Here is a 46,612-nt window from a genome sequence, read left to right as displayed (position 1 = left end):
GGTACAGGGATCGAACCTATGACCCTCGGCTTGTAAGGCCGACGCTCTCCCAGCTGAGCTAACCGCCCCGTCCCGTCCAACGAGAAACAGTCTTTATAGAGCCACATGCCCGCTGTCAAAGACTTTTTTCAAAAAAAACGAAAAAAGTTGAAATTGTCTTGAAGACGGTCCGGACAGAAGGGGAGGGGAGCAAATAGCCGAATAAAAAAAAGGGCCGTCCGAGATGGACAACCCTTGTGATCTTCTACAGGCAGTCTCTTAACCGCAGGAAGTGCAGGAAGAGCAGCCGGAAGCAGAAGCCTTGAGCCCCGATTTGATATTGAAGCCCATGTGCGGGTGGAATTCCACGGAAATGGGCTTCGATTCTTCCATCAGAGCGGTTTCAACCAGGAATTTGTATCCGTCAATTTCGTGTACTACGTCGTTGTCTTTTTGCTCATCCAGAGCAAGCGCCAGGCGAGGCCCGCCTCAGCCGGCAGCCATGTAGACCCGGATCGGGGACACTTCTTTGCCGGCGAAGTGCATATCGAGCTGCTCTTTGGCAGCCTTTGTAAGTTCGAACATGGAATCCTCCTTTGATGTGGGAATGACCGAAGTAGTTATTGATTTTATCGATGTCAATCTCCGGGACCGCGCGATTTTTGTGATGGCTGCTCGTAAAATCCCGAAAAACGCCGTCAGCCGTGAACATCGTCATCCCGGAAAAAGATGCTTGTGTCTTACACTCAAGAAAGTTTAACGTGTCTTTATCCCCGATCACCAGAACCCCGGCCCGGAAATGAGCTCGCATAAAGCCCGCATCCTGCTTGTCGACGACGAAGCGACTCTGCTTGAGTTGCTCGGAGATTTTTTGCGTGAGCAAGGTCATGAGGTCATCCTGGCGGACACTGGCGCCAAGGCCCTTGACCTTTACAATTCGGAACTGCCGGATCTCGTGCTTCTGGATCTGAAGCTGCCGGATCTGTCCGGGCTGGACGTGCTCAGGCATATCTCCTCCCGGGATGACGAAACGGGCCTTATCGTCATTTCCGGAGTCGGTTCCACGGACGATGCCATCGAAGCCTTGCGCCGGGGCGCGTGGGATTTTCTGGTCAAACCCTTCCTCAATCTGGAATTCGTGCTGCATTCCGTAAACAAGAGCCTGGAAAAAGTGCATCTCAAACGGGAAAACAGGCTTTATCGCGAACACCTTGAAGAAGAGGTGGAGCGCCGCACCACCGAATTGCGGCAGGAGATCATCACTCGTAAACGCATCGAGGAGGATCTGCGCCGCAGCGAGACGCGCTACAAGGAGCTCAGCCTTACCGATGAACTGACAGGGCTCTACAACGCGCGCCATTTCTTCCGTCAGGTCCAGGCCGAGGTGGAGCGGGCCATGCGCTACAACAGCCCGTTGTCCCTGTGCGTCCTCGATATCGACAATTTCAAGCTGTATAACGACGCCTACGGCCATCTGAACGGCGACGCCGTGCTGTCGGAACTGGGGCGGGTCATCCAGAAGCTCGTCCGCGATTCGGACTCGGCCTACCGCTACGGGGGCGAGGAGTTCATCATCGTCCTGCCCGAAACCGCCCGCGAAGAGGCGGCCCGCGTGGCGGAACGCATTCGGACCAGCTTCTTCGCACACGCCTTCTACCCCAGAAACGGGGAAGGCATCCATGTTTCGATCAGCCTCGGCGTGACCAGCTACATCCCTGGGGAATCCGTTTCGGATCTCGTCGACCGGGCCGATCAGAACATGTACGCAGCCAAGAAGTGCGGAAAAAACACCACCATCTGCAGGTGATGCGAAATAGCTCCCACAAGACCGTAAAAGCCTTCCCCGAGCTTGCCCTTCAGGAAGTCATGTCGGCAACGCCTTCACTACCTGCTCATAACCAATCTATTCATCCCTCGCCATTCATCAAGGCCGTCAGACGACAATAGCCGCACTCTCCGGCAGACGTCGGGTATCCGCAGGTCGTGCAGGGCTGGATGTCAACGCTTGTTTCGCCTCGCGGTGCAAAACCTTGGCGGCCGTCCTTGAGAAACCCGTCATAAAAGCGGATCTTGCGACCCGGCTGGATGTCTTCCAGATCGGCAAGCAGGTTCTTGTAAATGGGAAAGCTGGCCTTGGAACTGTAGGGACATGGGGCGTATCCGTAGTCGATACCAGCCAGAAAGCAGAGATTCGCGGTTTCGAACTCGGTCAGGCGGAAAAGCGGCTTGACCTTTTTGGCGAAACCCTTCTCGGCAGGCATGACCGGTCCCTGATCGCTCAGAAATTCCACATCCCAGCGCATGACATTGGCGAATAGCCGGGAAGTCTCGTCGTCGAGATTGTGTCCCGTGGCCAGCACCGTGAATCCGTTCTCCTGGGCGAACTTGTTGAACAGGTAGCGCTTGGTCTGTCCGCATACGGAACAAATTGGGCGTTTGACCCGGCGTTTGACGTCGCACATGGCCAGTCCCAGCTTGGCAGTCTCGATGACGTGCAGGGGAATTTCGCTTAGCGTGCAGAAACGTTCCGCGTAGCCCCGCGCGATGGGTGATGATTCGGGAATTCCAAGATCGATGTGCAGGCCTTCGATGTTGTAGCCGAGATCCTTCAGTTGCCAGGCCAGGGCCAGGGAGTCCTTGCCGCCGGAAATGGCGATGAGGATGCGGTCGTCGAAAGTGAACATCGCGTGTTCCTTGATGGCCCGTTCCACCAGCCTGCGGGCGAAGACAAGGAAGCAGTCCTTGCAGAAAGCGGTATGGTGGCTGGGTAGGGCGACCACGGCTGGAATTTGACAGCGTCTGCACTTCATGCGGCTACCCCTTTGACCCGACGTCGCGCACGATGACGTGATCGCCGTATTTGAGATTCAGATCCGGAGTCAGAAGGCCACCGTCGCGGATGACGAGAGCCCGTCCGGGCTTGCGTCCGAGTTTTTGCAAGAGTTGCATGACAGTGGCGGCGCGGTCGATGGTCAGTTCCCGGTTTTCGGGTTCAAGGCGGATAGTTATCATAAGATTTCAAGTGTTAGGTTGCAGGTTTAGTGTTGTCGGCCTCAAAGGGACGTGTTCGGGAGTTTGCTCCTAAGTCGACGAGGACTCGAGATCAAGGCTTTTCGGATCCGTCCTGTCGGGTTTGTTCGAGTCATCGGTTATCAGCACGAGAAATCCATCCTCGTCCAGCCGGCCCGTATCCCGGGTGACGAACCAGCGGATGCCGTCCTCTACGATGATGGCTTTTTCGGTCAGATCTTCTCGGCCCAGATATCCCTGCATGACCTGGGTCCCGCCGATGAGGATGCGGCCGATCTCCCCGTGAGGCAGGTCCGTCAGGGTCTGCGGGTGCACGATGCGCAGGGCGGAGCCGGGCAGGGGCAGTCCCACGGTTCCGGGTTTGCGACCCTGCTGCACGCTCAGGTCCAGGGGATTGAGCACGTCGGGGGCATTGACGGTGGCCACGGGCGTGGTCTCGGTGGTGCCGTAGCCATCATGGACGATGAGCCCGAATTTGTGACGGAAGGCCTGCACGCATTGGTCGCAAAGAACCAGCCCGCCCGACAGAACGGAGCGCAGGGACGCGAACATGAGCGGATGCAGGGCGGGACTTGCGACATATGCTTCCAGCATCGCGGGATCGGCGCAGAGCATGGTCGCCTCGAAATCGACGCACAGGCGCCCCATCTTGCGGGCCTCGAAGGGGTCATGGGCACAGACCATGGGCACGGATTCGAGCAGCGGCAGGAACATGGTCATGGTCAGTCCGAGAGCGTCGTGCAGAGGCAGCGCGGTGAGCAGCACGTCGTCGCCCCGGGGCGGAAAGAGAGAGGCGATCTGCCTAGCATTGGTGATGATGCTGGAGTGTCCAAGGCGCACGCCAACGGGAGTGGGCTCGTGCCTGGGCACAAAGATGATGGCCGCCGTTGCCTCCGGCTCGACGCGCAGTGGCAGGATGAAGCGCAGCAGGGCCACCGGCAGCAGGCGGATCAGGGCTCGCATCGGAGCTGTGCCGCGCAGGGATGTCCGGCTGTCTTCCAGGAACATGAAACGCGGTTCATCGTGAAGCGCGGCACATCCCCGGCTGCGCAATCGTTCAATGTGCTCGCGGGTGCTGAGTACCGTCTGGATTCCGGCCTGATGCAGGCAGCTCGCAAAGTCCTCGGCAGACAAGCCCGGATCGAGGTTGACCGTCGTTTTGCCGGCCATGAGCACGGCCAAGTTCGCCGTCGCACCCCTGACTCCGGGCGGCAGCAGGATACCCACCGCCTTCTCGGGCAGGTTCTTGAGCTTGCGGGAAATGTACAGAGCGGAAACAAAAAGCTCTTCGCCGGTGGCCTGGGCTCCGCTGGAATCGGCCACGGCAAGCCTGGCCGGAGCGCGTTTGACTGCGCGCAGCCACCTTTCCGTGAAGGAGGTCTGGGTGCGTGCAAACTCCTGCCAGGCCAGGATGGACTGACGGTGCACGGCGTCCTTGACTTCCTGTGGTGTGGCTGAGGCAGGCAGGGCAGGGCCGAAGCACAGATTGACGTCACGCGCCAGAACGCCATTGGTGTTGCGGCGGAAATGCCTGCTCACGGCGGACCACCTGCTGCCCCACAGACCGCGCAGGTAGAAGGGCACGATGACGCAATCGCTCTGGACCGCCGGAATGCAGTAGCCGCGCCTGAAGGCCCCGAGCTGACCGTTGCGGCTGATGGCGCCCTCGGGAAAAAGCACCACGCATTCCCCGGCCTTGAGGTTCTCGGTGATCTTGCGCAAGGCCGAGCTGCTGGCGGCGGAAGAAATGGGGATAACGCGGTACAGGTCCAGGAACCAGCGCAGGTACCAGCGGCTGTAATAATGACGTGACATGACAAAGCGCACGGGCCGTGGCACGGCCAGATGCAGCACGGCCCAGTCGATCCAGCTGGTGTGGTTGCCAAGAAGCAGCACTCCGCCCTGGGAAGGGATGTTGCCAAGGCCGCTCACGGCCAGCCGGTAGCGCTGCGCAAAGACGATACGCAGCAGAAAGCGCATGAAGGCCTGGGGCAGCTTGCGCAGGGTGTGCATCGAGCCCAGGCCCATGATCGCGGCCAGGCTCAGGATGATCGGCACGCTTGAAAGCCCGGTCAGGGACGCCAGCACCGTCACGCACAAAAAGAACAGCATGAACACGTTCTGCAGAAAATTGTTTCCGGCCAGGATGGTGCCCAGGTCCGAATCCTTGGCGTTGAACTGAATGAGCGCGTTGAGCGGCACCACGTAGAGGCCGCCGAAAAAACCGTACACGGCCAGCAGGCAGCCCAGGGCCACAATGTTGTCCATGCCGGGGATGATGGCCAGACAGATGGTCATGCCCAGGGCGGCCAGGGGAATGATTCCGGTTTCGATGTAAGTCCGGGACAGTCTTCCGGCCGTGATGGAACCGACGATGATGCCAACGCCGCCGATGGCCAGCAAGCCTTGGGCGACAACGGTGGAGGTCACGCCGGCGAAATCCTTGAGGTGTGCGCCGAAGGCGGCGAAAAGTACCTGATTGACGGCCCAAAAGAGCGACAGGCCGAGTACGCACAGCCAGATGGTTTCATGGCCGTGAATGTTCTTCAAGTTGTTCTTTAAGTACGTCCCGCGGACATATGTCCTGAAATCCAGGCGAAGGGAGGCGTCACCCGGCTTGTACTGCGGGATGCGCAGGGCCATGAGGGTCTGCGCCACGGCCCCCGCGATGAGCAGCAGACCGCTGGGGGCGATGGCTTGCAGGATGCCTTCCTTGGTCGTCGCGTTGCCGATGAGTGATTCGAAAAGCAGGGAGAAGAGCACGCCGCCAAGGAGAATGGCGACAATGGTCACGGCCTGGACCACGCCGTTGGCCATGCCGAGGTTGTCCTTGCCAGCCATTTCCTTGATGTAGCCGTATTTGGCCGGGGAATAGAAAGCAGACTGGGCGGCCAGGATCAGGGTCAGGACAAAGGCCGCTTCAAACCAGCCCAGCAGATAACTGCCGTAAATGAGCACGGTCAGGGGGATGGCCAGGCCAGCAGTCCAGCGCATGACCCGGTGTTTGGAAAAACGGTCGGCCAGAAAACCGGCAGGGGTGAAGAACATGATGAAGGGCAAAAGGATGCAGGCGTTGACCAAGGCTGTCAGCGCAATCTGCGTGGACCCGTCGTAGCATTTGAAGACCGTGTTCTGGATGATGATCTTGTGCCCCAGATCGAGCATGGCATTGATCAGAACGACCAGAAGGTAGGGCATGAACCCCCGGATTCCAAGGAGACGCCGGTGGCTATTTTCTCTGGCTGCCATGGGTCACAGCCCCAGCATGCGCAGGCAGGAGGCGGTGACCAGCGCGGGCGTATCGGCATTCAGTGCAAGCTTTTTGTAACGGTGCAGAACAAGGGGCTGCATGATGGCGCCCATGAGCAGTCCCGCATGCAGGTCGGCATCGCAGGGGGGAATGTCGCCAGCTCCCACCGCCTGGCCGACGAAACGTTCGGCCATGGCCATGGGCTCGGTCTCGCGGCTCAGGAGTTTGTCCTCGGGAAAGCCATGCTGGGTCAGCAGGATGAAGGCGAACTGGTCGGCATTATATATGTAATAGTCGTATATGGTCTGGATCGCGAGCCCAAGCCGCAGATCGAACTGCATGCGTTCGTCGAAGAGAACTTCGGAGACCAGATGGGTGAACTGGTCCAGTTCGCGGTTGAAGAGCTTCCAGGCCATCTCTTCCTTGCCGGAATAGTAGCGGTACAGGGCGCCCTCGGTGACTCCTGCCTCGCCCGCGATGTCTTTAATGGTGGTTCGGGCCAGCCCTTTGGTGGCAAAGAGGCGGATGGCGGATTCTTCTATGGTCTCGCGCTTCATGACTGGTCGTGACATGGGTGGTTCTCCTTACTTATGTGAGTATGTATTTACTTACTTTTGTGCACAGGTCAAGAAAAAGGGCGTGCTCAAAAAGAACACGCCCGGGAGGGAGGTATAGCCAGGGCCTGGGGTTAGTTATGGCGTCCGGCTATCAGGTCTTGAATGACGGAAGGATCGGCCAGGGTCGAAGTGTCGCCGAAGTCTTCCAGAGCCGTGGAACCCGTGGTGATCTTGCGCAGCACGCGGCGCATGATCTTTCCGCTGCGGGTCTTGGGCAGCCCCACGGTGAACTGGATGACTTCGGGAGAGGCAAGCGGCCCGATCTCCTTGCGCACGTGGTTGCGCAGGGCCTTGATGAGTTCGTCGGACTCGTCCGCGTCGGCGCGCAGGGTTACATAGGCATAGATGGCCTGTCCCTTGATCTCGTGAGGCATGCCAACCACGGCGGCCTCGGCCACCGCCGGATGGGAGACCAGGGCGGACTCGATCTCGGCCGTACCCAGACGGTGCCCGGAAACGTTGATGACGTCGTCGAGGCGGCCCATGATCCAGAAATAGCCGTCCTCGTCCTGGCGGGCGCCGTCACCGGCCTCGTAGCGGCCCGGAAAGCGGTCGAAATACTGCTGCTTGAAGCGTTCGGGATCGCCGAACACCCCGCGCAACATGCCCGGCCAGGGGCGCTCTATGACCAGGTGCCCGCCTTCGTTGGCAGCGGTCGGATTGCCTTCGGCATCCACGATGCGGGCGTGCACGCCTGGCAGGGGGCGGGTGGCGGAACCGGGTTTCAAAGGCGTGGCGAAGGGCAGGGCGGAGATGAGGATGCCGCCTGTTTCCGTCTGCCACCAGGTGTCGACCACGGGCAGCTTGGATTTGCCGATGTTCTCATGGTACCACATCCAGGCCTCGGGGTTGATGGGCTCGCCGACGCTGCCCAGCACCCGCAGCGAGGAGAGGTCGTTCTTCGTGGTCCATTCCGATCCGTCACGCATGAGCGCCCGGATGGCCGTGGGGGCCGTGTAGAAGGAGGTGATCCTGAATTTCTCGACCAGATGCCAGAAGCGCGACGGATCGGGATAGGACGGCACGCCTTCGAACATGACCGAGGTCACGCCCAGCGCCAGGGGGCCATACACGATGTAGGTATGCCCGGTGATCCAGCCGATGTCCGCCGTGCAGAAATGAATGTCGTCGTCATGCAGGTTGAAGACCAACTGCGTCGAGTGGGCCGCGTAGGTCAGATAGCCGCCCGTGGTGTGCATGACGCCTTTGGGCTTGCCAGTGGAGCCGCTGGTGTAGAGAATGAAGAGCAGGTCTTCGGAGTCCATGGGTTCGCATGGGCAGGTCGGGGCGATATTCGGATCGGCCACCACGTCGTGCCACCAGAGATCCCGGCCCTCGACCATGTTGATGTCGATGCCGGCCCTTTTTAAGACAATGCAACTGGTCACGGTGGGGCAGTCGACCAGGGCGTCGTCGACATTGCCCTTCAGGGGAATCTTCTTTCCGGCGCGAAGCACGGCGTCGGCGGTGACCAGCACCTTGGCATCGCAATCCTGGATGCGGTTCATGAGGCTCGCGGCCGAGAACCCCGCAAAGACGATGGAGTGGGTGGCGCCGATGCGCGTGCAGGCCAGCATGGCTACGGCCAGCTCCGGAACCATGGGCATGTAGAGGGCCACGCGGTCGCCGCGTCCGACTCCGAGTTTTTTGAGGATGTTGGCGAAGCGGATGACGTCGCCAAGGAGCTCGCGGTAGGAAATGTGACGGACATCTTCCTCGGGCTCGCCCTGCCAGATGATGGCGGTCTTTTCGCCCAGGCCGTTCTCGACGTGCCGGTCGAGGCAGTTGTAGCTGACGTTGAGTTGGCCGTTCACGAACCAGTTGATTTTGGGGATGTTCAAATCACAGTCCATGACCTTGTCCCAAGGCTTGCTCCAGCTGAGCAGCTCCTTGGCGCGGTCGGCCCAGTAGCCCTCGGGGTCCTGATCGGCGCGGCGATAGTGCTCCTCGTATGTCGCCATGTCGGGAATATGGGCGCGCTTGGCGGCGGGCGGGGTAAAGAGGCGCTGTTCGTGCTGCAGGCTCTGGATATTGTCAGGTGTCATGGTGGTTCCTCCTTTGCTGTTGGATAGGCGGTGTCCTTGAAGGACTTGATCTGGCAATAGGATGTAGAAGAAATGAATTTTGTTTTCCCCCCTTTTCTGGTAAATGGTTGATATTGGCGGTTAACGGAAACGCCACCACCTTCATGTCGGTAAACGGAGCTTTTCGGACGATGAGCGTCAAACACCTGGATCTGTTGTTCAAGCCCAATTCCCTGGCCATCATCGGTGCTTCCCGCGATCCGAATTCAGTCAGCGCGATCCTGATGCGAAACCTCATGTCCGGCAAGTTCCTCGGACCAGTGCTGCCTGTTTCCGGAGCTCAGGAGGCCATTTTCGGCGTCCTGTCCTATGTGGACGTGGCTTCACTGCCGCTGACCCCGGACATGGCCATCATCTGTTCCCCCGCGCAAGAGATACCCGATCGTCTTGTTGAGCTGGCCGATAACGGCACCCATGTAGCCGTGATCATGGACCCTGGTTATGCCTTGCTCGAAGCCAAAGAGCGAGCCCAAATGGACGAAAAGATCCGCAAGGTGCTGCGCGAGAAAGACCTTCGCGTGCTCGGGCCGGGCAGTCTGGGCATGATCGTCCCTGCGAGCGGGGTCAATGCGAGTCTGTCCCGGGTGGGAGCCAAGGAAGGCCGCATCGCCTTCGTGACCCAGTCCGACAGTCTTTTCGAATCGGTTCTGGACTGGGCCAAGACCAACAACGTCGGCTTTTCCCACTGCATCTCCCTGGGCCGCCAGCTGGACGTGGATTTCAGCAGCGTGCTCGACTATCTGGGTTCCGATCCGGCCACCAAGGCCATCCTTTTATATGTTGAAAACATCCAGGACGCGCGACGCTTCATGTCCGCGACCCGCGCCAGCGCACGCAACAAGCCCATCCTGGTCATCCGGCCGCGCCGTCTGCCCTGCGATCTGCGCGACGCCGCCAGCGAGCTTACGGAGATGGATCAGGACCAGATCTACGACGCCGCCTTCCGCCGCGCCGGCATGGTTCGCGTGGATGACATCGACTCCCTGTTCGAGGGCGCGCGCACCCTGGCCAACTACAAGCCACTGCGCGGCAACGGTCTGGCCATCATGACCAACGGCCAGAGCATCGGGCTGCTGGCCGCCGACACCCTGATCAACGGCGGGGGAGAGCTGGCCGCCATCACCGAGGAGACCCAGCTCAAGCTGGAGGAGATCCTGGGCCAGGAGCGCTGCTCGGACAATCCCGTGACCCTGCCCTACAACGCCACTCCCGATACCTATGCCCGGGTCCTCAGCGTTCTGGTCCGGGCGACGGATGTGGGCTGCGTGCTCATTCTGCATGTCCCGTTTCAGGGTACGTCAAGCCTCGAAATCGCCCAGGCCGTGACCCAGGTCGCCAAGACCAGCCGCTGCCTGGTGCTCGCCAACTGGCTGGGCGAAGAGACGGTGCGCGACACCAAGGACGTCTTCGAGGAAGCGTCCATTCCGGTCTTTGACCGTCCGGGCAAGGCCATCATGGCCTACCTGCACATGCTGCGTTACAAGCGCACGCAAAAAATCCTGATGCAGACCCCGGATTCGTTGCCTGCGGACTTTTTCCCGGACACGGAACACGCCCTGAAGATCATCAAGGACGCCCTCGAAGAAGGCCGCAACCATCTCACCGAGGACGAATCGCGCCAGGTTCTGGCGGCATACGGCGTGCCGGTGGTCGAGACCAAGATCTGCAAGTCGGCCATGCAGGCCGTGGAGGCGGCATCCGAGATCGGCTTTCCGGTGGCGCTCAAGATCCGCTCGCCCCAGATCAGCCAGCCCTTCGACATCGGCGGCATCGCCCTCGACCTGACCACTCCGGATCTGGTTTTCGAAGCGGCGGCCAACATGTCCGCGCGCGTCCATGCCCAGGTTCCCAACGCCTACATCGAGGGCTTCACCGTCCAGAAGATGGGGCGCAGACCCGGGGCGCACGAGCTGTTCATTTCCGTCTTCACGGACAAGATCTTCGGACCGGTGCTGCGCTTCGGTCACGGCGGCGTTTCCGCGCCGGTCATCAACGACCACTCCGTGACCCTGCCGCCCCTGAACATGGGACTGGCCAAGGAGCTCATCTCCCGCACCCGCATCTACAAGCTTCTGCAGGGCTCCCGGCGGCAGGCCGCGGCAGACATCGACGACATCTGCCTGGCCCTGATCCAGATCAGCCAGATGGTCATCGACCTGCCCCAGATCGTGACTCTCGAAATGAACCCGATCTTTGCCGACGATCTTGGAGTGCTGGCCCTCGGAGCCCGCATCTGGATTCAGCCCGCGCTGGTCTCGGGCCCAGAGAGGCTCGCTATCCGCCCGTATCCCCGCGAGCTTGAAGAGTGCGTGCGCCTCAAGAACGGCGAGCAGATCCTGCTGCGACCCATCCGCCCCGAGGACGCCCAGGCCCACCTCGACTTCATACACAAGCTGCCCGAGGAAGACCTGCGCCTGCGTTTTTTTGGTCTGGTCCAGAATTTTGTCCTGAGCGACATGCCAAAGTTCACCCAGATCGACTACGACCGTGAGATGGCCTTCATCGCTACGCAGAATGTCGATGGAGAGCCACGGACGCTTGGCGTGGTGCGCACGTCCACCAAGCCGGATAATTCGGCCGCCGAATTCGCCATAATCATCAGCGCGGACATGAAGGGAACGGGCCTTGGCTCCGTGCTGTTCGAAAAGATGATCCGCTATTGCAAGGGGCGGGGAACCCGCTACCTCGAAGGCCAGACCATGCCGCGCAACAAGGGCATGATCGGCCTTGCCAAGCGGTTTGGCCTGAAAGTGTCCCACAACTACGAGGAAGAGCTGGTCGAAATGCGCCTGCCTCTCTGGGAGTGGGAGCCCGACCGCTGATTTTCCGTTTTTTTTCAGTACCCCGAGACATCTGGATAATCCAATCGATTTCCGTTAAAAGATTACTTCGCGAGACCGAGCCTGTCCCCGCGTGAGCGGCGACAGGCTCGGAACGTGTTCAAGACCGGTCTTTTTCCTGGCGAGGGGAAAGATTGCAGGAGGATTCATGCAAAATATAGATACGGCCACACTGACCATCGACGGCAAGTCCTACGAGCTGCCCATAGTGCGCGGCACCGAGGGCGAAGTCGCGTTGGATGTGAGCTGTCTGCGCAGCCTGGCGGGGGTCATCACCCTGGACCAGGGCTATGCCAATACCGGATCGTGTTACAGTGCCATAAGCTTCGTGGATGGAGAAAGGGGAATTCTGCGCTATCGCGGTTACCCCATCGAGCAGCTGGCACGGCAGAGCTCTTTCGTGGAGACGGTCATGCTCCTCGTTTTCGGCGAACTGCCGACCCGCGAGGAACGGGCCGCATTTCGCACCATGCTCGGTGATACGGCCCTGCTGCATGAGGATCTCATGCACCACTTCGAAGGTTTTCCGCCCAACGGGCATCCCATGGCCATCCTTTCGGCGGTCATCAATTCGCTTGGAGCCTACAATCCCGATCTGCTGGACATCCAGACCGAAGCGGAGTTTCGCAAGGCCGTGGCAAAGCTTGTCAGCAAAGTGCGCACCATTGCGGCTTTCAGTTATCGCAAGTCCGCAGGGCTGCCCATCATCTATCCGGACCCCAGCCGCTCCTACTGCGAAAACTTTCTGCACATGATGTTTTCCGTGCCCTACAAGGAGCACGTTCCCACCCCGGAAGCCCAGAAGGCCCTGACGCAGTTCCTGCTGGTGCACGCCGATCACGAGCAGAACTGCTCCTGCTCCACGGTACGCATGGTCGGTTCGAGCGAGGCCAATCTCTTTGCCTCGGTTTCGGCCGGGATCTGCGCCCTGTGGGGCCGGTTGCACGGAGGGGCCAACTCCGCCGTTGTGCAAATGCTCGAAAACATCCGCGACGGGGATCTCACGGTCAAGGAGTGCATCGAGAAGGTCAAGCGCAAGGAATACAGGCTCATGGGCTTTGGGCACCGGGTCTACAAGAACTTTGATCCCCGGGCCAAGGTTCTCAAGGAATGCGCAACCAACCTGCTGGCCTCCCTGCAGGTCAATGATCCGTTCCTGGACATTGCCCAGGAGCTTGAAGAGATCGCGCTGCATGACGATTATTTCGTCTCGCGCAAGCTCTATCCCAACGTGGACTTCTATTCCGGGCTGATCCTGCGCGCCCTGAACATCCCTGTGAACATGTTCCCGGTCATGTTCGCCATCGGACGCCTTCCGGGCTGGATCGCGCACTGGCACGAACAGCATCTGGAGGAGAACACCCGCATCCACCGCCCCCGCCAGATTTACGTGGGGCCGAACATTCGGGACTACATACCGATGAAGGATCGCTGATCAAGAGGGCGGCCACGGGGGGCCGCCCCTACGGAAAGGTGTGGTCCGTTGAACGATGCGTTGCCACACCGCCCACCACGGTACAATATGCTCCGTTGAACAAATGCGTTATCATACCGCCCAATCGTAGGGGCAGGCCCCTGTGCCTGCCCTTTTTTCGTTTCTTGCGTCTGGCGATTACATTGCGTGTCAAGAGGGCGGCCACGCAGGGCCGCCCCTACGATTTCTGGGTCATGAGGACCGAAAAGAGGACCACGCAGGCGGCGGCCATTTGCAGCGGGTTCATGGTTTCGCCCAGGAAGGCGAATCCGCAGCCCACCGCGACCACGGGGATGAGATTGATGTGCGCCGAGGCCGTGCTCGCGGGCATGCGGGTGATGGCCCAATTGTAGAGGGAGAACGCACCCAGTGTCACGCCTGCGCCGAGGAAGACGAGGATCAGGATCAGCGGCAGGTCGAAGGTGCCTGCCGGCACATCCATCAGGTGAACGATGCCCGGTGAAAAGAAGAGGCAGCCCGTGACGACCTGCATGACCGTCAGCGTCCAGGCGTCATAGCGCCTGCCCAGAATGCGGATGATGATCATGTTCGCGGCCGCGCAGACCATGGCCAAAAATTCCATGCTGTTGCCCAACAGCGGTGAAGGGGCGGACAAGGTGGCCTGCCCTCCGAGGGTCAGGACCGCAACGCCGGCCACGGAAAGAAGCAGGCCACCGACGACGCGCGTGCTCAGGGGTTCCTTGAGGATCATCCAGGCGGCCACGGCGACGAGCAGGGGGACGGAGGCGGAGATGATTCCGGCCTGGGCCGAACTGGTCAGGCCCAGGGCCGCGGATTCGAGCCAGAAATAGAGGCAGGGCTGAAATACGACGGCGGCCAGGAGCAGCTTCCAGTCGCCCTTGCGGTACGCGGACAGGCTCACGGTCCGGTACAGCGGCAGGATGCACGCAAGGGCGATGATCATGCGCAGCCACATCACGCTCAGGGGATGCAGGTCCTGCAGGGCAATGCGCATGGTCGAAAAGGATGCGCCCCACAGCACCACCGCGCCAAGCACGGCCAGACGAGGCAGCAGGGCGATGGGGCTTGCGGTGGTGAGGGAAAGGGATTCGGATTTCATGCAGGCTCCTGAGTATGTGAAGATGCGCGGGCCGAAGTGCTTCAGGGCATAAGCGCGTACTGCCCCGGCGTGGCTCCGGTGTAGAGCTTGAACGTGTTGCTGAAATGGGATTGATCGGCAAAGCCCGTGGCCTGGGCCACTTCGGACAGGACCATGCCTTGCCGGATCAGGGACCTGGCCCGTTCCACGCGCTGCTGGGTGCGGAAGACATGGGGAGGAATCCCGGTCTGGCGCTTGAAGGTTCGCAGCAGGTGATACTGGCTCACCCCGAGCAAGGCCGCCATGTCCCGTAAGGTTATTTTTTGCTCCAGATTTGAGCGCAGCATCTCCTTGGCATGCCGGACGAGCAGGGGAAGCGCCGGGGATTTGCTTTTTACCCCGCAGTGCGCGCCCAGGATGTCCCCCAGGGTTCTGACCAGCGCCGATTCCCGGGCCAGTCCGTTGCTCGCGGTCAGATTCTGCGCCAGTCCGTGCAGGGACATGACAAGATCCTGCCGGTCGCAGATCAGGGTCGTGAATTCGGGCGGCGCTTCGGGCCGGCGACTCATGTCATCGGCCATGCTTCGCACCAGATCCGCACGCAGGTAGAACATGGTGTAGGATATGGTGTCATCCGAAATCGGCACGCCGGAGTGAACCTGCCCGGGATTGATCAGACATGCCTGTCCCTGCCGCACGGTGGCCTCGGAATGCGATGGGCCGAGGCAGTAGCTTGCTCCCTGATGCATGAGTCCGATGGCGTAGAGGTCGTCATGGAAATGGCGGGGAAAGACATGGCTGCTGCGCGCTACCTGGCTCATTTCAAGACCGGGCTGAACATGAATGAAATTGATGGACGGGCAGGACATGGGTAAGCTGATAGACCAGAGAGGGGGAGGGCGTCTTGGAAAAAATTGCGCTTTCTCCCGTATTTTTCACGCCCTAAATCATGCGTGAGTGCTCGTAAAGCTGTCCCCCCCTGACAAAAAATTTCAAATAACCCAGGGGGAAATGCCCCGGACGCAATTTCGTCCCTCGGACTTGGCCAGATACAGGGATTCGTCGGCCAGTCGCAGCAGTTCGGCTGGCCCCAGGTCCTTGCCCGGCGTGCTCGCCGCCACCCCCAGGCTGACCGTGACCCTGCCAAAATCGGACTGCACGTGCGGCATCATCAATTCCTCAACTTCACGCCGCAATCGTTCGGCGATTTCAAATGCCCCTTCCAAGGCGGTATCGGGCAGAATCATGCAAAATTCCTCGCCCCCGTAGCGGGCCGCAAGATCTCCCAGACGACGGGCGCCAGCCCGCAACACATCCGCCACGCGCCTGAGACAGTCGTCACCCTGCTGGTGTCCGTAAAGGTCATTGTATTTCTTGAAATGATCGATATCGAGCATGATGAGCGAAAGAGTCGATCCCGCTCGTACCGCACGGCTCCATTCCTCGACGATGGCCGCATCGAACTTGCGGCGGTTGGCGATGCCGGTCAGTCCGTCGGTCATCGACAGTTCGGCCAGTCTCTTGTTGGCCTCCTCCAGCTCACTGGTGCGCCTCAGAATCTTGGCTTCGAGTTGTTCGTTCAGTTGCAAAAGGGCGTTCTGGGAGACCAAGAAACGCGTCAGATCCCGCGCCATGCCCCAAATGTGGGTGATGGCGCCTGCGTCGTTCTTCACCGGCACGAGCAGTGTTTCAAACAGCCTCTCGCTGCCGCGCAGGACAGGGCGCTGTTCGAAGGTCACGGCTTCGCCCGAGACCATGCATTCGTGATAGCCGGAAATGAGCTTATCGCCATCGGGACCGTAGCCGACGATGGCGCGAACCGTATTTCCGGCGATCTGTCTTGAGTCAAGGCGTAGGGCGGCATCGTTGGCCACCAGCAATTCGTAGTCTTCGCCAACGGGCATGCAGATCCAGAAAGGATCGCTGGAGTGTTGCCAAAGCTGCTCAAAGACATGCACCAGGGCCTTCGTGTCGAGGGGCTTAGCGGACTGATCCGGTCCAGAATAGTTCATCTGCGCTCGTGTAGGATGAAAAAATGTTGCCAGTTAGGTTCCGGACGCAAGCCGGATCATCGTCGGGGCAGACCTTACGGAAAAGGCTCCCGCCTTGAAAGAGGAATCTGGACGACGAAACTCTTGACCTGTGCGTTTTAAATTAATAGTTGAGCAACTGTTCAAATGTTATTTACTGGCGACGTCAATGCGGCCGGCAAGAGGGAGTGAATATGAAGGATGTGTGCGAAGTCTCCTGTATCCATGAAGAAAACGTGAACCGAGCGTTGCTTGGCAGAACTGACGATGGCGTTTTGGAAGAAGCCGCCGCGCTTCTGGGCGTCATTTCCGATCCGACGCGGCTCAAGATCATGGACGCCTTGCGTCTTGGCGAGCTGTGCGTATGCGATCTGGCGGCGGTGCTCAAGATGACCATTTCGGCCGTGTCACATCAGCTGCGGCTTTTGCGCACGGCCAGGCTGGTGCGCGGCAGGCGGGCGGGCAAGGTGATTTTTTACACGATCCACGACGGACACGTGGAAAAGCTCATGGACATGGCTCTTGATCACTGTCGGCAGAGGTGCGGGGAATGAACGTATTTCTGCAAGCGTGCTGGGACATCCTGGTAGATTCGTCGCTCTGGATGCTGTTTGGCTTTTTCATGGCCGGGCTGTTGCGCGCCTTTGTCCCGTCCGATCTGGTGGCGCAACATCTTGGCAAAAATCAGTCCGGAAACATCTTCAAGGCTGCGCTTTTCGGAATTCCACTGCCCCTGTGCAGCTGCGGCGTCATTCCGGCTGCGGCGGGGCTGCGACGACAGGGCGCCGGCAAGGGGGCCACGGCCTCTTTTCTTATCTCCACACCAGAGACCGGCGTGGACTCCATTGCCGTGAGCTGGGCGCTCCTTGATCCGCTCATGACCTTGCTGCGTCCCGTATCGGCCTTCCTGACGGCCATGGTGACGGGCATGCTTATCGACGCTGCGGACAAGGAGCCGGACATAGTTTCCAATGATCACGGCCGGCAACACGCGGTCGAGGAGTTACAACCGGGGCCGTCCCTGCAACCCGTGGCCGCCGCGCCGGGCTGCGCTTCCGGCTGCTGTTCCTGCGGCAGCGGTCCGGTCGTGCAGTCTCGTTTCAGTCGTTTTGCGGAAGGCCAGCGCTTCGCTTTTGATGATCTGCTGGCGGATATTGCGCCCTGGTTCGCCCTGGGCATTCTGCTGGCGGGGGCCATCACCATCTACCTGCCCGATGACCTGGGCCGCATGTTGCCGGGTGGAGGGCTGACCGCCATGCTGGCCATGCTGGTCGTGGCCCTGCCCATGTATGTCTGCGCCACAGCCAGCACACCCATCGCGGCGGCCCTGGCCCTCAAAGGCTTTTCGCCCGGAGCGCTGCTGGTCTTTCTGCTTGCCGGACCGGCCACCAATGCGGCCACCATGGTCATGGTCGGCAGGCTGCTGGGTAAAAAGTCCGCTTTCATCTACGTGGGGTCCATCATTGCCGCCACTCTTGTCTGCGCCATGGCCGCCGATGCCCTCTACCTCTGGCTCGGCTTCGAAGTGCACGCCTGGCTCGGGGACTCCGGGCCCGAGGAGAGGAGCCTGCTCTCCATCTTGGCCGCTCTGATCATGGTGGCGGTGCTTGGGCGTTCGGTGGTGCTGCTGGCGCTGCGGAAATTGGGGCTACGCAGGTGATTTGTTCCTTGTTCCGCACAAAAAATCCCCCCGGCTGCATAAAGCGGCCGGGGGGATTTTTTGTGTCCCTCTTCAGGCTACTTCTTCAATCGTCCGATGCACGCCAGTCCATCTTCCTCCAGCGCCACGAGATCGTTGTAGACCTCGCGCTTGCGGACAACCACGTGCTTGTCGCCTTCGACCATGATCTCGGCGGCGCGGGCTCTGGAATTGTACTGTGAGGACATGACAAATCCGTAGGCTCCGGCCGAGAAGGCGGCCAGCAGGTCGCCTTGGGCAACCTTGGGGAAGGTACGGTTCTTGGCCAGAAAATCGCCGGATTCGCAGATGGGGCCGACCACGTCGGCGGTCATTTCCTCGCCGTTTCCTTCACGCACCGAGGCGATGCGATGGTAGGAACCATAAAGGGAAGGACGAACAAGGTCGTTCATGGCCGCGTCGACGATGACGAAAGTCTTGTCCTCGTTGGTCTTGGTATACTGCACTTCGGTCACCAGGATGCCGGTGTTTCCGGCGATGACACGGCCGGGCTCAAGAATGAGTGTGACATCCAGTTCCTTGAGGGATTCGACCAGGGCCTTGCCAAGCTCCTCGGGATGCGGCGGTACTTCCTCGTTGTACGTGATGCCGAGGCCTCCGCCCAGATCCATGTATTTGATCCTGATGTCCATCTCAAGCAACTGGCCGTGAAATTCCTTGAGCTTATCCAGCGCCTCCATGAAGGGGGAAAGCTGGGTCAGCTGGGAGCCTATGTGGCAATCCATGCCGACGGGCTCGACGTTGGGCAGGCTCTTGGCCAGGGCGTAGGCTTTCAGGGCGTCGGGACGGGACAGGCCGAACTTGTTTTCCTTGAGGCCGGTGGAGACGTAGGGGTGGGTCTTGGGGTCCACGTCGGGATTGATGCGCAGGCTGATGCGCGCCACCTTGCCCAGCCCCCCGGCCACTTCGTTGATGCGCTCGAGCTCCTGCACGGATTCGACATTGAACATGAGGATGTCGGCGAAGAGGGCTTCCTGGATCTCGACGGTCTTTTTGCCCACACCTGAATAGACGATCTTCTTCGGATCCACCCCTGCCCTGAGCGCACGGAAAAGTTCGCCCCCGGAGACGATGTCCGTACCCGCGCCTTCCTGGGCCAGAATCTTGAGAAAGCTCAGGTTGGAGTTGGCCTTGACCGAGTAGCAGGTCAGATGATCGATGCCCTCGAAGGCGGAATCGAAGGCCTTGTAGTGGCGCTTCAGGGTCGTCGCGGAATAGATGTAAAGCGGGGTGCCGTATTCATGGACCAGATCGGCCACGGCAATGTCCTCGGCGTGAAGTTGACCATTCTTGTATTGGAAATAATGCATGCTTGATCTCCTTTGGGAATTAGGGGGCGGATGGGGTCAGGGTGATGATTTCGGAAAACGCCGGCTCTATGATCTGGTGCGTGTTGTCCGCCTTGAGACGGATGCGCAGTGTCTGGCCCGGCAGGGGCTCGCAGATGGTGAAAATGTAGCTGTTTTCCTGGCGGTACACCCCGGAACTGAAGGGGTAGTACTTGCGCACGAAGGACGGAGTGAACGGGCAGGTGGGGCAGCCATCCTGTTCTATCTCGACCATGAAAAATTCGAGGTTGACCAGCCTGCCGCCCAGCTTGGCATTGATCAGCAAGCAGCCCTCTTCCATGCGGGCCTCCATGTGGTTGATCTGGATCATCTCCTCACTGACGATGGGCTGAGGCCATTCCTTTTTGCCGCAGGCGGCGAGCACGAGAACAAGAAACAGGAAAAGAGTGCGTTTCATGACAGTCCTGCCATCGCTTTCCACTGGTGGAGCAGGGTGAGTGCGTCCAGGGGGGAAAGCTCGTTGACGTTGAGTTTTTTCAGGGCCTGAAGAACCTCGTGTTCCTCGGGCTGTTTTTGTGAGACCGGCGTCTTGGTCAGGCCGGGCAGCGAAACCTGCCGGCTGATGAAGTCGTTGCGCTTGGCGCCGCCGGGAGCGTGCCGTTCCAGTACCGCCAGGATTTCCTTGGCCCTGGTCACGACCGAGGCCGGGACTCCTGCCAGCCGGGCGACTTCGATTCCATAGCTGCGGTCTGCGGGTCCTGGAACCATGCGGCGCAAAAAGACGATGTCGCCCTTCCATTCCTTGATGGCGATATTGTAATTGCGAACCCCGGGCAAGCGTTCCTCAAGGACCGTCAGCTCGTGGTAATGCGTCGCGAAAAGGGTGCGGATTCCGCCCTGACGCCGGGCCAGCTCCTCGGCCACGGCCCAGGCCAGGGAGAGGCCGTCGAAGGTGCTCGTGCCCCGCCCGATCTCGTCCAGGATGACCAGGGAGCGCTTGCCCGCCTGACGCAGGATGCGCGCCGTCTCCGTCATCTCGACCATGAAGGTAGACTGGCCCATGGCGAGGTTGTCCGATGCGCCAACCCGTGAAAAAATGCGGTCGCAAAGACCAAGGCGGGCCCTGGAGGCGGGAACGAATCCGCCCATCTGGGCCAGGATGCAGATGAGCGCCACTTGCCTGAGCACCGTCGATTTGCCGGCCATGTTCGGGCCGGTGATGAGCAGCACCCGACCCGCGTCGTCCAGGGTCAGGTCGTTGGGAATGTAGCCCGAGCGGCCCTGCACAGCTTCGACCACGGGATGGCGTCCGCCCTTGATGGCGATCTCGAGCCCATCGTGCAGTTCGGGCCTGCTCCATTCCCATTTGCGTGCGGCATGGGCGAGCCCCTGGGCGAAATCGAGTTCGGCCAGGATTCCGGCCATTTGCATGAAACGGGCGCGATGCCCGGCCACTTCCTCGCGCAGGGCGAGAAAAAGCTGGTATTCTCTGGTCTTGCGCCGGTCAGAGGCGCTCAGGAGTTTCTCCTCGAGGAGTTTGAGCTCCTCGGTGATGTAGCGTTCGGCGTTGACCAGGGTCTGACGGCGGATGAAATGGGCTGGCGGTTCGGCCACAACTGCCCGGCTCAGTTCGAAATAGTAGCCGAAAACCTTGGTGTACCCGAGCTTGAGCTTGGGTATGTCGCAGGCCGTCCGCTCGCGTTCAAGCATGCTTGCGAGCGCCGCCTCCCCGTGGTCGGTCAGGTCCATGAGCTCGTCGAGTTCCGCATCAAAGCCCGGCCGGAAGAGTCCGCCTTCGGTGATGACCGGCGGCAGGGAATCGGCCAGCGCGCGGGTCAGCAGACCATGCACGTCGTCCAGGTTTTCCCAGTCGCGCAGCAACGCGGCAAGTCGTGGCGGCGGGGACTCAAGTGCAAGCAGGGCCTGATGCAGGCGCGGCAGCACGCCCAGCGACGTCTTGAGCGCGGCAAAATCCTTGGGAGTCGAGCGGTTGACGACAATGCGGGTGCACAGCCGCTCCAGATCATAGACCCGATCCAGTGCCCGGCGCAGATCATCGCGGACGATATCGTCGTCATGCAGATAGGCGACCAGCTCCTGCACCGGCAGGATGCTGCCTAGGTCCTTGAAGGGCTGGTGCATCCTGGTTTCCAGCAACCTTCCGCCCATGGGGGTCTGGGTCTGGTCCAGGACCTGCCACAGGGTGCCGCGCCCCTTGCGGCCGTCCATGGTCCTGAAAAGCTCGAGATTGCGCTCGGTGACCTCGTCCAGGAGCAGGGTGGATGAAAGATCCAGGGGGATGAAGGGCGAAAGGTGACTCAGGTCGCGCTTCTGGGTCAGCTCCAGATAGGTCAGAAGTGCGCCGCAACAGCGGACCAGGGCGGGCTTGTCGTCGAGATCGAGGGTCTGAAGGTTTGGAACGGCTTGCGCGCGCAGGATCTTGTCTCGGGCTCCGCGTTCGTCGAAATAGGATTTCTGCGGGTACCGCGAAAGCTTGGCCTGCCATTGTTCAAGCCCCTTGGGCAGGGCCTGGGTTTCGGTCAGGAGCAATTCGCGCGGGTTCATCTTGACCAGCCATTGCCAGAGCATGGCCTCGTTTCTGGTCTGGATGCCGGACCAGACTCCGGTGGAAAAGTCGACCCAGGCCAAACCGCCGCCAAGATCTGCATCCCAGTACAGGGCGCCAAGAAAATTGTGCCCCTTGGCATCAAGGTTCATGTCCTCGACCACGGTTCCGGGGGTCAGCACCCGGGTCACTTCGCGCTTTACCAGTCCTTTGGCCTGCTTGGGATCTTCGACCTGATCGCACAGCGCCACCTTGTAGCCCTTGTCCAGCAACTGACGCAGATACTCGTCGATGGCGTGATGCGGCATCCCGCACATGGGCACGGGATTTTCCGCGCCGGGGTTGCGGCTGGTGAGCGTGATCTGAAGCTCCCGGGCCGCGATCTCGGCGTCTTCGAAAAAAAGCTCGAAAAAATCTCCCATGCGGAAGAACACGAGGGTCCCCGGATACTCTCCCTTGACCCGCAGGTACTGCTCCATCATGGGCGTGACCTTGACCGTGTTCATGACGCCTCGTCGCTCAGCAGCTGGCGGATGGTTATGGAGTGCCAGGACATGCATTTGGGGCAGCAGAAGAAGATCTGCCCACGCTTCAGACCGCAACGGCCGCAGACAAAGCGCTTTGCCTCGCGCGCGCGGCGCAGCAGGAACTCCAGCTGAAATTCGAACACGGCAGTCGTCTGCTGCTCCGGCAGGGACATGGTCAGAAGCTCCAGGCGGGCGGGCCAGAAGGCGGGGCTCATGAGCAGGGTTTTCTCCTGCCAGGTCTTGGCTTCCTCGACGCGGCCGTGGGCGCGCAGCAGGCATCCGGCGTAATGCAGCGGGGCAAGTTCGGGCGGATGTTTGTCGATGACGGCCAGCAAGGCGTCAAGATGCGCGGCAGGCAGGATGGCTTTCACCGGTGCGCCCGAATCCTCGAAGTCGAGCAGAGGGTCGAGCAGCACGAAGCCCAGATGCGAGCCGACCGAACCCAGGCCCTGATCGAGCAGCGAGAGGACATCGTCCCAGGATTCGCGGCTGATCTGGAACATGATCCCTTCAAGCCAGGCCTCGGGTGAGGCGGGATAGATCTCCCGGGCCTCCGCCAGCAGGCCCTGGTCTGCGGCCTCGGTTCCGGTCGTGGCGGCGCGGACCAGATAATGGGCGGCCTGCAGATCGTGGCCCATTTTCCTGTATTGGCGGCTGGCGGCCAGAAAATCTCCGCCCTTGGCATGCAGAAGGGCCAGTTCCAGCTCCAGCGCCGGGATGTCGCCGCCGATATCGCGGCATTTGCGCAAGGCCTCCTGGGCGCGATCGAGAATTCCCGCCCGGGAATAATCGCGGCCGAGTTCGAAATAGATCCGGGCCTGGTCCTCGCGGCCAAGGTCCGCGCGTTGCAGCAGGGAGCTGCGCATCTGGATGGCCCGGTCAAGCTCTCCGCGCATGCGGTAGAGATTGCCCAGTGCCGAACAGATCTCAACGGCTCCATGATGGTTGCGCATGGCCCGCGACAGGTCGTCGATAGCGGCCAGGGCATCCTGGGCCGGATTTGGCGGAACGGGCGAGAAGAGGTCGGCGTGATCGTCGCGCAGCCCCAGAAGGGACCTTAGCCATTGCATGAATACTCTCCCAGGTGAACCAATCAGAAAATCAAGGCCACAGGCCCATCAAAAACCTCCCAACGTATACGCCTCACGTATCACGTTTTACGCATCACCCCTTTTTCGCATACCACTCTCCGGCCTGCGCCAGACCGTCGCGGACGCCGTATTCAGGGTCGTAGCCGAGCAGCCTGCGGCTCCTGGAAATGTCGGCCAGCGAGTGACGGACATCGCCGGCCCTGAAATCCCGGTGCGAAGGCAGCGTTTCGGCGCAGCCCGGCATGAACTTGGCGGCCTCGTCGCGGATGAGATGGAAAAGCTCGCCAAGGGTGGTGCGCTGACCGAAGGCGACGTTGAACACGGTCCCGGCGATTTCCGGACCTTCGGCGCATGCTGCCAGGATGTTGGCCTGCACGCAATTGTCGATGAAGCAGAAGTCGCGGCTCGTTTCGCCGTCGCCGTTGATCCACACTGTCTCGCCGCGCAGCAGGCTCGCGAACCATTTGGGAATGACCGCCGCATACGCGCCCTCGGGATCCTGACGTTTTCCGAAGACGTTGAAATAGCGCAGCCCCACGCTGTCCATACCGTAGGCCTTGAGGAACACCTCGGCATAAAGTTCATTGACGTACTTGGTCACGGCGTAAGGAGAAAGGGGCTTGCCGATGGTCTCCTCGACCTTGGGCAGGCCGGGATGGTCGCCGTAGGTTGAGCTGGAGGCCGCATACACGAAGCGCGCGACCTTGCTGTCCTTGGCGGCGACCAGCATGTTCAGAAAGCCGGTCACGTTGTTGGCGTTGGTCAGCAAGGGATCGACGATGGAGCGGGGCACCGAGCCGAGCGCGGCCTGATGCAGGACATAGGTCACGCCCTCGCACGCGGTCATGCAGGTATTCAGGTCCCGGATGTCGCCTTCGATGAATCGGAAGCGGGCCCATTGCTCCGGAGTCACGCTATCGCGCACTTCGTCCAGATTGTGCTTGTGGCCGGTGGAAAAATTGTCCAGGCCCGTGACCTTCTGTCCATGACGCAGCAGGGTTTCCAGCAGATTGGAGCCGATGAATCCGGCAACGCCGGTGATGAGCCAGTGATGCTGGGTTTCAAGGACGGAGAGTATTTTTTTATGCATGATTTATCCGGTATGAGGAAAAAAATTGCGTCCCAAAGGGATGATCCTTGGGACGCACGACAGCAGAGTGGACGACGGATCGTTCCGGATGCTTCAGTTCTGGATGTTTTCAGTGGATTCCGCAGTGGTGTAGTCATCCATGGTTTTGGGGCGCAGGGATGCGACTTCGCGTTCCAGGGCGTCCACTTCCTTCTTGTGCTGGCGGCACTGCTTGGACAGGCGGATTTTTTCCAGGAAGAAATAGAACGTGCAGAGCAGGGAACCGATCACGAAAGCCATGAGGATGATCAGGTAGAAGGGCACCGCCTCGGTCTGATAGTGCCAGCCGAAAACTTTGAGTTCCAGCGCCAGTTCCTGAATCAGGATTTCATGGTTCTGAACAAAGAAGAGCATGGAGAAAAAGAAAAGGGCTACCAGACCCAGCACTTTGAGATATCGCATCCGTATCACCTCTACCGTTGAAGGTTGTTGAAAAAAGGCTTCAAGCGTTTGTAGGTCGAGCGCAGATGCTCAGGCAGAACGCTTGTTTCCGACATGACGGCCATGAAGGAGTGATCTCCGTTCCAGCGTGGCACAAGGTGCACATGGAGATGCTCCCTGATTCCGGCCCCGGCGGCCTCGCCGATGTTCACGCCGATGTTTATTCCGTGCGGATTGAAAGCCTGCTCTAAGATAAAAGAGCACTTTTGTACATAGTCCATGATCTCATGACTTTCCCTCGTGTCGAGCGCGGTGATGTTGCTGACGTGACGATACGGGGTGACCATGAGGTGCCCGCTGGAATAGGGAAAGATGTTCATGATGACGAAACAGTTCTCGGCGCGATGCAACACGAACCGCTCCTCGTCGCCGTCCGTGGATTCGGGCAGGCAGAAGACGCAGTTGTCGGGCTTGGGACCAAGAATGTAGTTGATGCGCCAGGGCGCGTGCAGTGTTTTCATGTCTACAGGATCTGGCTCAGGAACTTCTTGGTGCGCGGATGTTCGGGACTGGTGAAGAAATGCTCTGGAGTTCCGGTCTCGACGACCTGCCCGTGATCCATGAAGATGACCCGATCCGCCACTTCGCGGGCAAAACCCATCTCGTGGGTCACGACGACCATGGTCATGCCTTCTTTTGCCAGGGTGACCATTACATCAAGAACCTCGCCGATCATCTCCGGGTCCAGGGCCGAGGTCGGCTCGTCGAAAAGCATGATCTTGGGGTTCATGGCCAGGGCCCGTGCAATGGCCACACGCTGCTGCTGTCCGCCGGAAAGCATGGCCGGATAAACCTCGGCCTTCTCCCGGATACCGACCTTGTCGAGCAGGGCCAGGGCACGTTTCTTGGCCTCGAGTTCCGGCAGTTTCTTGAGCTTCATGGGGGCCATGGTCAGGTTGCCGAGCACCGTCTTGTGCGGAAAGAGGTTGAAACTCTGGAAAACCATGCCCAGCTCCTGACGGATCTGGTTGATGTCGTTATCCTTGGCGTTGACGTCCTGGCCATCGACCACGATGCTACCGCTGTCGATGGTTTCGAGGCGGTTGATGGAACGCAGCAGGGTGGACTTGCCAGATCCGCTGGGGCCGATGATGACCACCTTCTCTCCGGAATTGATGGACAGGCTGACGTCGTTTAATGCCTGCAACTGGCCAAAGAACTTGTAGACGTTCTTGATCTCGATGATGGGCCTAGTCCCGTTCATAATAATTCAACCTCTGCTCCATTTTACTGACGGCCTTGGACAAGAAAAGCGTGATGACCAGATACACCAGGGCCACCATGGTGTACGCCTCGAAGTACAGAAATGATTCGCTGGCGAATTCCCGGCCTCGGCGCAGCAGGTCCGATACGGCCAGGATGGAAACCAGGGAGCTGTCTTTTAAAAGGGCGATGAACTCGTTGCCCACCGGCGGCAGGATGGTCCGCCAAGCCTGGGGCAGGATCACGTACATCATGGTCTGGACAGGATTGAAACCCAGGGACCTGGCCGCTTCGGCCTGCCCCTTGTCGATGGAGTCGATGCCTGCCCGGAACACCTCGCCCATGTATGCCCCGTAACAGATGCCCATGGCGAGCACAGCCGCGGCCATGGGCGGAAGGTCCTTGAACAGCTCGAGGCGACCAAGGGCGAAGTAGATGTAAAAGAGCTGCACCAGAAGCGGAATTCCGCGGATGACTTCGACATAGGTCGAGGCGATCAGGTTCAGGACCTTGTTGCGGGACAACCGGCCAAGGCCTGTTATGAGCCCGAGCACCAGGGACAGCATGATGGACAGGAGCGTGACCTGGAAGGTGACCAGGACGCCGTCGGGAAGAAATTGCAGAATCCGCCAGTATGGCTCGGGCTGTGTCACGCACAGATAGATGATGATGCCGATGGCGCCGAAAAATGTGAGCCACCAGGCGTTGAAGAGGCCCGAGTCCTTTTTCAGGGGGATGGCCGCGCCGTCGCCGATGTCGATCTTGACAGCTTTTTTGGAAAATTGTGGGGTCATGACTGGCCTTGTCGTAATCGCTAAAAAAAAAGGAAAACCGGGGCAGTTGCCCCGGTTATGACATTATTTGGCTCCGAACCATTTTGCGTAGATCTTGTCGTACTCGCCGTTTGCCTTGATGGCGGCCAGAGAGGAGTTGATCAGTTCGACGATTTCCTTGTTGCCCTTGTTCACGGCGAAACCAAGGTATTCCGGAGATTCGGGAGCAATGAGGAAAGCCAGGGTCAGCTTCTGGGAATACATTTCATGCTGCAGGGCGTAGTTGGAGGCAACGGCGTCGTCGGCGATGACGGCGTCGATGCGGCCATTGTACAGATCTTCCACGGCCAGGCCGATTTCGTCATAGGACTTGGCGGTGGCGCCTTCGATCTTCTTGCACAGGAAATACCCGGTGGTGCCCATCTGGGAAGCAACGGTCTTGCCGGCAAGGTCGGCGACGGAAGCGATGGCCGCGCCCTTGGGCACGATGACGCCCTGCTTCACTTCAAAATAGGGATCGGTAAAATCCATGTTCTGCTTGCGCTCATCGGTGATGGAAACCGAGGAAGCGATGGCGTCGTACTTGCCGGAAGCAAGGCCTGCAAAGATGCCGTCCCAGGCGGTGTTCTTGAGAATCGGGTTGAATCCGCCGGCCTTGCCCATGGCCATGACGACCTCGGGACCAAAGCCCACGATGTTCTTGTCGGCGTCAATCATCTCCATCGGCGGATAGGTGGCATCCACCGCAAAGACGACATCCTTGGCCAGGGCATTTCCGGCCATGAGAAAAAGAGCCAGCAAAACAAGTGCAATCCGTGTACGCATACGTCCTCCAGAGCTGGTAAAATGATGATTTCCCGAAAAATAGTCCGACAGACAAAATGACATAAAATCGTTAAAGAATTGCCCCGCTTTGGTCAAGAAACGGCTTTGGGCTCCTGCCCTTGCAGCGACGCGGCCATGCGCCGTGCATAGTTGAGCTGCTCTTCCCTGGTGCGCACTTCCTCGTTCAGGACGGCCCGCTTCACCGCACGCAGGATATTCGCGAACCGCGGCCCCGGTTCAAGGCCCATATCCTTGATATCCGATCCCGTGACCAGGATGCCAACGTCCTGCAAATGAGTCAGATATTGGGATACGGCTTTTTTAAGCTCCAGCTTGCGCTGCTTGGCCATGGTATAGAGCAGTCCCTCCAGGGACAGGGGAGAGAGGATGTCGTACAGGTCGGCCGCGGATCCCTCGTTCTTTCCCCACTGCGCCAGCTGCATGGCGACATAGCGCAACTGGCGGCGGGTGGATTCTACCAGCTCGATGCGCTTGGGCGGAAACCTCAGCCGCGAGGTCAGGGCCTGTACCTGATGCGTGTCGAAGCCCGACACGAGGCCTAGAAAATAGACGATCCAGATGTCCGGTGCCTGCTCTCGGAACAGCAGCTTGTACCAGGTGATGACCTTCTCGATTCCTTCCAGCAGGGGTTCCTTGGTCTGCGGGAAGTGGAGCAGGGGATGGATCTCCTGCAGAAGGCCCAGGTCGCGCATGCGGATGAAGGCGTCCAGCGGGACGCTGTCTTCGGCCAGAAGACGCAGCTCGTGGCGGATGCGCGCCCCGGAGAGTTTCTGGAAGATGTTCAGCCGTACGGCGTTTTTTATGAGCCGTTCGGTCTGTCCGCCGATCTTGAACTGGAAACGCTGCTCGAAGCGGATAGCGCGGATGATGCGCGTCGGGTCTTCCACGAAGGACAGGGAATGCAGGACGCGGATGATCCCGTCCTTGATGTCCTGCTGCCCTCCGAAAAAATCCACCAGCCTTCCGAAGTGGGGCGGACAGAGGTGGATGGCCAGCGTGTTTATGGAAAAATCGCGGCGATACAGGTCCATCTTCAGCGACGAGAGCTCGACTATGGGCAGGGCGGCCGGGTACTCGTAGTATTCGAGGCGGGCCGTGGCCACGTCGATCTTCTGGCCGCCGGGCAGGATGAGCACCGCTGTTCGAAATTTCAGGTGCGGCCGCACCCGCGCCCCGAGCTTGCGTCCGAGATTCTGGGCAAAGGCGATGCCGTCGCCCTCCACGACAAGATCGATGTCGTCGTTGGGAATGCCAAGCAGCATGTCGCGCACGAACCCGCCCACGGTGTAGACCGTAACGCCCTGCTCCTGTCCGGTCTGCCCCGCGAGCTGGAGCAGGGAGACGATGTCCTTGGGCAGGCGCTCCAGCAAGATCTGCCGGATATTCTTTTCCTGCCGCTTGTCCGAGAGCAGGGACTCGGGGATGCGGGCCGGTTCCTGGACCATGAGATTGATAAGGTCAGTGCGCGTGATGACCCCGACCAGTTCCTGTTCGCGCTGCACCGGGACCAGACGCTGGCGATGCCCCAGAATGATCTCCATGACCTGGTAGAGGTCCTGGTCCTCGGTCACGAAATGAAAATCCTCCAGCATGTACTCCGTGACCCGCTCATCTCCAAGACCATGCCCTACAGCCTTTTCGGCCACGCTGTTCTCGATGATGCCGCAGACCTGATCCGCGTATTCGACCACGGGCAGGGCTTTGAACCCGTAACGCATCATGACCTCCGCCGCCTGGGCCACGCTCTGGGCGGCCTTGATGCGAACCACGGGCGAAGACATGAAATCCCTGACCACCATCTGGGGATTTATGAGCGAGTAGAGCAGGGCAAAAAGCTCATCCTTTACCTGAGAAATTGTGCGATCCTTGACGGAAGCCGACGCTGCATAGGCATGTCCGCCGCCGCCGAAAGACGAGCAGACCACGCCCACGTCAACTTCCTGGGCCTTGCTGCGGGCCACGAGTTGGATGCGGTCGCCCATGTGTCCGATGGCAAAGAGCACGCGGATGTTTTCCATGTCCATGAGCTTGTGGGTGAGCAGGGCAAAATCACCGACGTAGGTGTCGAGCACGACCTCGGCGATGACGATGTCGACGCCGTTGATGGTGTGGGTGGTGGCGGAATCGATGAGTTCGGACAGGATGGCGATCTGTTCCGTGGACAGTTCGCGGCTCATGATGTCGCGGATGACGTCAAGGTCCATGCCCATGGTCCGCAGCCAGGCCGCGGCCTCGAAATCGTGCTCGGTGGTTGATTTGAAAGTGAACCCGCCCGTGTCCTCGAAGATGCCGAGGCCCATGATGGTCGCCTCGTCCGGGGTGACCGTCAGAGACTTTTCCTTGAGCCGTTCCACAATGATGGAGGTGGTCGCGCCCCAGGGCCGAAAGACGTCGAGGCTCCCTTCGAGCGCATCATCAGTGGCCGGGTGGTGATCGTAGAGATGGATCTGAAGTCCCGGCAAGGCAAAGAGGGGCTCCACGTGAGCGAGCCGTGAGCGCTGTCTGGTGTCCACGACCACCAGAAGCTGCACCTCCTGCAGGTCAAGGTCTTTAAGGCTCTTGAAATTGAAGAGATACATGGCGCTCTGAATAAAATAATCCTTGAGCGAGCTCTCCTGGGTGCCGGGGAAGACCAGGGCAGCTCCCGGATAGAGCTTGCTGACCGCGATCATGGCGGCCAGCGCGTCGAAATCCGCATTGGCGTGGCAGGTAATGACCGTTTTGAAAGGGGTGTCTTGGGTCATGTCAGGACCGGGGATGAAATTTGCGGTGCAGGGCGGCCATGCGTGCGGATTGCACATGGGTGTAGATTTCCGTGGCCATGATGTCGCTGTGGCCGAGCAGGATCTGCAGGGTGCGCAGATCGGCTCCGCCCTCGAGCAGGTGCGTGGCAAACGAATGGCGCAGTGTGTGCGGCGAGACCGGGCGGTTTATCCCGGCCTCCAGCGCGTAGCGGCTCAGCAGCTTCCATACGCCCTGCCGGGAAAGGCCAAGACCCGAGCGATTGAGAAATACCGTGTCGGTCTTGGGCCCGAAAAGCGGGCGCCAGTGCTGCAGGTATGAGAGAAGCTGACTGACTGCTGACTCGTGCAGTGGCACGTAGCGCTCCTTGCTGCCCTTGCCGAGGACGCGCAGCAGTCCCGCCTGGGGATCAAAGTCCGGTATCGCAAGGGAGACCAGTTCGGACACGCGCAGCCCGCAGGCATAGAGCAGTTCGAGCATGGTCCGGTCGCGAAAACCCAGACGGGCGTTAGTGAGAGGGCGGCTCAAAAGGGCGGTGACCTCCTCCCGGGACAGGACTTCGGGCAGCTTGCGGACCAGTTTGGGGCTGTCCAGCAGGGCGGCGGGACTGGAGGCGAGGAGGCGTTCCTGCACCAGAAAATCGAAAAAACCACGCAAACTGGAGAGGTTGCGGGCCATCGACGTATTTTTCAGACCCTTGCGCCGCAGATGAACCATATAAAGAAAGAGGGTGTGTTCATCTATCTGGTGCAGGCTGCCGCCGAGATCGCTCAGAAATTCCCGGAAGAAAAGCAGATCCGAACCATAAGCTGCGACGGTTTTTTCGGCCAAGCCGCGGATGACGGTCAGGTGCTGGAGATAGGCGTCGATTTCTTCGTGCATTCCCGGCAAGGTACATCTGGCCCCTTGCCTGCACAAGCTGAAAAAGGTAGCTTTTTCAACCAATGCCCAATCCAAGCGCCTCTCACGCATATCTCGGCCTGGGGTCCAACATGGGGGACCCGGTGGCCAATGTAGAGCAAGCCGTCGAAGCCCTGCGCAATGCTCCCGGACTTGGCGTGGACGCCGTGTCCCCGATTTTCCGGACCGAGCCGCAGGGGATGCGTGACCAGGATTGGTTCGCCAACTGCGTGGCACGTATTGATGTCCGCGCCCCGTATGCCCCCGAAGAGCTGCTTGACGTCCTAGCCGACATCGAAATGCGCATGGGCCGGGTCCGCACGGCGCACTGGGGGCCACGGATCATCGATATCGACATCCTCCTCTACGGCGACGTCGAGTGGGATTCGCCCCGATTGCAGATTCCTCACCCACGAATGCTTGAAAGGGCGTTCGTACTCGTTCCGCTCATGCACCTGGCTCCGGAAATACGCATCCGGGACCTTTGTCCATCACAGTGGCTGTCCCGGCTTCCGTATCGCCTTGAAGGGAATCGGATTCTGCAGGCCACAAACGCCATTTTTCGAGGTGAAAATGCTTAAGTTTGTCGTTCTGGCTGTCGTGTGTTTCATCCTTTACAAACTCGTGACCAATGACAAGAAGAAGAAAGTAGAGGTCAAAAACAAGCAGGAAGAGAAGTTGGCCAAGGAAGGCGTGCTGGTCAAGGATCCCGTCTGCGGGACATATGTTTCCAAGGATTCGGACATCCGGATCAAGGACGGTGAGGAAGTGCGCTGTTTCTGCAGTTACGAATGCCGGGACAAATATCTGAAAATGATCGACTAGCTGGCGACCTTAAAAATTCAGAATTCTCAGGCCGTTCAAAAATGGTGAGATGCAAGGAAGCGAAAAAATCCAGTACGCGCGGCCATGCGCATACATAAAATTGGTCCGGTTTTTTTGCTGATGCAGCAGATCGCTTTTTCGGGGCTGCCTGCCAGGGGGAAGCATGCAATTCTTCATAGATACCGCGAATCTGACCGAGATCAAGGCCGCCATGGAAATGGGGCTCGTGGACGGAGTGACCACAAACCCCTCGCTCATGAGCAAGGAAGCGGATGACTGGCGCGACATCGCCGGCAAGATCTGCAAACTGGTTCCCGGGCCTGTGAGTCTTGAGGTCATCGCGCTCGATACCGAAGGCATGGTCCGTGAAGCCAAGGAACTGATAAAGTTCGGACCCAATGTCGTGGTCAAGGTTCCCATGACGGCCGAAGGTTTAAAAGCCGTGCGCATCCTCAAATCCATGAACATCGAGACCAACGTGACCCTGATTTTCTCCGCCGCCCAGGCATTGCTTGCGGCCAAGGCGGGGGCGGCCTACGTCAGCCCGTTCCTGGGCCGGCTCGACGATGTCGGACAGGACGGCATGGAACTGGTGCACCAGATCTTGAGTATCTTCGCCAATTACGGGTTCGCCACGCAGATCATCGCAGCCAGCGTGCGAAGCCCATTGCACGTGCTGGACGCGGCCATGGCCGGAGCGCATATCGCAACGGTCCCGTACAAGATCCTGACCCAGCTTATTGACCATCCCTTGACGGACAAGGGCATCGCCGCGTTTCTCAAGGATTGGGAGAAGAAAGGCGGGAAATGAGGAATGGGTTAGAATGGGCGGAATGGACCGGAATGGACGCTATGGACCGAATGGACCGCCATGGACGCTTTGGAGCTAACGGACGAAATGGACAAGACCTAGCGGCACATTTAAAATGATTGGGCCATGAGCCGGTTATGGATGAAACAATCCTGATCGACCGGATCGACGCAGCAGCGCCGATCCGGTTTTTTTACGCTTTTCCAACGCAGTCCATTTCGTCCATCACGTCCATTTTCAAACAGTTTATTTTGTCTCATAATGAAAATTATGTTAACTTTAATAAAACCAAGGTTGAGCAATGTCAGGCCATTGCCTATGCCGCTTCTCTTTTGCTATGAAGCAAGGCATGGCATGGACAAATAAGACCGCTTCTTTTCTCTTTTCGAAACTTGGAAACGTCGTGGCGTTATTTCCGTGACCACGGCTAAAAGATGGCTGAGTGCGGCTCATTAAATCTGTGATCCCGGCCCGAATGTGACTGAATGAATCTGTGAACCCGGTTCGAATGGCACTTGATGAATCCCCAACACGAGGTCTTCCCATGAAATGCGCCCCGACCCTTTTGATCATCTTGACGGTGTTGCTTGTCGCCTTGCCCGTGTGGGCCGAGACCCAGGACAATTCAACGCCCGGTATCGCAAAACCCGTGCAGGAACAGCAGCCCAAGACCATCCCGGCGGCCGTCAGCCCCAAGGAAGACTCGTCAGGCAGGTTTCCCCTGGACATCCAGAGCCGGGGCTCCGACCAGAGCGGCACCCTGCTTTCGTACAAGCTCAAGGAAGAGGTCATCGACAGCAAGCTTTTTGAACTCAAAGTCTCGAACAAAAAGAAGTTCGTCCTGCACGTGCTCACGCAGGCCGAATTTCCGGATCGCCCGGGCATAGCCTCGCAGTATTCAATTGTTCTTGTATATCAGGAAGATGCGGGAACGCTGGCCTATTATCTTAACCATTATCAGGGCCAGGTTCATACCGAAGCTGTCGCGGCGGAGATGCAGAAGATTCTGGAATGGACGTACTCCAACCTCAAACGGTATCATTACCTTCTTGAGGAATGATGCTCATTTTTCGCACGTAAAAAGGCTCCCGGACCTGACCCTGCCTTGCCGACTGCCGCAGAAAGACAATGGTCGTCCGGGACAACTCATAGCCTTCAGGCACCATGGCCACGTCCGCTCCGTCACGGGTGCCGACCACGGCCCTGCTCAGCACCATGCCCGGCTGCAAACTCTCCAGCCCGATTTCCGCTTCGCCTTGATCGTGCGCCATCAGCACCGCTTCCAATGCTTTGATGTGGGTCTTGGCATACAAGGTGTTGCAGCGCATCCGATCCAGTATCATGGCGTTTTCCAGCTGCGCATAACTGCCCAGCCGATATTCCATGACCATGGCCAGGAGCGCGGCTTCCGTGGAAATGGCCGGACGCTCCAACGGTTCCGCGGTCCCGGGCAGCAAAACCAGATGCAGGGCGTTGGCGTAGTCCCGGAGAACATCCGCGACTTCCCGCAATTGCGGCAGATGTCGCACCCATTCCACCGCGTGTGCCGGATGACCCGCGAATGCAAGCAATTCGTCTTCGGAGGGCTTCTGCCCGCGGACAATTTTTTCCATCAAGGCCGGCGGCAGAATGATAAGCCCGATGATGGAGAGCAACAGCGCGGTCTCGGTGACCGTGGGCTTCGGATTGCCAGCCTTCTGCCCAAGATCGCGCAGGAGGGGCAGCAATGGACTGATAACCCCACGAACATCGCCACGCAGCCAGCAGACAAGCTCATGCACGGCCTTGGCGAAGATGGCATGGACCTCCTGCATGTTCCCGACCGAAGCCGACATGCGCTTGTAGCGGCCGACCCCATCCTGCACGACGTCGATGAGCGCCCCATCCTCGCAGGATGCAGGCAGCACGTGATGGACCTTTCCGACATTGATCGCCCGCAACAGAGTCGAGACATCCAGGGGAATGCGGCTCATCAGCACGCGAGCGCTTTCGGGGTTCAAACTGCCAGCCTCGGCCAGAAAATCGACGCCGTCCATCTCCGGCATGGAAAATTCGGCCATGACCAGCGCATACGGCCCCTCTTCACTGATCCGCTGCAGACCGCTACGCGGGCCAAGGGCGATGTGCACCTCGAAATTCTTGCGCAGCCTGCGCTGCATGGCAGTCAGAGCCTGACCGTCCGAATCCACGATCAAAATGGAACTCATGGACTCACCTCTTTGTTCGTCTGTCTTTCCGAAACCACGGGGCATGCGGGCGGGCGCGCATTGCTGCCCTTGACCCGGTTCACTCCGGAACTGACCATCTCCCTGACCTGGTGCATGAAGACGCCGTAGGCATATCCGCCCTGTTCCATTTCCTTGAGCCTTTTTTCCCACTCGCCGGTCAGCTCGGGTGAAGCCACTTGCGGGATCATTGAACAGACCACATCCACCGCCCAGCAGCCCAGATCCGTGGCCACCAGGCGTTTGCCGTCCTTGCCTATGTATTTCCTGGCGAGCAGGGTTTCAATGATCTGGGCGCGGGTGGCCGGAGTGCCGAGGCCGCGCTCTTTCATGGCGTCCCGGAGTTCCTCGTCGTCAATCAGCTTGCCCGCCGTTTCCATGGCCGCAAGAAGCGTGGCATCGGTGAAATGGGCCGGAGGCTTGGTCTTGTGCGCGACAAGTTCCAGGCTCTGCGCCGTGACGGCCGCCCCCTTGCGCAGGTTCGGCAGGGGGTTGTCCTCGGAGGCGCGCCAGGGTTCGGCTTCAAGCCAGCCCTTGTCCTGGAATATCTTGCCCGTGGCCCGGTAGCGATGCCCCTCCACCCCAATCCACAGGGTCGAGCTGGCAAAGGTGGCATCATCCATGAAGGCCGCCGCGAAACGCCTGCAAATCATCTCGTAGATGGCCCACTCCTCCTTGCCGAGCGTAGCCGGATTGGCGCGCAGGGCCGTGGGGATGATGGCGTGGTGATCCGAGACCTTCTTGTCGTTGACGCATTCGAATTTCTTCTTTCCGCCCTTGATGTTGGTGGCGGCCGCCTGCGAAATTTCCGGAAAATGCGCGTACACCGCGCGCATGTTGTCCAGGCATTCGGCGAAAAGCTCCCGGGTCAGATACCGGGAGTCCGTGCGCGGATAGGTGATCAGCTTTCTCTTCTCGTAGAGATCCTGGGCAATGGAAAGGGTCTGCTGGGCCGAAAAGCCCAGGCGCGAGTTGGCTTCTTTTTGCAGATTGGTCAGGTCAAAGAGTAACGGCGGCTTTTGCCTGCCCTTCTTCTTTTCCATTTCAAGGACCTCTCCGTCCCTTCCGGCGCAGGCCTCGACCACCGTCTGTCCATCCTCCACCTGCCAGATCTTGGAATCCTTGAAGTCCGGAGCCGCGAACCAGGTCGCCTTGAACGTCTCGGCCTGATGGGCAAATTCGCCTTCCACTGTCCAGTAATCCCGAGCCACGAAATTCTCGATCTCGCGCCTGCGCTCGACCAGCAGTTTCAGGACTGGCGTCTGAACCCGTCCGACAGTGATGAGGCTGCCCGCGCGCAGGGTGAAGAGGCGGGAGAAGTTCATGCCCACCAGCCAGTCGGCCTCGGCCCGGGCAAAGGCGGCATGCCCCAGATTTCTTTTTTCCTCTCCGCTGACCATGTTTGCAAAAGCCTTTTGCAGGCCTTTTTCGGTCATGTCATTGGCCCACAGGCGTTTTATCGGCTTGGTGCTTCCGGCCAGCACGTAGATGCGGCGGAAGATGAGCTCGCCCTCCCGGCCCGCGTCCGTAGCGTTGACTACGGACTCGATGTCGTCATCGAGCAGAAATTTGCGGATGATCTCGTACTGTCTGGCAGTGGATGGAAGAATCCCAAGCGTGAAGCGACCGGGCAGCATGGGCAGCTGGCGCATGGACCAACGGCCGGACCAGGCCTGATTCTGCTCGGCCGGCTCGGCGATGTTGACCAGATGCCCCACGGCCCAGGTGACCACGTGCTCAGGCCCTTGCAGAAAACCTTCCCCGCGTCCCTTGATTCCAAGGACGCCCGCCAGTTCGCGGGCCACGGAGGGCTTCTCGGCTATGATCAGAGTTCTGGGCACATCAACCTCTTTGCCCGCAACAGGGTGAAACCCTGTGCGGCGATCCGGCAACAGGCCGATTATTCATGAAGCAAAAATCCCTGCGCACGCGAATGCGCAGGGATTTGATACAGATGTGGTACATCTTAAGCGAACAGGTCCGTGCGTCCGGTGATCTTGCGCACCAGGTCGCGGTAGTCCTGCGAACCGTGGGAGCCCGGAGCGTATTCGAAAATGGTCTTTCCATACGCCGGGGATTCCGAAAGTCGGACGTTGTAGCGGATGGGCGTGCAGACGTATTCCCCGTACAGGTCCTTGAGCTTGTCCAGAATGGCGTCCGGATTCTTGATGCGCTTGTCCAAAAAGGTCGGCAGGATGTAGTTCAGGGTTACTTCGGATCGGTATTTCTGGATAGACGAGAGACTTTTTAAAAACTCAACCAGTCCTTGAAGTGTCATGACTTCCAGAGAGACGGGAGTAATCAGCTCGTACACATAGAAAAGCACGTTGACGGTCAGCGGATCCCACCCCGGAGAGGTGTCCACTATGACGAAATCAAAATCCTTTTCAATGGGCTCAAGGGCCTCGACCAGTGTCAGCTCTCCGCCGAAATCCTTGCGGTCGATCATGCGCTTCACGCCAGCCAGCGATCTTCCTCCGGCCAGCAGCCACAGATTCTCCCGGGCCTGGACAATGGTTTCGGCTGCAGGCAGCTCGCCCGTGACCAGCTCCGTCAGCCCGACCTGAGGTTTTTGCCCCAGCAGGTAGGATGCCTGGCCCTGTGTGTCCGTATCGACCAGCAGAACCTTGTAGCCAGCCAGTGCCAGCCCCGCGGCCAAATTGACGGAGGTGGTGGTTTTGCCCACCCCGCCCTTGCTCAGGGTCACACCAATCCGACGAGTCGCGGGTTTTGGCGCTTCCACTTCAGGGGCCGGTTCAAAAAGCGAAAATCGATGGCCGCAGGCCCTGCATTGCGCAACGGTAGCGCCTGCAGGTATCTTTGATTCATCGATGTTGTGCTCTTTTTTGCACTGCGGACAGATCACCTTCATTGACAGCCTCCTGCCGTTACTTCATTTTTTTTTCGAGGATTTTTTTAATGATGGGGCTATCAACGCCCTTTTCCTCGATTTCCCTGAGCAAAGTATTGACCGCGTAATTGACCAGATTGGATTTGGACGCCCTGCCCTTGGCGCCGTCAGGCAGCAACCGCTTCAGGATCACCTTGGCCTGGGTCAACCCATCGAACACGTCTTCGCGCAGATAATGGGTCGTCTTCTTTCTGCTTGCCCCGGCCTTCGATTTCAAGGGCAGGACTTTCTTCGCGGGTGCCGGGCGAGGAGCTTTCGGCGCCAGGCATGCGTGAATCAGGGAATCGAGTTCTTCGAGGCCGGGCACGGCCGCAAGATTTCTGTCTTCCCGAAAAAGTTCACCGAGAATGTCGTGCTGTTCGCTTGTGCTCATCTGAATTTTCCGCTTCAGGAAGGTTTGCTGACGCTTGAAAGGACAGAACTCTTGATTTCGGAAACGACCCGTGTCATCCAGTCTATATATCCTGAATCATGGGTATTTATTATTTCCATGCCACAAATGAGGGTATCCCCCTCGTAAGGCGAAATATGTACGATGCGGACGTCGACATGAAACGACCGGTCCGGAAAGACGATCTGCACCCCTTCCAGGATGCTGCCGATCACAAAGGCGTCGGAACTCGTTACCGAAAGGCCGATTCCGTACATGGAAAGGTCTTTTACGGAGTGTTTGAGCCCATTATGACTCATGGTCACCAGCCCGTGAGGAACCGGCACGCGAAAAGATTTGCGCACGACCTTTTTTCCTTCGTTATCGCAGGCAATGAGCAGGCTTGAATCTTCCCCTGTCTGGTTCACTTTCGCGCCCTGATCGCCTTGTTCTACCTTGCTGTTCATGCAACACCTCCAAAGACCGTGGCTGGAAATTTATCCATGACCCGCTGCCGCACCGAAATATTTCGTAAGGGCAACGATAGGCAATGCTGTATTATTGCCCTTGATTTTATTGAAAATCAATCCCTCGACGCAAACGTAAAAAAACAGGACAAGTCTAATTCGGCGGTCGAGAATCCGCAGTCATTCCGGAGGAACATGTACAGACTCAAAATTATAACTGTCGGTAAGATAAAGAAAAATTACTATCTTGAGGCAATAGCTCACTACGCAAAAATGCTAAAGCCAGTCCTGCGCATCGATGTCCATAATGTCAAGGATTGCCCGCAAGCCGAAGGGGCAGAGAGAAAACGTCTGGAATCCTTGCGCATCCTGGAAAAAATCGGCCCCAAGGACACCCTCGTGGCCCTGCACGAGACGGGAAAATTGTTCACCTCGCCGGACTTCGCCTCTTTTTTGCGCCCGCTGCTGGAAAATCCGGCCGGAGAGTGTTGCTTCGTCATCGGCGGAGCCCTTGGGCTTTCGCCGGAACTGCTGTCCAGGTCGCAGGTCCAGCTCAGCCTGAGTACCCTGACCATGCCCCACGAGTTGGCCCAGGTCGTGCTTTACGAACAGCTCTTCCGGGCCACAACCATCATGCAGAACAGGACGTATCATTATTGACGGAGCCTGAGGTTGGCGGATGGAGGTTTGAATCAGGCTGTTTTTCCTGGCTGATCAAACCATCTCCCTGAAACCGATCCCCTGCTCCGCCAGCCCTCGGCATAATTCTCCGAACGCCACGTCCAGAAGCTGAACCCGCTCCCCTGCTTCGCCGCCAGTGACGGTCAGGGTGATGTCCAGCTCCGGGGTCATGCCCACGGTCGAAGCCAGGGATTTGATATAGACCCGTGGATGCCTTGGGACCACGTGCCCAAGGACCGGTTCCAGCATGGATTCGTCATTGCAGAGCACGCGCAGGGTCTTGCCGTGGGAGCCCCCGTCGCCGAAGGTTTGCTGCATGAATTCCTGCAGGGAGGACTCGATAATGCGCTTCAGTTCCGAGGGCACGCCAGGCAGCGAGATGATGGAAGTCCGCCCCTTTTGCACCAGCACGCCGGGAGCGGTCCCTCCCGGATTGAAGAGCGGCAAGCCCCCCTTGGGCAGCCAGGCCATTTTTTCGCGGCCCGGGTTGAGTCCGCCCTGGGCCATTATGCCAAGGGCATGAAACCTGTCGTACTGCTCCCTGACCATGCGCAAGGCTTCGGGGTGCAGTTCCAGCGGCAGTTCAAGACCCTGTGCCACGGCGGCCAGGGTCAGATCGTCGGCCGTGGGGCCGAGGCCCCCGGAAGTGAAGATGACGTCCGCCCCCCGTTCAAGAGCGCGCCTGACCTCTGCGGCGATCTCGTCCACCTCGTCGCGCAGCATGGTTCCGCGCGCCACATGCCCTCCCCTGGAATTGATCAGCCTGCAAAGCCAGCTCGTGTTGGTATCCTGGATGTCGCCGATGAGAATCTCGTTCCCGATGACCAGAATCTCCACAATGGCCGAATATGTCATGCTTTTCCCCTGTGCCAAAATTTTATCGCGTGTTTCACCGCCTTTGCTCACATACTCTCTTGGACATGCCCCCGACAACAAAAAAGGGAGCATCCGAAGACGCTCCCCCATATGTTGCCGTATCCAGGAGGTTATTTGACCTTTCCGGCCTTCCAGGCCTGGATCAGCTGGTCGTAGTCGACCGTTTCGCCCTGGGGCTTTTCGTTCTCGAGCTTGGGCTTGGGAGCGCCGGGCTGGTCGAGCCAGTACTGCTCGTCACGGGGCTCGTTCATCTTAGGACCGCAATCGCCCTGGACGTTGGCGCGCTCAAGGCGTTCCAGAATCTTGTCCTGTTCGGCGGCCAGGTTGTCCATGGCGGTTTCAGGGGTGACTTCGCCGGAGACGGCTTCACCGATGTTCTGCCACCACAGCTGGGCGAGCTTGGGGTAATCGGGCACGTTGGTGCCGGTGGGCGTCCAGGCCACGCGGGCCGGGCTGCGGTAGAATTCAACCAGACCGCCGAGCATGGGCGCGCGATCGGTGAAGGACTGGTGGCGGATGTCGGAGTCACGAACCGGGTTCAGGCCAACATGAGCCTTCTTGAGCGAGGTGCTCTTGGCCACGCAGAACTGGGCAAAGAGCCAAGCGGCCTTGCGGCGGTCAACAGGGGTGCTCTTCAGCAGGGTCCAGGAACCGCAGTCCTGATAACCGAGCTTCTGGCCTTCTTCCCAGTATGGACCGTGAGGTGAAGGAGCCATGCGCCATTTCGGGGTGCCGTCGTCGTTGACCACGGGAGTGCCCTTTTCGACCATGGAGGCAGTGAAGGCGGTGTACCAGAAGATCTGCTGGGCCACGTTGCCTTTGGCCAGACTTGGCAGGGACTGATAGAAGTCCATGCCGAGAGCGCCGGGAGGTGCGTAGAGACGCAGCCAGTCCATGTACTTGCGCAGGGCGTACTTGGCGGCCGGGCCGTTGGCGGCGCCGCCACGGGAGACGCTGGCGCCGACGGGACGGCAACCGTCCACGCGGATGCCCCATTCATCGACGGGCACGCCGTTGGGGATGCCCTTGTCACCGGCGCCGGCCATGCTCAGCCATGCATCGGTAAAACGCCAGCCAAGATCGGGAGCCTTCTTGCCGTAGTCCATGTGGCCGTAAATGGCCTTGCCGTCGATTTCCTTGACGTCATTTGTGAAGAACTCGGCGATGTCTTCGTAGGCGGACCAGTTGACCGGAACGCCCAGTTCATAGCCGTATTTGGCCTTGAACTTTTCTTTGAGCTCGGGTTTCTGGAACCAGTCGTAACGGAACCAGTACAGGTTCGCGAACTGCTGGTCGGGCAACTGATAGAGCTTGCCGTCGGGACCGGTGGTGAAGGATTTGCCCATGAAGTCATCGATGTCGAGGGTCGGCAGGGTCACGTCCTTGCCTTCGCCAGCCATCCAGTCCGTAAGGTTGACCACTGCACCGTAGCGGAAGTGGGTGCCGATGAGATCCGAGTCGTTGACATAGCCGTCGAAGACGTTCTCGCCGGACTGCATCTGAACCTGCAGCTTCTCGATGACGTCACCTTCCTGGATCAGGTCATGGGTGACCTTGATGCCGGTAATGTCAAAAAAAGCCTTGGCCATGACCTTGGACTCATACTCATGAGTGGGAATCGTTTCGGAGACGACCTTGATCTCCATGCCCTTGAACGGGGCGCCGGCCTTGATGAACCATTCCATTTCCTTCATCTGCTCGTCCTTGCTGAGCGTCGAAGGCTGAAACTCTTCTTCGATCCATTTTTTCGCCGCCGCCTTCTGGGCTGCCTCGTCGGCAAAGCCAAGGGTGGTGACGCCCAGGAATGCCACGATGAGCATTCCGGTTAAGAGAACACGTCGAACTTGCATACGGACCTCCATTTGCGGTTATTCCAACAAACCCCAAAACGCCGTTTCCGCCTCGCTCCCTGCACCGCGCGGTGTCCTGATCTCAACCCCAGCGCATGACGGTGACAAGAAAAAGAACGGATATCATGGTAGCGATCCAGACAGCCAGATCCGTCAGGCCAAGCCAGGCCAGATGGATGTATGCGCTGCCCAGAAGGCTTATGAACAGACGGTCTCCACGGGTGGTGACGATGGGCAGGAATCCCCGGCGGGCAATGCTCGGAGAGATGATCTGCCAGATGGTCATGCAGATGAGCATGAGCACGATGAACGTGAAAAAACCTGCCGTGACAGGCGTCCAGGCCATCCAGGCGATATTCATGGCAGCCCTCCTAAACCCGGCCCAGGGCGAAGCCCTTGGCCAGATGGTTGCGTACAAACCAGATGACCAGTGCGCCCGGCACGATGGTCAGGATGCCGGCCGCGGCCAGCAGGCCCCAGTCAAGGCCTGAGGCGCTGACCGTGCGGGTCATGGTCGCGGCGATGGGTTTGGCCACGGTGGTGGTCAGGGTGCGGGCCAGAAGCAGCTCGACCCAGCTGAACATGAAGCAGAAAAACGCCGTGACGCCGATGCCCGCCCGGATGAGCGGGATGAAGACGGCCAGGAAAAAGCGCGGGAAGCTGTACCCGTCGATGAAGGCCGTCTCGTCGATCTCGCGCGGCACCCCGGACATGAAGCCTTCCAGGATCCAGACCGCCAGCGGTACGTTGAACAGACAGTGCGCCAGGGCCACTGCGATGTGCGTGTCGATGAGATTGAAGGTCGAATAGAGCTGAAAGAATGGCAGCAGGAAAACGGCCGGTGGCGCCATGCGGTTGGTCAGCAGCCAGAAGAAGACGTGCTTGTCGCCGATGAAGCGGAAGCGCGAGAAGGCATAGGCTGCAGGCAGCGCCGTGACCAACGAGATGACCGTGTTGATGCTGACGTAGATCATTGTGTTGATATAGCCCGAATACCAGGACGGATCCGAGAAGATCTTGGCATAATTGTCCAGGGTCATGGAACTCGGGAAGAGTTCGAACGAGCGCATGATGTCCGCGTTGGTGCGCAGGGACATGTTCAGCATCCAATATATGGGAAGCAGCAGCAGGACGAGATAGAAAACCAGGATGAAATGACGTTTTCTCATGACTTGTCCCCCGTGCCCACGGCCTGCAGAGCCTGATAGAAAAGCCAGCAGAACAGCAGGACGATGAGGAAGTAGATGATGGAGAAGGCCGCGGCGGGCCCAAGGTCCATGGCCGTAGAGAGCTTGACCAGATAGATGGACAGGAAGGTCGTGGCGTTGCCGGGGCCTCCTCCGGTCAGCACGAAGGGCTCGGCATAGATGAGGAAGCTGTCCATGAATCTGAGCAGCACCGCGATGGTCAGCACTCCGCGCATCTTCGGGAGCTGGATGTAGCGGAACACGGCCCAGCGGCTGGCTCCGTCGATCTTGGCGGCCTGATAGTAGGCGTCGGGGATGGAGCGCAGGCCCGCGTAGGCCAGCAGGACCACCAGCGGCGTCCAGTGCCAGACCTCCATGAGCATGACCGTGATCCAGGCATGCAGGGGGTTGGCGGTATGATCGAAACCCAGGCCCAGGCTGTTGATGGCCGCTCCGAAGAGGCCGATGTCGGGCCGGGTGAAAATGATCCAGATGGTTCCGATGACGTTCCAGGGGATGAGCAGCGGCAAGGCCAGGAGCACCAGACAGGCCGAAGCGGTCCAGCCCTTGTGGGGCATGGTCAGGGCGATGGCGATGCCGAGCGGAATCTCGATCAGGAGCACCAGGCCGGAAAAGATGAGCTGCTTCACGAGCGCATCATGCAGGCGGGAATTGGTCAGCATCTCGCGAAACCATTCCGTGCCGACAAAAATGCTTTGCCCCGGGCCCAGGATGTCCTGGACCGAGTAGTTGACCACGGTCATAAGCGGGATGATGGCGCTGAAGGCCACGATGACAAAGACGGGCAGGATAAGAAACCAGGCCCTGTTGTTCTCCCATTTTTCCACGCCCACCTCCTACTTGACCAGAAACTGGTCGCGAAAAAGCTTGGTCCGCCGAGGCGGAAAGAAAACCCAGCAGCTGTCGGCCGGGATGGGACGTCCCTCGGGCACCCTGACCTTGAGTTTGGCCGAACCCGATTCCACAGTCACGATGCGGCTGCTGCCTTCGAACTCGACGGAGACGATGCGTCCGGCCACGGCTCCGTCACGTGGTTCGTCCGAGAGCTCAAGGTACAGCGGACGGATGCCAATCTTGAATTCGCCCTGCCCTGCCCTCGCGGCCACGGCCGGATCAAGTGGAATGCTGCCGCAATCGAGCACGGCCTGGTTCCCGTCCACCTTACACGGCAGGAGGTTCATGCCCGGGCTGCCGATGAAATACCCGACAAAGGTGTGCGCCGGGTCTTCGAAGAGTTCATCCGGCGAACCTATCTGCAGCAGCGCGCCGTCGTACATGATGACGATCTTGTCGGCGAAGGTCATGGCCTCGGTCTGATCGTGGGTCACGTAGATGAGGGTCAGGCCGAACTGCTGGTGGATTTCCTTCAACTTGCGGCGCAACTGCCATTTGAGGTGCGGGTCGATGACGGTCAGTGGCTCGTCAAAAAGAATGGCGGCCACGTCCTTGCGCACCAGCCCCCGGCCCAGCGAAATCTTCTGTTTGGCGTCCGCGGCCAGGCCGCTGGCGCGCTTGTTGAGATAGGGACTCAGGTCCAGGATTTCCGCGATCTCATGCACCCGCGAGCGCACCTCGCCCTCCTCCACCTTGCGGTTGCGCAGCGGGAAGGCCAGATTGTCGAAAACCGTCATGGTGTCGTAGAGCACCGGGAACTGAAAAACCTGCGCAATGTTGCGTTTTTCCGGCGGCAGCTTGGTTACATCCTGGCCGTCGAAGAGCACGCGGCCCTGACTTGGGGTCAGAAGGCCCGAGATGATGTTGAGCATGGTGGTCTTGCCGCAGCCACTGGACCCCAGAAGCGCGTAGGCGCCGCCGTCTTCCCAGACCGTGTGCACTTTCTTGAGTGCGAAATCGTCATCGCTTGCGGGTTTGGACCGGTAGCTGTGGGCGATGTTCTCAAGTTCGATTTTGGCCATGAAAAATCCTTTAGTTGGCGCTTTGGACGCAAGTGGCGGGACATGCCGGTGCCTTGACCAGACGGTCGTCCTCACCGAACACGTAGACATCGCAAGGACGCACGAAGACCGAAATCTCCTGCCCGACCTTGTAGGATCTCACCCCCTGCTCCTGCAGGACCAGAGACCTGTTGCGGTAGTGAAAATGCACGAAGGTTTCGGAGCCGTTGATTTCGGCCAGTTCGACAACGGTACGGATCTCCACATCTTCACTGGTCTTGCGATTCAGGTTGAAGTGATGCGAACGGATGCCGAACTTGTAGACGCCCGGTGGCAGGCCGCACAGATGGCCGGTCAGGGGCAGATCGATGCCGATGCGCAGATGCGCCTTGTGCTCATCGACCTCGGCGGTGATGAAATTAATGGGCGGATCGCTGAAGACTTCGGCGACCTGCGTCGTGGCCGGGTGATGGTACACGTCGGCCGTGGGGCCGGTCTGCAGCACCCTGCCCTCGTGCATGATGATGATGTTGCCGCCGAGCATGAGGGCCTCGGTGGGTTCGGTAGTGGTGTAGACCACGATGGACTCGCGCTCGCCGAAGATCTGTTGCAGCTCGTCGCGCAGTTCCTCGCGCAGCTTGTAGTCCAGATTGACCAGGGGTTCATCGAGGAGCAGAAGCTGGGCCTCCTTGACCAGGGCCCGGGCAATGGCCGTGCGCTGCTGCTGACCGCCGGAAAGCTCGGCCGGCAGTCGCGAAAGCAGTGGGTCCAGATGCAACATCCGGGCTGTCTCCATGACCCGCCGCTCGATCTCGGCCTTGGGCGTCCCCGCGATGCGCAGGGGCGAGGCGATGTTTTCGAAGATCGTCTGGGATGGATAGTTGATGAACTGCTGATAGACCATGGCAATGCTGCGACGGCGC

The 46,612-nt window shown here is 59.4% G+C and carries 43 protein-coding genes and 1 tRNA gene (1 of these 44 running past the window's edge); 11 read left to right on the top strand and 33 right to left on the bottom strand.

From position 1 onward, the window contains the following. Positions 1 to 64 (bottom strand) — tRNA-Val (locus CVU60_16405). Positions 65 to 778: 714 nt separating this feature from the next. Here CVU60_16405 and CVU60_16400 point away from each other — a divergent pair. Then, positions 779 to 1,786 carry a hypothetical protein gene (locus tag CVU60_16400; GenBank protein PKN40414.1) on the top strand — a complete coding sequence of 336 codons (1,008 nt, stop codon included), beginning with the start codon at positions 779 to 781 and terminating at the stop codon, positions 1,784 to 1,786. Between the two features lie 100 nt (positions 1,787 to 1,886). On the opposite strand, the gene CVU60_16395 is transcribed toward CVU60_16400, so the two are convergent. The 5 genes from CVU60_16395 to acs form a co-directional block, all read right to left on the bottom strand. After that, a complete protein-coding gene (locus CVU60_16395; protein ID PKN40413.1) occupies positions 1,887 to 2,789 on the bottom strand; it encodes a tRNA(Ile)-lysidine synthetase in 903 nt (300 codons plus the stop codon). Positions 2,790 to 2,793: 4 nt separating this feature from the next. Continuing rightward, complete coding sequence (locus CVU60_16390) at positions 2,794 to 2,991, bottom strand: hypothetical protein (protein PKN40412.1); 198 nt, start codon at positions 2,989 to 2,991, stop codon at positions 2,794 to 2,796. A 69-nt stretch (positions 2,992 to 3,060) separates the two neighbouring features. Beyond that, complete coding sequence (locus CVU60_16385; protein ID PKN40411.1) at positions 3,061 to 6,258, bottom strand: acyl-[ACP]--phospholipid O-acyltransferase; 3,198 nt, start codon at positions 6,256 to 6,258, stop codon at positions 3,061 to 3,063. 3 nt (positions 6,259 to 6,261) lie between these two features. Then, positions 6,262 to 6,831: a hypothetical protein gene (locus tag CVU60_16380; protein ID PKN40410.1), complete on the bottom strand. Its 570-nt coding sequence runs from the start codon at positions 6,829 to 6,831 to the stop codon at positions 6,262 to 6,264. A 116-nt stretch (positions 6,832 to 6,947) separates the two neighbouring features. Next, positions 6,948 to 8,921, bottom strand: a complete 1,974-nt coding sequence (gene acs / locus CVU60_16375; GenBank protein ID PKN40409.1) for an acetate--CoA ligase — start codon at positions 8,919 to 8,921, stop codon at positions 6,948 to 6,950. A 170-nt stretch (positions 8,922 to 9,091) separates the two neighbouring features. Here acs and CVU60_16370 point away from each other — a divergent pair, with 170 nt between their 5' ends. Together CVU60_16370 and gltA are read left to right on the top strand one after the other, a co-directional pair. Further along, positions 9,092 to 11,782, top strand: a complete 2,691-nt coding sequence (locus CVU60_16370) for a GNAT family N-acetyltransferase (GenBank protein ID PKN40408.1) — start codon at positions 9,092 to 9,094, stop codon at positions 11,780 to 11,782. A 166-nt stretch (positions 11,783 to 11,948) separates the two neighbouring features. After that, on the top strand, positions 11,949 to 13,235 hold the full coding sequence (gene gltA, locus CVU60_16365) for a citrate (Si)-synthase (protein PKN40407.1): 1,287 nt from the start codon (positions 11,949 to 11,951) through the stop codon (positions 13,233 to 13,235). A 217-nt stretch (positions 13,236 to 13,452) separates the two neighbouring features. Here the strand turns inward: gltA and CVU60_16360 are convergent, their stop codons facing one another. The 3 genes from CVU60_16360 to CVU60_16350 form a co-directional block, all read right to left on the bottom strand. Continuing rightward, positions 13,453 to 14,355 carry an EamA family transporter gene (locus CVU60_16360; GenBank protein PKN40406.1) on the bottom strand — a complete coding sequence of 301 codons (903 nt, stop codon included), beginning with the start codon at positions 14,353 to 14,355 and terminating at the stop codon, positions 13,453 to 13,455. 41 nt (positions 14,356 to 14,396) lie between these two features. After that, on the bottom strand, positions 14,397 to 15,203 hold the full coding sequence (locus CVU60_16355; protein PKN40405.1) for an AraC family transcriptional regulator: 807 nt from the start codon (positions 15,201 to 15,203) through the stop codon (positions 14,397 to 14,399). 123 nt (positions 15,204 to 15,326) lie between these two features. Continuing rightward, positions 15,327 to 16,346 (bottom strand): hypothetical protein, encoded by a 1,020-nt coding sequence (locus tag CVU60_16350; GenBank protein ID PKN40404.1) that lies wholly within the window; start codon positions 16,344 to 16,346, stop codon positions 15,327 to 15,329. A gap of 212 nt (positions 16,347 to 16,558) precedes the next feature. Between CVU60_16350 and CVU60_16345 the strand changes: the two genes are divergently transcribed. Together CVU60_16345 and CVU60_16340 are read left to right on the top strand one after the other, a co-directional pair. Then, a complete protein-coding gene (locus CVU60_16345) occupies positions 16,559 to 16,918 on the top strand; it encodes a transcriptional regulator (protein ID PKN40403.1) in 360 nt (119 codons plus the stop codon). After that, complete coding sequence (locus CVU60_16340; GenBank protein ID PKN40402.1) at positions 16,915 to 18,024, top strand: hypothetical protein; 1,110 nt, start codon at positions 16,915 to 16,917, stop codon at positions 18,022 to 18,024. The genes CVU60_16345 and CVU60_16340 overlap by 4 nt, the downstream gene beginning before the upstream one ends. A 77-nt stretch (positions 18,025 to 18,101) precedes the next feature. Here the strand turns inward: CVU60_16340 and lysA are convergent, their stop codons facing one another. From lysA to CVU60_16280, 12 genes are all read right to left on the bottom strand, one after another. Further along, positions 18,102 to 19,373 (bottom strand): diaminopimelate decarboxylase, encoded by a 1,272-nt coding sequence (gene lysA, locus CVU60_16335; GenBank protein PKN40401.1) that lies wholly within the window; start codon positions 19,371 to 19,373, stop codon positions 18,102 to 18,104. 19 nt (positions 19,374 to 19,392) lie between these two features. After that, entirely contained in the window at positions 19,393 to 19,809 is a 417-nt protein-coding gene (locus tag CVU60_16330) for a hypothetical protein (protein PKN40400.1), read from the bottom strand. Next, positions 19,806 to 22,424 (bottom strand): DNA mismatch repair protein MutS, encoded by a 2,619-nt coding sequence (locus CVU60_16325; GenBank protein PKN40399.1) that lies wholly within the window; start codon positions 22,422 to 22,424, stop codon positions 19,806 to 19,808. The genes CVU60_16330 and CVU60_16325 overlap by 4 nt, the downstream gene beginning before the upstream one ends. Then, a complete protein-coding gene (locus tag CVU60_16320; protein ID PKN40398.1) occupies positions 22,421 to 23,515 on the bottom strand; it encodes a hypothetical protein in 1,095 nt (364 codons plus the stop codon). Before CVU60_16320 ends, CVU60_16325 begins: the two co-directional genes overlap by 4 nt. 94 nt (positions 23,516 to 23,609) lie before the next feature. Further along, complete coding sequence (locus tag CVU60_16315) at positions 23,610 to 24,626, bottom strand: LPS biosynthesis protein WbpP (GenBank protein PKN40397.1); 1,017 nt, start codon at positions 24,624 to 24,626, stop codon at positions 23,610 to 23,612. Between the two features lie 93 nt (positions 24,627 to 24,719). Next, on the bottom strand, positions 24,720 to 25,067 hold the full coding sequence (locus CVU60_16310) for a DUF1049 domain-containing protein (GenBank protein PKN40396.1): 348 nt from the start codon (positions 25,065 to 25,067) through the stop codon (positions 24,720 to 24,722). 11 nt (positions 25,068 to 25,078) lie between these two features. Next, complete coding sequence (locus CVU60_16305) at positions 25,079 to 25,567, bottom strand: HIT family hydrolase (GenBank protein PKN40395.1); 489 nt, start codon at positions 25,565 to 25,567, stop codon at positions 25,079 to 25,081. A 2-nt stretch (positions 25,568 to 25,569) separates the two neighbouring features. Further along, positions 25,570 to 26,310 carry a glutamine ABC transporter ATP-binding protein gene (gene glnQ, locus CVU60_16300; GenBank protein ID PKN40394.1) on the bottom strand — a complete coding sequence of 247 codons (741 nt, stop codon included), beginning with the start codon at positions 26,308 to 26,310 and terminating at the stop codon, positions 25,570 to 25,572. Further along, positions 26,297 to 27,103, bottom strand: coding sequence for an amino acid ABC transporter permease (locus tag CVU60_16295; protein ID PKN40393.1), 807 nt, complete (start codon positions 27,101 to 27,103; stop codon positions 26,297 to 26,299). The genes glnQ and CVU60_16295 overlap by 14 nt, the downstream gene beginning before the upstream one ends. 63 nt (positions 27,104 to 27,166) lie before the next feature. Next, complete coding sequence (locus CVU60_16290) at positions 27,167 to 27,907, bottom strand: basic amino acid ABC transporter substrate-binding protein (protein PKN40392.1); 741 nt, start codon at positions 27,905 to 27,907, stop codon at positions 27,167 to 27,169. Positions 27,908 to 27,999: 92 nt separating this feature from the next. After that, positions 28,000 to 30,672, bottom strand: coding sequence for a polya polymerase (locus CVU60_16285; GenBank protein ID PKN40419.1), 2,673 nt, complete (start codon positions 30,670 to 30,672; stop codon positions 28,000 to 28,002). 1 nt (position 30,673) lies between these two features. After that, on the bottom strand, positions 30,674 to 31,552 hold the full coding sequence (locus tag CVU60_16280) for a site-specific tyrosine recombinase XerD (GenBank protein PKN40391.1): 879 nt from the start codon (positions 31,550 to 31,552) through the stop codon (positions 30,674 to 30,676). Positions 31,553 to 31,614: 62 nt separating this feature from the next. Here CVU60_16280 and folK point away from each other — a divergent pair, with 62 nt between their 5' ends. The 5 genes from folK to CVU60_16255 all read left to right on the top strand — a co-directional run bounded on the left by folK (position 31,615) and on the right by CVU60_16255 (position 34,266). Continuing rightward, complete coding sequence (gene folK / locus CVU60_16275; protein ID PKN40390.1) at positions 31,615 to 32,151, top strand: 2-amino-4-hydroxy-6-hydroxymethyldihydropteridine diphosphokinase; 537 nt, start codon at positions 31,615 to 31,617, stop codon at positions 32,149 to 32,151. Continuing rightward, positions 32,144 to 32,395, top strand: a complete 252-nt coding sequence (locus tag CVU60_16270; GenBank protein PKN40389.1) for a transcriptional regulator — start codon at positions 32,144 to 32,146, stop codon at positions 32,393 to 32,395. The genes folK and CVU60_16270 overlap by 8 nt, the downstream gene beginning before the upstream one ends. Before the next feature lie 163 nt (positions 32,396 to 32,558). Then, positions 32,559 to 33,206, top strand: a complete 648-nt coding sequence (fsa, locus tag CVU60_16265) for a fructose-6-phosphate aldolase (GenBank protein ID PKN40388.1) — start codon at positions 32,559 to 32,561, stop codon at positions 33,204 to 33,206. Between the two features lie 137 nt (positions 33,207 to 33,343). After that, a complete protein-coding gene (locus tag CVU60_16260; GenBank protein PKN40387.1) occupies positions 33,344 to 33,547 on the top strand; it encodes a hypothetical protein in 204 nt (67 codons plus the stop codon). Between the two features lie 203 nt (positions 33,548 to 33,750). Beyond that, positions 33,751 to 34,266 (top strand): hypothetical protein, encoded by a 516-nt coding sequence (locus CVU60_16255; GenBank protein PKN40386.1) that lies wholly within the window; start codon positions 33,751 to 33,753, stop codon positions 34,264 to 34,266. Here CVU60_16255 and CVU60_16250 read toward each other — a convergent pair. The 5 genes from CVU60_16250 to CVU60_16230 form a co-directional block, all read right to left on the bottom strand. Then, on the bottom strand, positions 34,235 to 35,413 hold the full coding sequence (locus tag CVU60_16250; protein PKN40385.1) for a hypothetical protein: 1,179 nt from the start codon (positions 35,411 to 35,413) through the stop codon (positions 34,235 to 34,237). The genes CVU60_16255 and CVU60_16250 overlap by 32 nt on opposite strands. Beyond that, positions 35,410 to 37,335, bottom strand: coding sequence for a DNA topoisomerase III (locus CVU60_16245; protein ID PKN40384.1), 1,926 nt, complete (start codon positions 37,333 to 37,335; stop codon positions 35,410 to 35,412). The genes CVU60_16250 and CVU60_16245 overlap by 4 nt, the downstream gene beginning before the upstream one ends. A 62-nt stretch (positions 37,336 to 37,397) precedes the next feature. Beyond that, a complete protein-coding gene (locus CVU60_16240; protein PKN40383.1) occupies positions 37,398 to 38,303 on the bottom strand; it encodes a chromosome partitioning protein ParA in 906 nt (301 codons plus the stop codon). Between the two features lie 16 nt (positions 38,304 to 38,319). Further along, the gene (locus CVU60_16235; protein ID PKN40382.1) at positions 38,320 to 38,715 is read right to left on the bottom strand and encodes a hypothetical protein; all 396 of its coding nucleotides are present in this window, start codon (positions 38,713 to 38,715) and stop codon (positions 38,320 to 38,322) included. A gap of 14 nt (positions 38,716 to 38,729) precedes the next feature. After that, the gene (locus CVU60_16230) at positions 38,730 to 39,179 is read right to left on the bottom strand and encodes a hypothetical protein (GenBank protein PKN40381.1); all 450 of its coding nucleotides are present in this window, start codon (positions 39,177 to 39,179) and stop codon (positions 38,730 to 38,732) included. A 36-nt stretch (positions 39,180 to 39,215) separates the two neighbouring features. Between CVU60_16230 and CVU60_16225 the strand changes: the two genes are divergently transcribed. Further along, positions 39,216 to 39,839, top strand: a complete 624-nt coding sequence (locus tag CVU60_16225; GenBank protein ID PKN40380.1) for a hypothetical protein — start codon at positions 39,216 to 39,218, stop codon at positions 39,837 to 39,839. Between the two features lie 54 nt (positions 39,840 to 39,893). On the opposite strand, the gene CVU60_16220 is transcribed toward CVU60_16225, so the two are convergent. The 7 genes from CVU60_16220 to CVU60_16190 all read right to left on the bottom strand — a co-directional run. Further along, positions 39,894 to 40,715 (bottom strand): competence/damage-inducible protein A, encoded by an 822-nt coding sequence (locus CVU60_16220; GenBank protein ID PKN40379.1) that lies wholly within the window; start codon positions 40,713 to 40,715, stop codon positions 39,894 to 39,896. A gap of 131 nt (positions 40,716 to 40,846) precedes the next feature. Continuing rightward, positions 40,847 to 42,586, bottom strand: coding sequence for an ABC transporter substrate-binding protein (locus tag CVU60_16215; protein ID PKN40378.1), 1,740 nt, complete (start codon positions 42,584 to 42,586; stop codon positions 40,847 to 40,849). An 82-nt stretch (positions 42,587 to 42,668) separates the two neighbouring features. After that, complete coding sequence (locus CVU60_16210) at positions 42,669 to 42,947, bottom strand: hypothetical protein (GenBank protein ID PKN40377.1); 279 nt, start codon at positions 42,945 to 42,947, stop codon at positions 42,669 to 42,671. A gap of 10 nt (positions 42,948 to 42,957) precedes the next feature. Next, positions 42,958 to 43,755, bottom strand: coding sequence for a carbohydrate ABC transporter permease (locus CVU60_16205; GenBank protein ID PKN40376.1), 798 nt, complete (start codon positions 43,753 to 43,755; stop codon positions 42,958 to 42,960). Further along, a complete protein-coding gene (locus tag CVU60_16200; protein PKN40375.1) occupies positions 43,752 to 44,621 on the bottom strand; it encodes an ABC transporter permease in 870 nt (289 codons plus the stop codon). The genes CVU60_16205 and CVU60_16200 overlap by 4 nt, the downstream gene beginning before the upstream one ends. Before the next feature lie 9 nt (positions 44,622 to 44,630). Next, positions 44,631 to 45,710 carry an ABC transporter ATP-binding protein gene (locus CVU60_16195; GenBank protein PKN40374.1) on the bottom strand — a complete coding sequence of 360 codons (1,080 nt, stop codon included), beginning with the start codon at positions 45,708 to 45,710 and terminating at the stop codon, positions 44,631 to 44,633. Positions 45,711 to 45,720: 10 nt separating this feature from the next. Further along, positions 45,721 to 46,612: the 3' portion of an ABC transporter gene (locus CVU60_16190; protein PKN40373.1), read on the bottom strand. Its footprint extends 212 nt past the window's final position; only the last 892 of its 1,104 coding nucleotides appear in the window; the start codon falls outside the window, past its right edge — the gene reads right to left on this strand; its stop codon occupies positions 45,721 to 45,723.

Source organism: Deltaproteobacteria bacterium HGW-Deltaproteobacteria-18, assembly GCA_002841885.1.
Classification (GTDB): Bacteria; Desulfobacterota; Desulfovibrionia; order Desulfovibrionales; family Desulfomicrobiaceae; genus Desulfomicrobium.
The sequence above is the reverse complement of the archived record's forward strand: the minus strand, read 5'-3'. Positions and strand labels throughout refer to the sequence as shown.

Bases quoted from the DNA above. Each gene is read 5' to 3' on its own strand.
- CVU60_16360 (PKN40406.1), bottom strand. From the start codon at position 14,355: ATGAAATCCGAATCCCTTTCCCTCACCACCGCAAGCCCCATCGCCCTG.
- CVU60_16230 (PKN40381.1), bottom strand. From the start codon at position 39,179: ATGAACAGCAAGGTAGAACAAGGCGATCAGGGCGCGAAAGTGAACCAG.
- CVU60_16315 (PKN40397.1), bottom strand. From the start codon at position 24,626: ATGCATAAAAAAATACTCTCCGTCCTTGAAACCCAGCATCACTGGCTC.
- CVU60_16195 (PKN40374.1), bottom strand. From the start codon at position 45,710: ATGGCCAAAATCGAACTTGAGAACATCGCCCACAGCTACCGGTCCAAA.
- CVU60_16285 (PKN40419.1), bottom strand. From the start codon at position 30,672: ATGACCCAAGACACCCCTTTCAAAACGGTCATTACCTGCCACGCCAAT.
- lysA (PKN40401.1), bottom strand. From the start codon at position 19,373: ATGCATTATTTCCAATACAAGAATGGTCAACTTCACGCCGAGGACATT.
- CVU60_16385 (PKN40411.1), bottom strand. From the start codon at position 6,258: ATGGCAGCCAGAGAAAATAGCCACCGGCGTCTCCTTGGAATCCGGGGG.
- CVU60_16390 (PKN40412.1), bottom strand. From the start codon at position 2,991: ATGATAACTATCCGCCTTGAACCCGAAAACCGGGAACTGACCATCGAC.
- gltA (PKN40407.1), top strand. From the start codon at position 11,949: ATGCAAAATATAGATACGGCCACACTGACCATCGACGGCAAGTCCTAC.
- CVU60_16205 (PKN40376.1), bottom strand. From the start codon at position 43,755: ATGAGAAAACGTCATTTCATCCTGGTTTTCTATCTCGTCCTGCTGCTG.
- CVU60_16240 (PKN40383.1), bottom strand. From the start codon at position 38,303: ATGAAGGTGATCTGTCCGCAGTGCAAAAAAGAGCACAACATCGATGAA.
- CVU60_16395 (PKN40413.1), bottom strand. From the start codon at position 2,789: ATGAAGTGCAGACGCTGTCAAATTCCAGCCGTGGTCGCCCTACCCAGC.
- CVU60_16220 (PKN40379.1), bottom strand. From the start codon at position 40,715: ATGACATATTCGGCCATTGTGGAGATTCTGGTCATCGGGAACGAGATT.
- CVU60_16355 (PKN40405.1), bottom strand. From the start codon at position 15,203: ATGTCCTGCCCGTCCATCAATTTCATTCATGTTCAGCCCGGTCTTGAA.
- CVU60_16350 (PKN40404.1), bottom strand. From the start codon at position 16,346: ATGAACTATTCTGGACCGGATCAGTCCGCTAAGCCCCTCGACACGAAG.
- CVU60_16280 (PKN40391.1), bottom strand. From the start codon at position 31,552: ATGCACGAAGAAATCGACGCCTATCTCCAGCACCTGACCGTCATCCGC.
- CVU60_16290 (PKN40392.1), bottom strand. From the start codon at position 27,907: ATGCGTACACGGATTGCACTTGTTTTGCTGGCTCTTTTTCTCATGGCC.
- folK (PKN40390.1), top strand. From the start codon at position 31,615: ATGCCCAATCCAAGCGCCTCTCACGCATATCTCGGCCTGGGGTCCAAC.
- CVU60_16210 (PKN40377.1), bottom strand. From the start codon at position 42,947: ATGAATATCGCCTGGATGGCCTGGACGCCTGTCACGGCAGGTTTTTTC.
- CVU60_16305 (PKN40395.1), bottom strand. From the start codon at position 25,567: ATGAAAACACTGCACGCGCCCTGGCGCATCAACTACATTCTTGGTCCC.
- CVU60_16255 (PKN40386.1), top strand. From the start codon at position 33,751: ATGAAATGCGCCCCGACCCTTTTGATCATCTTGACGGTGTTGCTTGTC.
- CVU60_16320 (PKN40398.1), bottom strand. From the start codon at position 23,515: ATGCAATGGCTAAGGTCCCTTCTGGGGCTGCGCGACGATCACGCCGAC.
- CVU60_16330 (PKN40400.1), bottom strand. From the start codon at position 19,809: ATGAAACGCACTCTTTTCCTGTTTCTTGTTCTCGTGCTCGCCGCCTGC.
- CVU60_16295 (PKN40393.1), bottom strand. From the start codon at position 27,103: ATGACCCCACAATTTTCCAAAAAAGCTGTCAAGATCGACATCGGCGAC.
- CVU60_16260 (PKN40387.1), top strand. From the start codon at position 33,344: ATGGATGAAACAATCCTGATCGACCGGATCGACGCAGCAGCGCCGATC.
- CVU60_16225 (PKN40380.1), top strand. From the start codon at position 39,216: ATGACCCGCTGCCGCACCGAAATATTTCGTAAGGGCAACGATAGGCAA.
- CVU60_16325 (PKN40399.1), bottom strand. From the start codon at position 22,424: ATGAACACGGTCAAGGTCACGCCCATGATGGAGCAGTACCTGCGGGTC.
- CVU60_16310 (PKN40396.1), bottom strand. From the start codon at position 25,067: ATGCGATATCTCAAAGTGCTGGGTCTGGTAGCCCTTTTCTTTTTCTCC.
- CVU60_16235 (PKN40382.1), bottom strand. From the start codon at position 38,715: ATGAGCACAAGCGAACAGCACGACATTCTCGGTGAACTTTTTCGGGAA.
- CVU60_16400 (PKN40414.1), top strand. From the start codon at position 779: ATGAGCTCGCATAAAGCCCGCATCCTGCTTGTCGACGACGAAGCGACT.
- CVU60_16370 (PKN40408.1), top strand. From the start codon at position 9,092: ATGAGCGTCAAACACCTGGATCTGTTGTTCAAGCCCAATTCCCTGGCC.
- CVU60_16345 (PKN40403.1), top strand. From the start codon at position 16,559: ATGAAGGATGTGTGCGAAGTCTCCTGTATCCATGAAGAAAACGTGAAC.
- CVU60_16250 (PKN40385.1), bottom strand. From the start codon at position 35,413: ATGAGTTCCATTTTGATCGTGGATTCGGACGGTCAGGCTCTGACTGCC.
- CVU60_16380 (PKN40410.1), bottom strand. From the start codon at position 6,831: ATGTCACGACCAGTCATGAAGCGCGAGACCATAGAAGAATCCGCCATC.
- glnQ (PKN40394.1), bottom strand. From the start codon at position 26,310: ATGAACGGGACTAGGCCCATCATCGAGATCAAGAACGTCTACAAGTTC.
- CVU60_16340 (PKN40402.1), top strand. From the start codon at position 16,915: ATGAACGTATTTCTGCAAGCGTGCTGGGACATCCTGGTAGATTCGTCG.
- CVU60_16215 (PKN40378.1), bottom strand. From the start codon at position 42,586: ATGCAAGTTCGACGTGTTCTCTTAACCGGAATGCTCATCGTGGCATTC.
- CVU60_16270 (PKN40389.1), top strand. From the start codon at position 32,144: ATGCTTAAGTTTGTCGTTCTGGCTGTCGTGTGTTTCATCCTTTACAAA.
- fsa (PKN40388.1), top strand. From the start codon at position 32,559: ATGCAATTCTTCATAGATACCGCGAATCTGACCGAGATCAAGGCCGCC.
- acs (PKN40409.1), bottom strand. From the start codon at position 8,921: ATGACACCTGACAATATCCAGAGCCTGCAGCACGAACAGCGCCTCTTT.